This window comes from Bradyrhizobium sp. CW1 (assembly GCF_023100665.1).
Taxonomy (GTDB): domain Bacteria; phylum Pseudomonadota; class Alphaproteobacteria; order Rhizobiales; family Xanthobacteraceae; genus Bradyrhizobium; species Bradyrhizobium canariense_D.
Genome location: NZ_CP064684.1, coordinates 3,528,309 through 3,582,578 on the forward strand (window position 1 = coordinate 3,528,309; position 54,270 = coordinate 3,582,578).

The window sequence follows — 54,270 nt, forward strand, 5'->3', positions numbered from 1 at the left end:
TCGCCACCGCCTTTCTGGCGTCGTCCGTGCTCGGCCTGTTCGAGGGGCAGCTCGAGAAGATGGTGGCGCTCGCCGTGCTGGCGCCGATCGTCGCAAGCCAGGGCGGCAATGCCGCGACCCAGACCATGACGGTCGCGGTGCGGGCGCTGGCGACGCGCGAGCTCGGCTCCTCCAATGCCTGGCGCGTGGTGGTGCGCGAGGGCCTGGTCGGCCTCGTCAACGGTCTCGCCTTTGCCGTGATCACGGGCGTCGCTGCGGTGGCCTGGTTCAGGATCCCGGGCCTCGGCCTGGTCATCGGGCTCGCCATCATCGTGAACCTCTTCGCCGGCGCACTCGGAGGCATCCTGATCCCGATGGCGCTCGAACGTGTCAGGGCCGATCCGGCCGTGGCCTCCGGCACGTTCGTGACAACGGTCACTGACGTCGTCGGCTTCTTCTCCTTCCTCGGCATCGCGACGTTGTGGTTCGGGTTGAGGTAGGGCTACACGCACTCTCGTCTCCCCGGCGCGCTGCAACGCCCTTGGCGTTGCTGCGCAACCGGGACCCAGAAGCGGCACAGTATTGCAGCGACATGGGCCCCGGCTCTGCAGCGCACCGCTGAAGAAGCGCTGCGCTGCGTCCGGGGCACGAGACCGTATACGCAGCCATCATCTTTAATCCGAACTTAAGCGAGCTGCCGCATCATCGCCTTGCTTGGGGGAATGAGCATGCGTGTGCGGTTGAAGGCGGACGGACGGATTGTCGAGTTGCGGGATGGGCGGGAGTTTCCGGTCCAGCCGTTTCCAATCCAGCCCGTACCTAACGCAGCGCCGCCCGACACCAGCTCGCTCGCCGTGCGCGATTTGCGCCGCCGTGCCTGCCTGACCCAGATGGAGTTCGCGGCCAAGCTCGGCGTTCCCGTCGAGACCATCCGCAATTGGGAGCAGGGCAAGCGGGCCCCGCGGGGACCCGCCCGCGCGCTGCTCGCTGTGATCGCGCATGCGCCTGACACCGTATTCCAGGCGCTTGCCAAAGCCTGAGCTCGAGGCCTGACCTCAAGGCCTGACGTCAAGGCCTGACGTCAAGGCCTGGCACGAACCTCCCGTTAGCATTGCGCGCAAGATCCGACCCGGCGGCCGGTGTCGCCCGTTGGCAGTGTTGCCAGCCGGGTTCATAATGACGCCTGGATCATGATTTGGGGCGACCGCGACAGAGAGGATTCCTCATGCTGTTCGTCGAGACCAATGGCGCAAGGATACCGGCGATCGGGCTGGGGACCTGGGAGCTGAGCGGGCGCATGTGCACCCGTGTGGTCGAGCAGGCGCTGCGGCTCGGCTATCGCCACATCGATACCGCACAGGTCTACGAGAATGAGCGCGAGGTCGGCGACGGCTTGCGCGCCTCCGGCGTGCGCCGCGACGACATCTTCCTGACGACAAAGGTCTGGACCAATCATTTCGCGCCCCACGATCTCGAGCGCTCGGTCAAGGAGAGCCTGGCGCGCATGCGACTTCCCTCCGTCGATCTCCTGCTGCTGCACTGGCCCAATTCGCACGTGCCGCTGGAGGAGACGCTGGGCGCGCTGTCGCATGCCAAGCGCATGGGCCTGACCCGCCACATCGGCGTTTCCAATTTCACCGTGGCGCTGATCGAGCAGGCGGTGGCGTTGTCGCCGGAGCCGCTGGCCTGCAACCAGGTCGAATACCACCCTTATCTCGACCAGGCGAAGGTGAGGGCGGCCTGCGATCAGCACGGGCTCGCGCTGGTCGCCTACAGCCCGATCGCCAAGGGGCGGATCAAGACCGACCGGACGCTCGCCGAGATCGGGCGTCTGCATCACAAGACGCCGGCGCAGGTCTGCCTGCGCTGGCTGGTGCAACAGAATGTCGCTGCGATCCCGCGCACCTCGCGCGTCGAACGCCTGTCGGAAAACATCGAGATCTTCGATTTCGAGCTTTCGGACGACGAGATGGCCCAGATCGCCGCGCTGGCCAGTCCCAGGGGCCGCCTGACCGATTTCGCCTTCGCGCCAAAATGGGATTGAGAGGGGCCTGCCGTATGCTAGGACCAGCTTGGCAACCTGAAGTCAGGCGATGGAACTGCGGAAGATCATACGGACGGACATTGCAGCGTCGGCGATCGCCCATCTGACGCTGGTCGCGCTGATCATCGTGATCAGCGAAGTCCATCCGTTTCACGCCAGCCCGCCCGAATCGGTTTCCGTCAGCATCGTGACGCCGGAGCAGGTGAAGCAGGAGGAGGCCAAAGCCGAGGAGAAGACCGGGGAAAAACTCAAGGCGAAGCCGCCGGAGCCGACCCCTGACCTGAAACTGCCGAAGTTCGATTTGAACGATAAGGACAAGGCGGCGGCCGCGCCGAAGCCCGAGGCGAAGCAGCAGGCTGCGGCACAGTCCTCGAAGCAGCAGGCCTCGCCTGAACCGCCGCAGCAGAAACAGCCGCAGCCACAGCCTTCACAGACGCCGCAGCAGCGCGAGGCAAATGCGCAGCCGCAACCGCAGCCTCCACAGCCACAGCCTCAGCCATCGCAGTCGCCGCCGCCTCAGGCGACGCCGCAGCCCCCGGCGCCACAGCTACTGCCACAAGCGATGCAGCACCCGGAGGCCGCGCCGCCGCCGTCCTATCAGGCGCCGGAGCCCGACGTCACTGTCAAATACGGCGTCATGCTGGGCCTGCCGCCGGAATTGCCGACGGAGCTGCCGAAAGACGCCCCCAAAGACGATGGCGGCGATGCCAAGGATTCAATCGCGGCGAAGCTGCCGGTCGAAATCATCGCCGAGCTGCGTCGTCATTTGCGAAGCTGCGCCAAGCTGCCGGCTGGGGTCGCGCCGACCGACAACGTCAACATCAAGCTGCGCACCGTGCTCGCGACCGACGGCACGCTGGCGCGCGAGCCGATCCTGATCGAAGCCCCGCCGTCCGCAAAGGGCGTCGCGCTCGTGAAGTCCGCCATGAGCGCGCTTCAGGCCTGCCAGCCCTACAAGATGTTGCCGGCCGACAAATACGGGGAATGGAAGGTGATGGACCTGCCGTTCAGCCCGCGGGATTTCGGCGGCTAAACTCTCGCTTGGGCTACGGCCTTGCTTTGTCGCTCTGCTGTCAATCCATCTTCGCAAATATATTCCACTTTGCCGAAATTCGGACACGGCGTATGTGTTGGCCATCCCGGCTCATCCTTGAGGGGCGATCTTGTGGTCGTCATGTTCGCGAGCCGGCTTGCGGTGGACGCGGCAGCGTTCGGGTGCGAGAGGCCAAGGGCAGGGCGGATTGCTCTCTGTGAGCCCAAAGCTTCGTGCCGACGAGCGGCGCTGCAAAGCTTCGTCACGGCGCCGCCTGTCAAACCGCCACAGACGAGACGCCGGCAGCGAATACAACCTCAGCCTGAGTCGGGCGGCGAAATTGAAGCGCAGCCGCCGCGCGTGCACGGCGATTGCCGCGTCGGCGGGAGCATCAAAATGCAAAGATAATCAATGCCACCAGCAAGACGTTGAACATGCCCAACGTGAGTACGGCGATATCGAAAACGCGGATCAAGCTGATCATGGTGTCCTCCGATACACGCCAACCGGGTGCTATGATGCCTCCGCTACGACCGGGTGTCTATGCAGTTTGTGCCTGCTCGGCGACCATCGCCACAATGTCGGCCAACCGCGTTGGGTCCAGAACGCCGTGTGTGGGAGCGCGGGCGCGCTTGGGAAAAGTGGTGAAAATTCCGCCTTCGTCAACTCGCGCGGCATTGTTGACCGATGCGCTGTTGAGTTGCAACCATTTATCTCAAACCTCACTCGCCCTGTGGAGACAGGCGAGACCGTCGAAACTATCGTAGTTACCGTCGGGCATCGTGCTACCGACCAAGGCAGCTCTACCTGGCCGCTGAAGCTGCCCTCTGCTTGTTCTCTGTCCAACTCTGCTCGCCGCAGTCGCACTTGAGCGACGGATAAGCCGAGATCGCCGCTAATCCTTACAAGCCAGCCGGAGCACACGCTGGGGACACCACCATCTCGACCCAACACCTTGTGCACCGCGCGCTAGTGCCCACGATCTCGCAAGCTGGGTCGGCCGACACAATGTCGCGGCAGCACTTCGGGCACGTATATCCCGCGGTGTTTGGTGCGAAGTCATACTCCGGACCAACATAGGCGCAGATCATGTGGTGGAATACCGGAAACAAGATCAGAGCGGATGAGCCGCAAGCCGGGCAATTCGTTTGAGTCCCTTCGATCTGCATGCTGCACCTCGCTTCCTCTCACAGCTCGTCGAGCCCGAATAGTTTCACCAGCATGGAAGCGATGCGCGCGCTGAGTTGTGTGTAGTGCATGTGAACGTCGACGGCCGAGTTCAGCGCCGGGGGATGCGCGCCTGGGCTGAACTGAATTCGCGCGATTTGCGAGGCGGTACGCTCGCGCGCCGCCGATGAGCCCGCTCCGGGGTACACGTCTGACACCGGCAGAATTTCCACGATCTCGCCCAGAATTCGCCGGTTGCCGAACAGGACAAAGACTTCGTTGCCGACTTTCGGGTCGGACAGGCGTTCGTTGGGAACGTACCAGTCGACGAAGACATCGGTGGGGTCGAGAATTTGTGCGATCGGAGTGCCCGCCCGCGAATCTCTCGACGCGGCGCGCTCACATCTGCAGCTTGCTGAGGAAGCTGTCCAACTTATCGCAACCTCATCGGCCGCGAGCCTGAATTACCGCATTGACAATAAGTAGCGACGATTTCATCGTGCTGCGGAGACCGCACCCTTCCGATTTCTTCGCCGGCCTTGACCGATCCACCTCTCACCACGGTGATGCTGTTGATCTGCACGATGTAGGGCAGTGAAACCAAATATCTTGGCGAGGACACGCTGCCCGGGCCGCCGAGATAGAGAATTGGCCTCCCGAAATAGACGACAAAGAATGCGAGTATGCCGAATACGATTGTCGCATAGGCGGCGCGGACGGTCCGTCCGGCCGCGCGCCGACGGCTCTCGATAGGATCGGGAATATGCGGATCGAGTCGCGTCAGGGCCACCGTCATTTGGCCACCTCTTTTGTCCGATCTCCGAATAGTGCACGGCGAACGCGCGGTGGCACGAAATCATCGTTCCGCGACGAGGCAAAGATGATTTCCGAAGAGTAGGAAAAAAACCGCGCGCACTTCAGATAGACGCCCTGGTACAAGGGAAAGATCAGCGCCATCTTCCAGCCAAAGTTTCCGACGGATCGTTGGAATAGGGCGAACACAAGTGCCATATTGAATACCGAGATCCAGAGCAGCAGCAGGTAGATCGCCGAGAGAAACAACACGGCATCCGGGCCGAACAACAGCACAATGTAGGCCAAGTAGAACGGCAGGCTGAGCGTCGGAACGAGATCGAAGAAGATGAAGTCCAGCCTTTGGATCGTGTCCGGTAAACGCTCTAGCGGATGGCGAAAACTCAGCTCGCCATACATCATGAAACGGATGCGCAGAGCATCGCGATCCCAGCGCGCGCGCTGGCGCAACAGACTGATGCCGCTTGCGGGGCCGGCTGTTTCCGCCCAGGCGTCGGACACGAACCGAATGACATAGCCGAGCCTGCGGAGCCGTAAGGTGTACTCCATATCTTCGCCAGGGCCGACGTCGAGCCCGCCCTGCTGCGTGAAGATATCCCGCCGATACATGGAACAGGCGCCGGACAGACACGCGATCGCATCCACCACGTCGAGGATCGACCGCCCCGCAGTGATCGACATCAGGTATTCGACGCTTTGAAGTCCTGTCCATATCGAATCGCGCTCATTGCTGATCGCGATGTTGCAACTTGCGCCGGCGACGAGCGGATCGCCGAACGCAGCCGCGAGGCGCTCAACCGCGTTCGGTTCGAAGACAGTGTCGGCATCTACGGTCAGAAGAAGATCGCCGCGGGCAAACCGTGCTGCAGCGTTGATGGCAGCGCTGCGGCCGCAGCGGGTCCCATGGCAGATGACCATATCAACTAGCCCCTGCGCTCTCGCCCGCTCCGCGACCGCGCGTGTTTGGTCGGTGGAGCCGTCGTCGACGACGATGATTTCGACAGGTCGCAGGGTTTGCCGGCGCAGCGAGCTGATCGAAGGAGCAAGCCCGGAGCCGCCGTTGAAGGTCGGGATAATCACGCTTACCGTCGCCTCGCAAACCGTCCCACTGGCGCTTCGCCGCTTCGAGCTGAACAGAGCAAGAGACACCAGCGATAAGGTGTAGCGGGGTATGTCGAATATCAGCAGCGAGAAGGCGAGCAGAAACAAACTCGTTCCGGCGAGCACTTCTACCATTTCGGACATGCCGGCCACCTCCGCTGCGAAAGGACCATTCCGAGCATCCGACCAAACAAGGCGCGCAAGGCAATTATCAGATGGGAAAATGAAGACCATCGCGTTGATGGTCGAGTGGTAAATTGCGTAAACATTTGCTTTGTGTGTCTGCGCTATTCACCTCCAGCATCGGCTTGGCCAATTGACGATGGAAGCGTGCTCTCGAGTTTTGATTTTGTTGGCCTGCTGGCATCAGCATTGCGGTTTCATGCTGTTGCCGGGTCGATAAATCCGACAAGGTGACCGGTCCGGCCAACCTTTCAGGCGCAAGACGGCCTCAGTCTGGAGGGCTGAGGCCGGGGGCCGTTGATGTACCGTTGGGGTCGGTACTCTTCTATTTTAATCATGGCGAGACCACTTTGCGGTATTGTCCTGAAGGACAAGCAATCAGCACGTTGTTCCTCTCACACATCTGCGGACCGCCCGACGGGTATGACGGACCGTCGTCCGTGCTACGCACACGCCGTTGATACGTGTCCTACCGACGCCGCAGGCAGCAGCAACTTCCGTAACGAGGCTTTCGGGCTGTGCAATCGGGGCAGGTGTCATCGCCTGAGCCGATACTGCGAAGCAGAAGGCGAATGTGGCAATTCCGAGCGACTTGATCATATCGAGCTCCCTGGAAGCGCCCAACCGCCCGGCCGGCGCGGCGGAGCGATGACGCGACTCTCTCAAGTTGATGCCCGCGTCTGTAAGAGAATTGAGATAGATCAAAGCGACTTTAGGGAGTTCCATGCGGCAATCGCTGCACATAGCAGATCGAGACGCCGGCTTAGGACTATGACCGCAGACTTCCCTGTGCCTCTTGGGACAAGAGGGTGAAGTGGCCAGACTCGGGCAAAATGCGCCGCGAAGGTGCGAAGCTATAGTCGCAATTCAAGATGCGAGCTGGAAAAGTGGCGCTGCCGCCTCATGCTCCGTCATTGCGAGCGCAGCGAAGCAATCCAGTCTGCCGCCGCGGGGGGATTCTGGATTGCTTCGCTGCGCTCGCAATGACGATGTGGAGAGAGGGTGCGCCACATTCGCTCTTGTGGACGCACCGCTACTCAGCGGTGCACTGCAGAGCCGCAACACGAGCGCGTCAGGGACCGCGCCGCGTCTCCTCGCCATTCACCACCTCCGGCGCCATCGCTTCCCACGCGCTCGAGGCGAACTGCCGCCGCCAAGTCACGATCACCACGGTTGCCGTGGTCACGAACAACACCCAGGGGCTGACGAACCAGCCGAGATAGCCGAGTGCGAAGAAGAAGGCGCGCTGGCCGCGGTTGAAATGGCGGCCGGCGGATTCGAACAGGCGCGAGGTGCGGATCACATGAGCTTCGGCCTCCGGCGTGTCACGCTGCGCGGCTGCCGGCATGCCGCCGAACAGGATCGCGACATAGTTGAACAGGCGGTACGACCAGGCGAATTTGAAGAAGGCATAGACGCAGATCAGGACGAGGCCGACGCATTTCAGCTCCCACATCGCCGGCGAGGTACTGAGATCGATCGGCAGCTTGCTCAAGATCGTGATCGCGTCGTTGGTCGCGTGCAGCAGCGCCAGCGCGCCGCCGAGCGCGATCAGGCTGGTGGAGGCGAAGAAGGCGGTGCCGTTCTGCAATGAGGCCATGATCTGCATGTCGACCATGCGCGCGTCGCGGTCGAGTAGCCGGCGCACCCACACCTCGCGGTAGCGGTTCATGCGCGCCGACAGGCTGTCGCGGCCATAGGCCGATTGCTCCAGCGTCAGGGCGTAGACCAGCCATTCGATGATGAAGAAGCCGACGGCTGTGATGTCGACCCAATGCCTGCTCATGTCAGTCTCCCGGAGAGGATCGCAACGCTTGCCACGCATGGCGAGGTGCAGCAACGATTGATTGGCGGCAGGCGATGGCGTTAAAAGCGGCTCGCTTCAAGGCGTATCGAGAAGGACTGATGACATGGCTGCGCTGAAACTCGCAATCGGCAACAAGAATTACTCGTCATGGTCGATGCGGCCCTGGCTCGCGCTCCGCGCCAACGACATTCCGTTCGTGGAGACCCTCATCCCGCTCTACACCGACAATCCCGCGGACAAGGAGCAGATCATCTCGTTCAGCCGCGCCGGCAAGGTGCCGGTGCTGGTCGATGGCGACATCACGGTGTGGGATTCGCTCAGCATCATCGAATACATCGCCGAGCGCTATCCGGAAGTGAAGCTGTGGCCGGACGAGGCCGCCGCGCGCGCCCATGCCCGTTCGGTGTGCGCCGAGATGCATTCCGGCTTCATGGCCCTTCGCAACGAATGCGGCATGAACCTGCACCGTCCGGTGCGCCCCGTGACGCTGTCGGCGGACGCCGAGGCCAATATCGCGCGCGTGCAGGAGATCTGGCGCGAATGCCGGGCCCGGTATGGCGCCAATGGACCGTTCCTGTTCGGGCGCTTCGGCGCAGCGGATGCGATGTATGCCCCGGTCGTGCACCGCTTCCGCACCTACGCGATTGAGGTCACGCCGGAGACCAAGGCCTACATGGACACGATGCTGGCGCTGCCGGCGTTCCAGGAATGGACCCGGGACGCGCTCGCCGAAACGCTGGTCATCGAAAAGTTCGAGAACGTGTAATCCGCGGTGATCGGCCTCGCTCGACGCCGAGCAAGCCGGCGGCGCTCAATCGCCAGAGTCGTCGGCAGAGGGACCTCACGGCCCAGGAACCTCCCAAGGTGGTGGATCACGCCAGCCCCGACGACCGTTTGCCCCATACCCCCGGAAGAACCGGTTCCGGCGGTATCGTCGGCTGACGGCATCACTCTGAAATAACTGCAAAATTCGCACGTTTGCCATGTCGCATACTGCTGGCCAAAAACGCTCGTCGCATGCTATACAGCGGCCGGGTTTCCGGCCGGCCGACGCAGTGGGACCACGGGCGTGGCAGGCGTTGTTTGAGTGATGGAGAGGGTGTTGAAGCACAAATTCCCTATTGGCGCGCGCGTATTGTTCACCGCCAGCAATGTCGCACGCCCCGCTGCCAGCGGCTCGTATGAGGTCATCCGCCTCCTGCCGACCGATGGTGACGACTGTCAGTACCGGATCAAGAGCTCGACCGAAGCCTTCGAACGCGTCGCCAAGGAAAGCCAGCTCGCGCTGTCCTGAAGGCCGACGCTATCCGCGCATTGGCGCGTCCCCGGGAATTTGTATTCTGCCGCCGTCAAAAGGCCCGCTTCACCTTCAAAAGGTGGGCCGGGGGCAGTTGCCGACTCTCGGTACTCGCTTTGACCATTCGCTCTCTGCTCGCGTGAGGGGACGTCGCGCATGAACTGGGCATGGGCCTCGTCGTTTGACCAAATCTGGAGCTCGCCGGCCCTTCCAATGTGGATGATGCTGGCGGCTGCCGGCTTCTTCGGACTGATTCTCCTGGTCACGCTGCTGCGCGCCGAACGATCGGTCGCCAACGGCGCGCTGACCGTCATTGCGCTGCTCGCCATTGCCATCGCGCTGGCTGCTGTTGTGCGCGTCGATGGACCGGCGGGGCAGACCACGCCGACCGAGGCGCGCGCACAGGCGGCGATGACCGCGAGCCTGCCGGCGCTGTCCTGTCTCGACGATCTCGCGGGCGATGCCGTGGCCATGGGCTGCGAGAAGGCGCTGTTCGGCGCGCCTGACGCGGCGGCTGCGGCCGTCTCCACGACCGCGGCCAGGATCGACCGGCTGACGGCGCTCGGCGATGCCGCGACCGCCGAGAAGAGCCTGACGCCCGACATCAAGGTGCTGCGCAAGTCGCTGGAGCGTGATCGCTACGGCCTGGTCGCGCATGTGCTGGTCGCGCGCGATGGCTGCACGCAGTTTGACTGCGCGGCCTTCCGCTCGCTGACCGACCAGCAGCGGGTCGCCGCCAACATGGATTCCCATCTCTACGACACGCTGGTCGCGCGCTACGCCCCGACCTGGAATGCGCCTGCAGCAGCGCAATCGTTGCCGGCCACTGCCGCACTTGCGGGGCTGCCGCCGTCGATGCCGACGGGCAAGCCGACCAATGCGGAGTTCCCGAGTGCCTCGTCGACGCCGCCGGTCAGCATCATGAATCCCGAGCCGCCGACGCGTCAGGCGGCGCCCACCGCAAACGCGGCGGCTCCGCGCGCCCCCGCAGCGGCCTCGGCGCAGGCCGCAGCTCCCGCCGCGAAGAAGCCGCCTGCGCCGAAGGCTGCGCGGGCGCCGGCGGCAGCACCGGTTCCGCTCACGCCGCCGGCCGCGGCTGCCCCGGCTGCGGATAACAAGTAGATCGGCATTCCAAATGCGTGGCTGTCCGGCTAATGCTGGGGCATGCCACTACATCTGATCAAGCTCGCCGTCGGCTGCGAATCCGTCAAGGAATTGAAGGAGTGGACCGCCGAACGGATGCAGACCGCCAAGAAGAAGGGTCTGCCGCAACATCACATCCACATCACCCGCATGGTGCCCAAGCGCGACGCCGAGATCCTGTCGGGTGGGTCGCTCTATTGGGTGATCAAGGGCGAGGTCGCCGCGCGCGAAAAGATCATCGGCATCGAGCCGTTCCGCGACAAGGACGGCATCGGGCGCTGCCGGATCGTGATGCAGCCGAAGGTGATTCCGGTGTCGCCGCGGCCGATGCGCCCGTTCCAGGGCTGGCGCTATCTCGCCGACGATTCGGTGCCGCCCGATCTCGGCAGGTCCGCCGCCGGCTCGATCGCGGCGATGCCTGAGCCGATGCGGCGCGAGCTGCGCGATCTCGGGCTGCTCTAAACCGCGATATTGTCGATCAGCCGGGTGGTGCCGAGCTTGGCCGCGACCAGGATGCGCAACGGTCCGTCGTTGCGCGAGCTGACCTGTGCCAGGGTCGCTGCATGGCGCACTTCGAAATAGTCGAGCTCAAAGCCGGCCGCCGTGATCATCGCGGCACCGCGCGCCATTGCGGGCGCGACCGCTTCGCCGGCGCGAATGCGCCCGGCGCTCTCCTTCATGGCGCGGTATAGCGTGGTTGCGGTCTGCCGCTCCTGTGGCGACAAATAGACGTTGCGCGAGGACATCGCGAGCCCATCGCGCTCGCGCACGGTGCGGGAGCCGATCACCTTGACGCCGAGCTCGAGGTCGCGAGCCATCTGCGCCACCACCCGCAACTGCTGAAAATCCTTCTCGCCGAAGATCGCGACATCCGGCCGGCACTGGGTGAACAGCTTGCCGACGACAGTGGCGACGCCGGCGAAGAAATGCGGGCGGAAGCGGTCTTCGAGGCCAGCCAGCGCCGGTCCCTCCGGCACGATGCGGGTGGCAAAGCCCTCCGGGTACATGGCCTCGGCGCCGGGATGCCAGACGATATCGACGTCCTCGGCGGCTAGCTTGGCGAGATCGGCCTTCCAGGTTCGCGGATAGGCGCCAAAATCCTCGGTCGGCGCGAACTGGGTCGGGTTGACGAAGATCGACACCACGACGCGGCTCGCGCGCCGCCTGGCGAGGCGTACCAGCGACACATGGCCGTCATGGAGCGCTCCCATGGTCGGGACCAGCGCGATCGTCGCCTTTCGCTTGCGAAGATTGTCGACGGCGCGTCGCAAGGCGGGGACCGTGCGGGCGATCAAGGGGCTGCGTGACATCAGAACTCGACGCGATCGGGAATCGACGGGCGCGTTCCGGCGCCCGGCAGGCTAACCTTAACAAGCGGCGACCATGGACGCCATGCATCCGGATGCGGCACAGCATCCCGCGCAAAGCCGCGCAAGCGTCGCGGCATTGTGGGCTGGATCACAGACGCGAAGCGGCGCCGCGATTCATGATGAAGGTCAGCGCGCCGCGATTTGTCTTGCCTGTCACGCATTTCACTTGACCGCAGACGCGGCCAACTCGAAGATATTCGTTAGGGGTGTTGAGGATCGCGATGCTTGTGCAAGCTAGCCAAGGCCAGTCCGGCTCGGCGCATGTGGTCGTGCTCGGCAACGAGAAAGGCGGCTCCGGCAAGTCGACCACCGCCCTGCACATCGCAGTCGCGCTTCTCAAAGCCGGCCAGCGCGTCGCCACCATCGACCTCGACTGCCGTCAGCAGAGCTTTACTCACTACATCAACAACCGTTCCGCCTGGGCGCGCCGAACCAAGCTCGACCTCGAACTGCCGTTGCATCGCTGCATCAAGCTTGGCGAAACGATGCAGGTTGCCGAGAACGAGAATTCGGAGTTCCTTCAGTTCATGGAGGCGGTCTCGGCGGTCGAGAGCAGCTTCGACTTCATCGTCATCGATACGCCCGGCACCGACAGCTACCTGATGCGGCTTGCGCACTCGATGGCCGACACGCTGGTGACCCCGATCAATGACAGCTTCCTCGATTTCGATGTGCTCGGCACTGTCGATCCCGCCAATTACGCGGTGACAGGCGAGAGCCACTACGCCGAGATGGTGCGGGATGTCAGGCGCAAGCGCCGCCAGCTCGACGGTGCGACCACCGACTGGATCGTGGTGCGCAACCGCCTGTCGATGCTCGGCTCCCGCAACAAGCAGCTGGTTGCCGATGGGTTGAAGGATTTGTCGCTGCGGCTCGGCTTCCGCTACGTCGACGGCTTCGCCGAACGGGTCGTCTATCGCGAGTTCTTCCCGCGCGGTCTGACCGCGCTGGACGAGATCGACGAGGCCACGCTCGGCATGCGGCCAAATCTCGGCCATCTCACCGCACGGGAGGAGGTGACGAGCCTGCTCCGCCAGCTCAAGCTTCCGCTCGACGAGCGCGGACGTCGCCGCGCGGCCAATCGCGCCGAGTGGTTCAACCAGGTCGACAAGCCGCTCGAGGTCCACGACATCCTCGGCGCTTGAGGCGGCGGTACATCGCTACTTCCAGTCGATCAAGAGGCCGGTCTCCCCCGGGGAACCGAGCCCGCGCTCAACCGTTTTCACCCCGTGTTTACTGCAAAACGGAACCCGATCGAGACAGGTTGCGTCGGATGGTGACGTGCACCCTGACGTAGCCGTGTGAGAGCGAGATGCCCAAAGAAACGTGTGCGCCGCACAATGAAAGGGCTGCCGGTTCACAATATTTGGCCTTCCTGTCACGCGGCTGTGACATATATTAGGGAATAGGCGACCAGGGGCCGAAGAGCTCCGGAAGAACACGATTTTCAACAGGGAGATTCAGGCCGCAAGAGCCTGAGGCTGAGGACGAAAATGAAGCGTGGAATTGCCGTTCTGGTTTCGGTCAGTGCCCTCTGTGGCGTCGCCTATTTCACGGCGAGCAAGTGGGCAATCAGGCACGAGACCATCACCTTCTACGATGCCTCGCGCGACAACCGTGCGGTGCCCGTCGATATCGCGATCCGTCGTGACAAGGAAATGCAGGCCAATGCCGGCATGATCACGATGCCGGTCGCCGTGATCAACCACGGCAACACCGTCAAGAACACCGAGTACGGCTTCCTCGCCAACATTTTCGCCGCGCGCGGCTACCTCGTCGTCAGCCCGCAGCATGATTTGCCGACCGATCCACCGATGGTGACCAAGCCGGGCGAGATCTATGTCGGCCGGCTGCCGCAGATCCTGCGCGGCGTCGCCAACATCCATCTCGCCATGCAGGAGATGAAGAAGGTTCAGCCCAACGCCGACTACGAAAAGGTGACGATGGTCGGCCACTCCATGGGCGGCGACATCACGATGTATTTCGCCAAGCAGTATCCGGATGAGGTCAAGAAGGTCGTCACACTCGACAATCTTCGCGTGCCCTTCGTCACCGCCGGGAAGTTCAAGATCCTGTCGTTCCGCTCCACCGATCCGCAGTTCAAGGCCGATGCGGGTGTGATCCCGACCGACGAAGAATGCGAGAAGGCCGGCATCCAGGTCGTGAAGACCGAATTCCAGCACAACGACATGCGCGACACCGGTCCGGATGCTGCCAAGAACTCGATCCAGGGCATGCTCGACAAGTTCCTGAGCGCGACCGACAGTGAAGTGGCGCCGGTCGACACGCAATCGTCCCCGCCCAAGATTCTCGAGCCCGGGCCGGTCGCTTTGATGGCGCCCGCCAAGAGCTGACGCCTTCCTCGTCGTCGATACCGATTTCAAAGCCTCCGCCGGCTGCCGCCTGCGGGGGCTTTGCGCATTGACCGGGCTGCATGTGCTGACCACATTAGCCGCTCACGCAAGGGTCAAGGAAATGTCCGGCGAACCCATCAAACCGCGCGGCCGCGATGCCGTCTCGGCGCAACCAGGCGACGCTGTGCCGCAGGCGGGGACCTCGACCTCGGAGGACATCGCCGCCTTCGTCGCCAACGCGCGCGCGCTGTCACCGCATGCGCCCGGTTCAAAAGGGCGGCTGATCTTCGCGCTGGATGCGACGATGAGCCGGCAGCCGACCTGGGACATGGCTTGCGCGCTTCAGGCCGACATGTTCCGTGAGACCGCCGCGCTCGGCAGTCTCGACATCCGGCTCGTCTACTATCGCGGCTTCAACGAGTGCCGCGCCACGGGATGGATCTCCGACAGCGCCAGGCTGGCGGCGCTGATGAGCAAGATCGATTGCCGTGGCGGCGACACCCAGATCGGCAAGGTGCTGAGCGAGGCGCGGCGCGAGGCCGTCGCATCCGGCGTGCGCGCCGTCGTCTTCGTCGGCGACGCCATGGAGGAGAACGTCGACCAGCTCTGCGCCAAGGCAGGCGAGCTCGGCATGCTCAAAGTGCCTGTGTTCGTCTTTCAGGAAGGCCATGACGCGGTGGCCGAGAAGGCCTTTCGCGAGATCGCGCGCCTGACCGGCGGCGCTTGGTGCCGGTTCGATCCGGGCGCGGCGGCGCAGTTGCGCGAGCTGTTGCGCGCAGCCGCCGCCTACGCGGCCGGCGGACGCGAGGCGCTGTTGCAATTGGCCAAGACCGCCAGTGGCGCGGCCAGGCTGATCGGCCAGATGAAGTAGCGCTGGCGCGCGGTCGGCGGGGGCGCAAGGACTCGATGCTTTTTGGCGGTAGGCCGACTATATTCCGGCCATGACCCTGATCGCCGGCGCTATCGCCATTATCACCCTTTATTTGCTGCTCCAGATGTTCCGTTCGGCCAATCCGGCCGTGCTGGCACGCGCGATCAGGTTCGGTGGCGGCGTGGTGGCGCTGGCTGTCGCAGCGTTCACGGGCTTGAAGGGCGAACTGGTGGTGGCGATCCCGCTCGGGATATTCGGCGCCGGGCTCTTGGGCTGGACACCGATGGCAAACGCCGGCTTCGGCAATATCGGCGGGCTGTTCGGCGGGGGCGCGACGCGCCCGGCCGGTCAGGCCTCGCGCGTGCGCTCGCAATTCCTGGATATGCGGCTCGATCACGATTCCGGCCAGCTCGGAGGCCAGATCGTCGCCGGGCCTCACGCCGGGCGCGATCTCGATGAGTTCGATCTCGCGGCCCTGCTGGCAATGGTCCCGGCGTTCGACGCCGAGAGCGTGGCCCTACTTGAAAGCTATCTGGACCGCCGGTTTCCCGCTTGGCGTCAGAACGCGCAGGGCGATGCGGCAGGGGGGCAGCGCCGCACGGTGGCGAGCGGTAAAATGACGACGGAGGAGGCCTATCAGATCCTTGGCCTGCAGCCGGGGGCGGGGCGTGACGACATCAGCCGGGCTCACAAGTCCCTGATGAAGAAACTGCATCCCGACCAGGGGGGCTCGACGTATCTCGCTGCCCGTGTAAACGAGGCCAAGGATACTCTGCTTCGCACGCATAACGGCTAACTCCGGCACCACGCTACAAACGCTCGTCCCGTGTGAGCTCTGCTTGCTCTGTTTGCCGTCGCCCCGATGCCCGCCATTGTCGGCGTGGTCGATCCCTTGCGTAAAGTTTTAACCGTAAATCCTTGACGAGAGGTTGTCGTGGAACAGCCTCGTCGGTCACCGCATCCCGAAAATGAAAATGCCCGCGCAAGGCGCGGGCATTTTCATTGGAGCGGTGCGAAAGTTCAGTTGCGGACGGTCATGCAGGAGATATCGGCGCGCTTCAGGGTGCGGCAGACGGCTTCGGCCTGGTCCCGGTCGAGCCCGGCGAAGCGGGCGCGGTAGAGCTTGCGATTATCTTTCGCGACGACCGGCTCGGTGAACGGGTCGGCCTTGCTGAGCAGGCCGCGAGCCGAGCTGCGCGCCGCGTCGATGCGCTGCTGGGCTTGGTTCTCGCTCTCGAGCGCGCCGACCTGAACGATCCAGCCGCTGTGGGTAGCAACCGGCTTCGTGGTGGCGCTCATCTGGATCGGCTGCAGCGCCGGGTCGGCTGATGCGAGCTTCGCAGCAGCCGGGGCGGGTGCGGCGGTGGCGGCCGGCAAGACGCCGAGGGTGCCGTTGCCGGTGCCGAAGCCCGCCGGCTGCCGCGGCAGCTCGGCACGGGTGATCTCGGCCCTCGGAGCTTCCGGTTGGCTGGCCTCGGGCTTGTTGATGAGGTCTGCGCGGGCGACGACGGCACCGGAGGTTTCGGCGACTTCGGAGCGGGATGCGATCGTGCTCGTGACCTGCGGTGCGATCTGAGCCGGGGCGGCGGAGGCGACCTTCACCGCGCCGGCCTTGACCTGGACGGTCTTGACCCGGACCGGCTTCATCGGTTCGGACGAACCGGGGATGATCGAGAGCGGCTGGCTCGAGATCACGCCATTGGTGAGCGGCGCAGGCTCGACCTTGGATTCTATCGGCCGAACTTCAGGCCTATTGGCTTCAGATCTGGGCTGAGCCGGCGGCACCGCGGCAGCCGCAGCCGCAAGCGTCGAGAGGCGCGCGGCGAGACGCGACGGGGCTGCTTCGGGAGCAGGGGCAGCCGACGCCTGGACCTGCGGAGCGGAACGGGCCGGGGTGTCCGATGTATCGGCGACTTCGGCAGCGGCGTCGGAACCGCTGCGTTCGGTGACCGCGGCGACGGTATGGGTGGTCGCGGCCTTATCGAGGTTCTCCGCGAGCAGGTTACGCATGATGGCGTCGCGCGAGCCGCCGCTGCGGCCGCCCAGCACCACGCCGATCAGGTGGCGGTTGCCACGGCGCATCGAGGTCACGAGATTGAAGCCGGAGGCGCGAGTATAGCCGGTCTTGATGCCGTCCACGCCCTCGACATTCCCGAGCAGATGATTGTGGTTCCGGATCGACTGTCCGCGCCAGTTGAACGTCGAGGTCGCGAAATAGCGATAGTAGCGCGGGAAGCGCTCCTGGATGGCGCGGCCGAGCGTGGCCTGGTCGCGCGCGGTCGTGACCTGCTCGTCGTTGGGAAGACCGTTGGCGTTCCGGTAAACCGTCCTGGACATGCCGAGCGAACGCGCCTTGCGCGTCATCATCTGGGCGAAGTCGTCCTCGTCGCCGCCAATTGCTTCCGCGATCACAACGGCTGCGTCGTTGGCGGAGCGGGTGACGAGACCTTTGATCGCGTCCTCGACGCGAATGGTCTGGCCGGCACGCAGGTTCAGCTTGGTGGGATCCTGATCGGCGGCGTGCTGCGACACCGGCATCTCGGTGTCGAGCTTCATCTTCCCGGACTCGAGGCGCTCGAACAGCAGATAGAGCGTCATGATCTTGGTCAGCGAGGCCGGATGGCGGATCCCGTCGGGACTCGTGGCCTGAAGCACGGAGCCGGAGTTGCCGTCGACGATGATCGACGCGAATTTCGGGCTGGAACTCTCGGACACATCGCGCTGCACGCGGTGTTGCGCGTAGTGACGCCGGTGGCGCCGCGCCTCGGCAGCATCGGTGGTGAAGATGACTGCACTCGTGACCGCAAGAAGCCCAAAAACGCCAACCCGCGCCAAGCGCGAGGAAGACAAGTTTTTACGAAGCATGAAACCCCGTCCCCGTTTGTGACTTGATCACCGGCTCGTGAGGCGAAATTGTGCCCAAGGGACCCGGGATCATTACCTGCTCAGGCTGTCCTCCGCAGATGTTCGCCGCGGGGGACGTTGGACCTGAGCCGCTGTTCTGGCTAAGGTGATGTTCTCCAACGGCTTTTGGCCGCTTGTGGAAGTTGAACACGTCCAGGGAATCAAGGTAGGGGGCCGCGGTTTCCAAAAGCTTAAGGAACCATTGCGGGAAACCCCGGGAATCTTGGCAAATTTTGTGCGACGCACAAAATTCTTGACTTTTTTGTGCGTTGCACTAATCGTGAGCAGAGTCAGGGAGCCGGGGCTTCCGACAGGCTAGGGAAAAGGATTCCGAATGTTCAAGGTTGAAGACTTTCAGGGCTACGGGAAAGAGCACTTCGAGCAGTACGTCGCCTCCGCGACGTCGATGCAGCACGGCCTTCAGGCGATCGCCAGCGCTTATGGCGACTACACCAAGAAGTCGTTCGAAGACACCAAGTCCTTCGTCGAGAAGCTTTCCGGCGTGAAGTCGCTGGACAAGGCCGTCGAAGCGCAGACCGAATTCGCCCGTTCCGCCTACGAGTCCTTCGTCGCGGAATCGCAGAAGATCGCCGGCCTTTACAGCGACCTCGCCAAGCAGGCGTTCAAGCCGGTCGAGACCATCGTGTCGAAGTTCACCCCGGCCGCCAGCTAACGTTTCCTGACGTCCTGGAATCAAAGGCCCGGCTGCAGTAGCCGGGCTTTTTTTGTTTGTCTCGAAGTGTAGGTCTCAGCGCGCCATCGCAGCTTCCACAGCGTGCCGGTTTCCTTGAACATCGAGACGTCTGATCTGCCTTCGTCATCAGATAGAACTTGTCGGTGCGGCTCGCGCAATACTGCAGCACGCGGGAGGTCGGGTCGCTCCGGTGTTCACCTGCACCGTATGGATCCTGATGTTCGCCGCCTTGGCGTTATCGCACAGCTTCTTCTGCCGCGCGTCGATCTGCGAGGCGTGACGATCCCCGGAAATCTGTGCCTTTGCCCGTTTTCGCGTCACGCCATTGAGGGTAAATTGGTCCGTAGATAACCGGAGATAGCCCGCGCGAAACCGCCGCAGCCGCGTTGCTGGCCGGGTTCCTGGTGAACATCTTCTAAACCGGCGGGGCGGAAGCTTTTGTCAAATCAGTCCGGATTGATTAACCTTGGTGAGGATCGCCCGGACCGGGAATCGGGACCGCCATGGCCGCATCGGCCGAACTGCCGCACGCTTGCGGCGAGCCGGGGGCAGGCCCATATTCGGTGAGGCCGATCCGGTTTGGACCGGACCGGCTGGAAGCGGCGATCCAAAAAGGCGGTGCGCCTGTGCGAAGCTCCGAAGGCCGGGGCTGCGCGGCGAACCGTCATACGCTTCCGTGGGGAATTTGAACGCCTGAGCCATGCCGCAACTGTCTTCCAGACCAGATCCCTCCGCGGCCGCCGCCGCCCACGCTGCCCTGATGAGCAACGACGAGAACCGTTCCGGCGGTCCTTCCGCGCCAAACACGTCCGTCATCACCAAGGTCAAGCCGAAGACCAAACGGCCGAACCTGTACCGTGTGCTGATCCTGAACGACGATTACACGCCGATGGAATTCGTCGTTCATGTGCTGGAGAAATTCTTCCAGAAGGACGCCGAGGCCGCAACCAAGATCATGCTGCACGTTCATCATCACGGGATCGGGGAGTGCGGCGTGTTCACCTACGAGATCGCCGAGACCAAGGTGACGCAGGTGATGGATTTCGCTCGCAAGCACCAGCATCCGCTGCAATGCGTGATGGAAAAGAAGTAAGACACGTTACGGCGCATTCGAAGCCGGTTCTTGTGCATGTCGCAGTGTGATTGCCGCGTGATGTCTGCGCGCGATGTTCGTTGCAGAGGGCAAAACTACGGAATTTCGGACCGGTGCTGATCGTGCCCAAACCGGAACGGGTTTTGCATCAAAAAATACCGTAGCTGTGCAGCCGCCTGAGTCGCGGAACCGGTCTTTCGCCGCGATCTTGTATAACTATATGTGACAAAGGTTGTTGTTGCCTGACCGGGCGATGGCGATCATGATGGTGGGGGCCATAGAGGACGCGAATGCCGACTTTTTCCCAAAGCCTTGAACAATCCCTGCATCGTGCACTGGCGATCGCAAACGAGCGTCATCACCAATACGCGACGCTCGAGCATCTTTTGCTCTCCCTGATCGACGACTCCGATGCAGCCGCCGTCATGCGCGCCTGTAGCGTCGACCTCGACAAGCTCCGTACGAGCCTCGTCAATTATCTTGAGACCGAATTCGAGAACCTGGTGACGGACGGCGCCGATGACGCCAAGCCGACCGCAGGCTTCCAGCGCGTGATCCAGCGCGCGGTGATCCACGTGCAGTCGTCCGGTCGCGAAGAGGTGACCGGCGCCAACGTGCTGATCGCGATCTTTGCCGAGCGCGAGAGTCATGCCGCGTATTTCCTGCAGGAGCAGGACATGACGCGCTACGACGCCGTCAATTATATCAGCCACGGCATTGCCAAGCGGCCGGGCGTCTCCGAGGCGCGGCCGGTGCGCGGTGTCGACGAGGAGACCGAGACCAAGGGCAGCGAGGACGCCAAGAAGAAGGGCGAGGCGCTCGAGACCTATTGCGTCAACCTCAACAAGAAGGCGCGCGACGGCAAGATCGATCCGGTGATCGGACGCAATTCCGAGATCAACCGCGCGATCCAGGTGCTGTGTCGCCGGCAGAAGAACAATCCGCTGTTCGTGGGCGAGGCCGGCGTCGGCAAGACCGCGATCGCGGAGGGCCTGGCCAAGCGCATCGTCGACAGCGAGGTGCCGGAGGTGCTGGCGGCTGCGACCGTGTTCTCGCTCGACATGGGCACGCTGCTCGCCGGTACGCGCTATCGCGGCGACTTCGAGGAACGCCTGAAGCAGGTGCTGAAAGAGCTCGAGGCGCATCCCAACGCCATCCTGTTCATCGACGAGATCCACACCGTGATCGGTGCGGGCGCGACCTCGGGCGGTGCGATGGATGCCTCCAATCTGCTCAAGCCCGCGCTGGCTTCCGGCACCATCCGCTGCATGGGCTCGACCACCTACAAGGAATACCGCCAGCACTTCGAGAAGGACCGCGCGCTGGTGCGGCGCTTCCAGAAGATCGACGTCAACGAGCCGACGGTCGAGGACGCGATCGCGATCCTCAAGGGCCTCAAGCCGTACTTCGAAGACTACCATCGGCTGAAATACACCAATGAGGCGATCGAGGCTGCGGTGCAGCTCTCTTCGCGCTACATCCACGACCGCAAGCTGCCGGACAAGGCGATCGACGTGATCGACGAATCCGGCGCGGCGCAGATGCTGGTCGCCGAGAACAAGCGCAAGAAGACCATCGGCATCAAGGAGATCGAGACCACGATCGCCTCGATGGCGCGGATCCCGCCGAAGAGCGTGTCGAAGGACGATGCCGAGGTGCTCAAGCATCTTGAGCAGACCCTGAAGCGCACGGTGTTCGGTCAGGACAAGGCGATCGAGTCGCTCGCCGCTTCGATCAAGCTGGCGCGTGCCGGCCTGCGCGAGCCGGAGAAGCCGATCGGCTGCTATCTGTTCTCGGGTCCGACCGGCGTCGGCAAGACCGAGGTCGCGAAACAGCTCGCGGCGTCGCTCGGCGTCGAGCTGTTGCGCTTCGACATGTCCGAATACATGGAGCGGCACACCGTGTCGCGCCTGATCGGCGCGCCTCCCGGCTATGTCGGTTTCGATCAGGGCGGCCTGCTCACCGACGGTGTCGACCAGCATCCGCATTGCGTGGTGCTGCTCGACGAGATCGAGAAGGCGCATCCCGATCTCTACAACGTGCTGCTCCAGATCATGGATCACGGCCGGCTCACCGACCACAACGGCAAGCAGGTCAACTTCCGCAACGTGATCCTGATCATGACCACGAACGCGGGCGCGTCCGATCTCGCCAAGCAGGCGTTCGGCTTCACGCGCTCGAAGCGGGAAGGCGACGACCACGAGGCGATCAACCGGCAGTTCGCGCCGGAATTCCGCAACCGTCTCGATGCCGTCGTGTCGTTCGGCCATCTCAGCGTTGAGGTGATCGGTACGGTGGTCGAGAAGTTCGTGCTTCAGCTCGAAGCGCAACTCGGCGATCGCGATGTCACCATCGAGCTGTCCGATCCCGCCAAGACCTGGCTGGTGAAGCATGGTTACGACGAGCAGATGGGCGCACGTCCCATGGCTCGCGTGATCCAGGAGCACATCAAGAAGCCGCTGGCCGACGAGGTGCTGTTCGGCAAGCTCAAGGGTGGCGGCCATGTCCGCGTCGTTCTGGTCAAGGACGAGGCCGACGAGACCAAGGACAAGATCGGCTTCGAGTTCGTCGAGGGTCCGGTCACGCCGAAGCAGGAGAAGCTCCCGGGTGCCCGCAAGCGCCCGCCGGGCAAGTCCAAGCCCGGTGGCCCCGGCGGCTCGAAGGGGCCGACCAAGAGCCCGCTGGTCAAGGCTTGATCTGCGCGCGATGAATTGAAAAGGCCGGCTGAGAAGCCGGCCTTTCTCGTTGGCAGCCAAATATAAGCAAGAAGATCCGGTATGACCAACACGCCTTCTGCAACTCGTCGTCAGCTTCCTCGATCCCCGCCGACGATCCCGGCCGCGCCCTGACGGTCGCCGATCCCGACGGCGCTGACGTGCCGCATATCTCTGTGGCCGGCGGCACCTACACGGTTCTGGTGTCGGGCGCGCAGACCGCAGGACGCTATTGCCTGGTCGACATGCTGGTGCCCGCCGGCGGCGGGCCCCGCCGCACCGCCACGACTTCGAGGAGATGTTCACGCTGCTCGAAGGCGAACTTGAATTCACCTTTCGCGGTAAGTCCCATACCGTAAGTGCGGGGTCGACCGTCAACGTCCCGGCCAACGCGCCGCACGCGTTCAAGAACGTGTCCGGCAAGACGGCCCGTATGCTCTGCATGTGCGCGCCAGCGGGACAGGACGAATTCTTCCTGGCGGTTGGCTTTCCCGTCGAAGGCCGCACATCGCCACCGCCGAAGCCGACCCCGGAAGAGATGGCCGAGAAAGGCAAGCTGATCGCAGCACTGCTGCCGAAATATCGCACCGAGATGGTGAAGATGTGAGGCGCGGCGGACGCAGCCGAAATCGGCCTTCCCAAATGGTCGCGCGCTATTCGCCGCGCAGGCGCTGGTCGTCCTGCACGCGAACATGCTCGGCGCCGCGCGCACCCGCGGACGACAGCCGCAACATGCTCAGCGCTGCGCCGCAGAGCGCGAAGCCGACGCCGGTCAGCAACGCGATCCTGGTTCCCTCGATCGGATAGCGGCCGAGGAAGAGTGCCACCAGCGCTGCGCCGGTGGTCTGCCCAAGCAGCCGCGCCGTCCCCAGCATGCCGCTGGCGCCGCCGGCACGCTCGCGCGGGGCGGCCGCGATCATGGTGCGGTTATTGGGGGTCTGGAACAGGCCGAAGCCGGCGCCGGCCAGCGCCATCCGCCAGACCACGTCGAGCGGCGTGGGCGCAGCCGGCAGCAAGGCGAGCGCAGCGAGGCCGCAGGCGAACAGCGTAAGGCCGATGCCGCCGAGCAGGCCGGCCGGATAATGCTCCACCAGGCGGCCGGCGAGGGGGGCTGCGAACGCCACCGCGATCGGCCACGGCGTGATCAAGAGGCCCATATGCACCGCCGAATAGCCGAAGCGGCTCTGGAGATAGAAGGGGATCGCGACGAAGGCCAGCATCTGCCCGCAGAACGAGGCGATCGAAGTCGCAATCGACAATGCGAACACGGGGATGCGCAACAGGTCGATCGGCAGCAGCGGCGAGGCCATGTGGGTCTCGCGGTAGATCAGCAGCGCGCCGGCGACGAGCGCGATGGCGAACTGCACGAGGCAGGTGATCGCGGCTTCGCCATGACCGACGCTATCGACGGCCGCGATGCCGACGCCGAAGGTGATCGCGGACAGCCCCGCGCTCTGCCAGTCGAAGGAATGGCTCGCAGGCCTGGTGTGCGGCAGGCTGCGCAGGCCCAGCACCAATGTCACCACGCCGAGCGGAACGTTGATGGCGAACAGCCAGGGCCAGCTGCCGAACGCCAGGATACCGGCGGCGAGCGTCGGGCCGACCGCGGCTGAGAAGGCGACGACGAGAGCGTTGAGCCCGATGCCGCGGCCGAGCTGGCTGCGTGGGTAAGTGAAACGCACCAGCGCTGCGTTGACGCTCATGATGCCGGCCGCGCCGAACCCCTGCACGATGCGTGCAATCGTGAGGAGCGGCAGCGTGTGCGCCAGCGCGCAGAGTGCGGAGGCAAATGTGAACAGCACCAGGCCGACCAGATAGACGCGGCGATAGCCGACGATCTCGCCGAGCGAAGCCAGCGGCAGCAGCGAGATCGTGATCGCGAGCTGGTAGCCGTTGACGATCCAGATCGAGAACGCCGGGCTGGCGTCGAGGTCGGCCGCGATCGTCGGCAGCGCGACGTTGGCGATGGCGCTGTCGACCACTGCCATGATAATGCCGAGCGCAATGGTCAGGACCGCCTGGCCACGCTGCGGCTGCGGCAGGCCGTCGGCGTGCTCCATGGAGGCTGGCAACATGATGGCGGCGTGCTTGATTCGAGCCGTGGTTCGTCTCCGGATTAGGAAATTGCGAGATGCATCGCAACCCGGCAGGATACGGGCGGTTCCTGCGCCGGGAGCGGGTCTCCCGGCAGCGCGGGCATGGGTCGGCATGGCCTCGCGGCTCACCAGCGGGAGGTCGACTTCCCGAACACATAGAGCGCGCCGAGCCCAACCGTCACCGCGGTCGAGACGATCAGGATGGTGCGCTCCCAATCGATCCGCTCCGCTCGGCGCGGTTGAGATTGAGAGCGGTGAACAGGGCCTTCATGGCAAATCGGCGCATCGGCTGCCTCGCGTGAGCGCACGATGCCACTGTCGGCGCGGGCCGGCTTGATGCAGCTCAAGCCGGACTGCGCCGGCGTGCCGGTCTCTACACCGCCGGCGGATTGCGGTCGGTGAAAGTTGTGCGCTGGTGCCAGTAAGGATAGGGCAGCGTCACCTTGCTCGCCGCATCGAGCTTGGCGATCTGGTCCTTGGTCAATGACCAGCCGACCGCGCCGAGATTTTCGCGCAGCTGCGTCTCGTTGCGCGCGCCGATGATCAGCGTCGAGACGGTCGGACGCTGCAGCAGCCAGTTCAGCGCGATCTGCGAGACGCTCTTGCCCGTTTCCCTGGCGACCTCGTCGATCGCATCGACGACGCGATAGACGTGCTCGTCCGGCACGGGCGGGCCGAACTCGGCCGTCTTGGGCAAGCGGCTTACGTCAGGCTTTGGCTGGCCGCGGCGGATCTTTCCGGTGAGGCGTCCCCATCCGAGCGGCGACCAGACCACCGCGCCGAGGCCCTGGTCGAGGCCGAGCGGCATCAGCTCCCATTCGTAGTCGCGCCCGATCAGTGAATAATAGGTCTGGTTGGCGACGTAACGCGGGAAGCCATGCTTGTCGGCAACGCCAAGCGATTTCATCAGGTGCCAGCCCGAAAAGTTCGACACGCCCACGTAGCGGATCTTGCCGGCGCGCACGAGCACATCGAGAGTCGCGAGCACCTCTTCAGGCGGGGTGAAGGCGTCGAAGCCGTGAAGCTGGAACAGGTCGATGTAATCGGTGCCGAGCCGGCTCAGCGAAGCGTCGATGGCTGTAAGCAGATGCTGCCGCGACGACCCGATGTCGTTGGGGCCGTCGCCGAAGCGGAACGTCGCCTTGGTCGAAACCAAAACCTTGTCGCGGCGGCCCTTGATGGCTTCGCCGAGAACGCGCTCGGACTCGCCGAGCGAATAGACGTTCGCGGTGTCGAACATCGACACGCCGGCATCGAGGCAGATATCCAGAAGGCGCCGGGCTTCGGTCGCGTCGGTGGTGCCCCACGCAGCGAGGCGGCCCACGCCGCCGAAGGTGCCGGTCCCAAGACTCAAGGCGGGCACCATGAGGCCCGAGCGGCCCAAGCGTCGGTATTCCATCGATTTGCTCCTCGGCTGGCCGCTGATTGATCCCCGCGACCTCTGTGCCGGATCGTAATGCAAGGCTGCGCCGTGTCCTACCTCGCGCTCACATACCGGCCTTGCTTGGAAACGGCCTAGTCGTGCAGACGCATGTCATCGAATGCCGCGTCAGTCACGCGCGGGCTGGCCGTCGTCGCCGGAAGCGGAGCCGCGCCCCTCGTTACTGGTGATTGAAGGCAGGTGGCCTCGCTCTCGCGCGCCGGCCGCGGCAGGAGCGTCAGGCTCCAGCCCACCGCAACAAGCACCGCGAGCCGGATCGCGATCACGCCGAGCAAGACTTCCGATCCGCTTATCGTGGCGTTGGTTCTCATGTGCAGAGCCTGATCCCGGCTGCAGCACCTGACAATCTGGAATTCACGAGCACGGCCTTCGCCTGAAGCGAAGGCTCGGGCCATTGGCTGCCCGGACGTCAATGCCGCGACTGGCTCTGCCGGAAGTCGCGCGGTGACATCCCGAAATGCTCGCGGAAGACGCGGCCGAAATGCGAGAGGTCGTTGAAGCCCCAGGCGAAGGCGATCTCGCTGATGTGGCGGTGAGCGAGCACGGGGGAGGCGAGGTCGCGCCTGCATTGAGCGAGGCGCTCACCGAGGACGTAGCGCTGGAACGAGGTGTCCTCGTCAGCCAGGAGATCGTTGACATAGCGGGACGAGATGCCGAGCGCCGCTGCGGTCTCGGACAGCGAGAGGTCGGGATCGGCAAGATGAGCCCGGATATGCGCCTTCAATCGGTAGAGCAGGGCGGAGCGATGCGTCGAGGACGGCAGCGGCGTCTTGCCCAGCCGCTCGCCCAGCGCCATCGCCAGGACATCGACGGCCTGTTCCGACAGAGCGGCGGCGTGGTGCAGATCGATCTGATCCGCGCTCTGGCAGAGCCGGTAGATGAAATCGTAGGCGATCCTCTGCAGTGGCGAGTCCGGCCCGAAAGAGGTGGCAGTAAGAGTTTCGGTCGCGCCGAGCCGGCGCTGCAGCATCTCGCGCGGCACCTTGAAGATGGTCTGCGTGAAGATGCCGTCGAATTTCAGCTCGTAGGGACGGGTGGTGTCATAGAGCGCAAACTCTCCCGGACTGACCACGGCCTCGCGGCCGTCCTGCACCACGCCGCCGGCGCCGCGATTGCCGAGCGCGATCAGGATGAAGTCCTGATCCGAGCGCGCGATGCGCGACGGCGTGCGCAACACGTGTTGACGGTCGGAGCAGACCTCGGAGCATTCCGCCTTGCCCAGTGGCGCCCGGGTGACCGTGCCGCGAAAGGCGCTGCCAAGATCGGACCTGCAGTCGAGCCCGACGAAGACGTCGCAAACGATTTCCTGCCAGAGCGCAAGCCGGCGGTGGCCTGGGCTGTCGTCCGTGGTGAACTGGATTGGCATCTGCAGAGCCTCCCTTTCACATCCCGCAAAATCGCGTGTCGGCGCTGGTCCCGACTGACGAAGGCAAATCCCGTACCGGGTCGGTGAATCCCGTCCGGTCGAGTTTTTGTTCCGCCGCGGTCGAGCGCCCGCCGCCCGGCTTGGTCAAATAGACTGCATCGGACCTGGCTTCCGATCAACCGGCAAGGGAGGCGGGAATGGGCATCGAACATCCGAAATACAAGGTCGCGGTGGTGCAGGCGGCGCCCGCCTGGCTCGATCTCGACGCCTCGATCGACAAGTCAATCGCCCTGATCAGGGACGCCGCCGAGAAGGGCGCCAAGCTGATCGCTTTTCCGGAAGCCTTCATCCCCGGCTACCCCTGGCACATCTGGATGGATTCGCCGGCCTGGGCGATCGGTCGTGGCTTCGTGCAACGCTATTTCGACAATTCGCTGTCCTATGACAGTCTGCAGGCCGAGCGGCTGCGCGACGCCGTGCGCAAGGCCAAGCTCACTGCCGTGCTCGGTCTGTCCGAGCGCGACGGCGGCAGTCTCTATCTGGCGCAATGGCTGATCGGGCCCGATGGCGAGACCATCGCAAAGCGCCGCAAGTTGCGGCCGACCCATGCCGAGCGCACGGTCTATGGCGAGGGCGACGGCAGCGATCTCGCCGTGCACGCGCGGTCCGACATCGGCCGCATCGGCGCCCTGTGCTGCTGGGAGCATCTCCAGCCGCTGTCGAAATACGCCATGTATGCCCAGAATGAGCAGGTCCATGTCGCGGCCTGGCCGAGCTTTTCGCTCTACGATCCTTTCGCGCCGGCGCTCGGCGCCGAGGTGAACAACGCCGCCTCGCGCGTCTATGCGGTCGAGGGCTCCTGTTTCGTGCTCGCGCCTTGCGCGACGGTCTCGCAAGCCATGATCGACGAGCTCTGTGATCGGCCGGACAAGCACGCGCTGCTGCATGCCGGCGGCGGCTTCGCTGCGATCTACGGCCCCGATGGCAGCCAGATCGGCGATAAGCTCGCGCCGGACCAGGAGGGCCTCTTGATCGCCGAGATCGATCTTGGCGCCATCGGCGTCGCCAAGAACGCCGCTGATCCAGCCGGGCACTATTCGCGCCCCGACGTGACCCGGCTCCTGCTCAACAAGAAGCGATACCAGCGCGTCGAGCAGTTTGCGCTGCCGGTCGACACCGTCGAGCCCACGGACATTGCCGCGGCGGCGAGCTGATCGCCGCAATCGAGGGAGGCACGATCATGGAATCCGCAATTCCTCTGCATCTCGAGACGCCGCGCACGCGCCACAAGCGCGTGCCGGACGATTACCAGCCGCCATACCCGTCCTTCGTGGCGCGCTATAAGCCTTCCGTGAACCGGGTCGTGATGGCCTATTTCGGCCTTCAGTATCGCGGCACGGCGGCAGCTGCTGCAACGGACGCTCTCGCCGAAATCGCGGCGCGGTTTGCCGCGGAAGGCGGTCCTTCGCATTGGGACCGGGCGCAATATGTTGATCAGGCAGGCTACGAGAACGTCGTCTCGGTGGCCTATTGGGACGACATTGCGCGGTTCGACAAATGGTTTGCATCGGCGCGCGAGGCCTGGACCGGAGCGCAGCCCGAGGGCATCGGCACGTTCATCGAGGTGCTGCGCCCCACGGTGGCGCGGCACGAGACGCTGTTTTCCTCGCTCGGCCGGCCCGAGGGCGTCGCCGCAATCTCCGGCGGCATGAGCGGCGAGGTGCAGGAGCACGCCTATTGGGGCGGCATGCGCGACCGCATCCCGCTGTCACAGACCGGCCCGATGTCGCCGGGCGGCAATCCCGAGCTGATCCGCGACGGCGCGCGGCTGCGCGTGAAGGCGCACGACAATCTCTGTCTGATCCGATCAGGCCAGGATTGGAGCGATACCGAGACCTCTGAACGAAAGCTCTATCTCGACGACGTCGAACCGGTGTTGCGCGAGGGCATGGATTTCTTGCGCGATGACGGCCTTGGCATCGGCTGTTACGCCAACCGTTACATGCGCGTGCTTGCAGCCGGCGGGGACGCGAGTGAAAAGTCCTACGGTCAAAGCTGGTGGAAGAGCCTGGCGGCGCTGGAGCGGTGGGCGGAATCGCATCCGTCCCACGTCAGGATATTCGGCGCCGCGATGAAGTACCTGTCGACGCTCGGCCCCTCGGCAAAACTGCGGCTCTACCACGAGGTCACCGTGGCTGCTGCCGACGAGCAGTTCTTCGAGTACCTGAACTGTCACGCCAAGACCGGCATGCTGGCGGCGGTGGAGACCGTCGCCGCTTGATAGAGTTAGATCACGCAATGGCCGAGCAGCTCGGGATGCGCGGCGCAGATGTGATGCGCGCCGGCGTCCCGCAGCTCGGTCTCGCTGCCGTAGCCATAGAGCACGCCGATCGCGGTCATGCCGTTGGTGCGGGCGCCGACCACGTCATGGCTGCGGTCGCCGATCATGATCGCGCTGGCGGGATCGACCCTGGCTTCGTCGAGCGCGTAGCGCAGCAGGTCGCGCTTGTCGACGCGCGTGCCGTCGAGTTCGGAGCCGAACACCCGCTCGAAATACGGTTTGAGGCCAAAATGCTCGACGATACGGGTGGCGTAGACCGCGGGCTTGCTGGTCGCCACGAACATGCGCGGTGTTGTCGCGGCAAGCGTTGTCAGCGTGTCCACGATACCGGCATAGGCTTCGTTCTCGAACAGGCCGACGTCGCTGAAGCGCTCGCGATAGAGCAGCAGCGCCCGGTCGGCGAGTTCCGCGCTGCCCGTGAGCTTTTGCAGGCTGGCATGCAGCGGCGGCCCGATGCACCAGGTCAGCTCGTCCTCGCTCGGAACCGCAACGTTGAGCCGCTCCAGGGCGTACTGGATCGAGCGCGTGATCCCGGGCTTCGGGTCGGTCAGCGTGCCGTCGAGATCGAAATAAATGGTCACCATATTGTCGCGCCTGTGTTGATACCGCCGCCTATTGCCAGACCTAAACGAGGCCGGGGGCCAAGGCAAACGCGCAACCATTGTCACGCCGAAAATCGCCTTCCCGATACCGCGTATCCCTTAAAGCTCGCTATTCGCGGGAGGGAAGCGTAGAGTCGCGCCATCACCGCCTTTCCATTGGCATCGACCGGTGACTGAGGGTCACCAGCGCTCCCGCCGACTGAGCAGGAGCGTGCATGACTCGATTTCGTCTGGTCGACTGGATCCGCCGGAGAGCGCTTCTCGTCGCATTGATGCTTGGCACATTGATACTTGGCACACTGTCGCAAGGCGCTGTCGCGGCAGGACCGGACTGCCGGGCGATCGAAAGCACGAGCGGACGTCTCGCCTGCTACGATGCTGCGTTTCCTCCGAAGGAAAAAAAGCCCGCTGCTGCGGAAGGCGATGGGTCCCGTGCTGCCTACAAGGACCCGTTCGTGGCGGAAGAGGCCAGAACCGCGGCGAAGCTGAAGAACATCTGCCGCGGCTGTTGAGGGATGCTCGTTCGCCGCGCTCGTCGATCAACGAGTCCGGACGAGGGATCGAGACGATTTTTTCAGGAGAGGCCGGATGAGCGAGCGACTTGAAACCCTGAAGAAGGCCCGTGAGCGCATGATCGAGGACAGGGACGCGCATGCGAAAGTGCTGGCCGCCCCCTTTGTGCGCGACACGGCCGAGCGAGCGCGCAACAAGTTTATCGAGATCCAGGCGCTGATTGATGCCCTCGACCGCGCCATCCGGGGCGAAATCCCGGTTGCGGTCAAAAACTAAGGCGGTAGGCAGCGAGACCAGCGGAGCGCCGCTACCGCTCCCTCATTGCTGTCTCGCCCATTCGACGATGGCGGTCGCCTCCGCGCCTGCCCGGGTTTCCCAGGCGGTGATCGCGCCCGTTGCTGCCTTCCGCAGCTCCGTGACAAGGGACGCAGGCGCCGGCTCGGCGATATGGACGCCATTGTCGCGCATGCGCGCATAGTTCTCGATGGTGCGGTGGCTCAATAGCGCCAGCTGGCTCTGCTCAGTCTCGGCCGCCGCCGCCAGCACCTCGCGCTGCATCGGTTCGGACAGTTCGGCAAAGGCGTCGCTGCGGACGAAGGCGATCGAGATTGGCATCGCGTAGTTGATGGCCGTGAAATGCGGCAGGAAGTCCCACAATTTGCGTCCCGCGCCGCCGTCGCCGGAGGTGAGGAAGGCATTCAGCCGGTGTTCCCTCAGTCCGGCGAGCGCCGCATCCATCGGCAGGAATTGCGCGTTCGCGCCGGCTGCGCGCATGACCTCGGTGGAATTGGCATCGTAGGTTCGCAGGTTCAGTTTCGGCAGGTCGTCAGCACCGTCGAGCGACTGCTCCGACCAGAGGCCCGTGGCCGGCCAGATCGTCACATAGAGCAGCTTGAGGCCGCGCGCAGCCAGCGCCTTCTCATAGAGCGGTCGCGCCCGCAGATTGGTGGCCCGGGCGAGATCCACCGATTGCACGAGAAAAGGCAGGGTGGACAATCCGAGCACAGGGTCGAGGCCCGAGAGCGCGCCCGCGAAGGCATCGCCGCCCGCGATCCGGCCGTCCAGCGCCGCGCGCGGCATCTCGCCCGAGTTGATCTTGAGCTGGTTGTCGAAGGCGTTAGTCACGGTCACGAAGCCGTGGGTACGGTCGGAGACGCGGCTGGCGAAAGTCGCCAGCCCAATCCCGGAGATGTTATTCTCAGGGTATTCCGTGGTCATCCGCCAATTGACTTGAGACGCGACTTGAGACGTCACCTGCGCGGCGGCTGGCGCGACGCTCAGGATGAGCGCGGCGAGGACAAGGATCGCGCGGATCCGGTTGGCGGGGTAACGCATTGGGAGAAGCAGGTCAGGCAGCATAATATTGGCGACCCGTCGAACCATGGCACGATGCCACAACATTGTTGATCACACTGTCGCATGCCGCGCCGAGGCGCGCTACCGCCGTGCCTGCGCGCGATGGGTGCAGATTGCGATGTGCATCATCTCCGCGCTGCTTGTCTCGTCGACCCAGGCCGCGGCATGGGACAGTTCGCCCGCCAAGACCGACGTTGCCATCCCAAGCGTCGAAGAACTCGCTGTGCAGCCGGAGAAGCCCGGTGCGCGGGAGAGCGACACGCGGGAGTCGATCTGCCTGATCATCGAGGCCGCGGCGCGCGATGCCAATCTTCCGCTGGAGTTCTTCGCCCGCGTGATCTGGCAGGAAAGCCGCTTCCAGACCGATGCGGTCGGGCCGGTGACGCGCAGCGGCGAGCGGGCGCAGGGGATCGCGCAATTCATGCCGGGCACCGCGAGCGAGCGCGGGCTGCTCAATCCCTTCAATCCGGTGCAGGCGCTGCCGAAGTCGGCGGAATTCCTGAACGAGCTGCGCAACCAGTTCGGCAATCTGGGGCTGGCGGCGGCCGCCTACAATGCCGGGCCGCGCCGGGTGCAGGAATGGCTCGCCGGCACCGGCGGCATGCCCGAGCAGACCCGCAATTACGTTCTTGCGATCACCGGCACGAGCGTCGATGCGTGGGCCAAGGCAGGCGCGACCGGCAAGGGGCCGCCCAGCGTGCCGCCGACGAGCTGCCGCGATCTGATGGCGCTTTTGAAGCGCGCGCCGAATGCCTTCGTCGCCGAGCTCGAGCAGCATGTGGAGCTTGCGGCTGCAAAGGTCTGGGGCGTGCAGCTCGCCGCGGGCTTTGACCGCAACCGCGCGCTGGCGATGTACTCCCGCGCGGTCACGCGGCTGAGCGCCGTGATCGGCGAACGTGATCCGAGCCTGCTCAGCTCGGTGATGCGCAGCCGCGGCACGCGCGCCTTCTACCAGGTGCGCATCGGCGCCGATACGCGGAGCGAGGCGGATGAACTCTGCGGTCGCATCCGCAAGGCCGGCGGGGCGTGCTTCGTGCTGAAGAATCGCGGTGTGAGCGGGTAGGGCATCTGTCCCAGCGTGCATGCCAGCCCCGCCGTGCGCTTTCTTGACGCGAGGCGCCGCATTGCCCGTTATGCGGGCACGATTCCTCATCCGGCCAAGACTCCCCGTGGCGCTTCCTCCGCTCAATTCACCTCAATGGCAAAGTCCCTGGCGCGCCTTTGCGTGGGGGCTGCGCTCGATCACGCAGACCATCCTCACGCTCGTGCTGTTCGTGACCTATCTCGGCATCGGCGCGCTCGCCCACGACACACATTTCAGCCTGCTCTGGGCGCTCTGCTCGACGCTGTTCGTCTGGGCAGGTCCGGCGCAGATCATCCTGATCACCACGCTTGGCTCCGGCGCGACGATCGTCCAGTCCGCGATCGCGGTCACCGTCAGTGCGATCCGGCTGTTTCCGATGGTGGTCTCGGTGCTGCCGTTGATGCGCACGCCGACGACGAAACGGCGCGAGCTGTTTTTCGCGGCGCATCTCACCGCGGTGACACTGTGGGTCGAATGCCATCGCTTCCTGCCGCAGGTACCGCGTGAACGCCGGATCGTCTTCGTCAACGGACTTGGCTTCGGTCTTGTCTCGGTGTGTCTCACCGCCAATGCGGTCGGCTATTTCCTTGCCGCCAATCTGACTCAGACGCTTGGCGCGGCGATCCTTTTGCTGACGCCGCTGTCCTTCCTGTTCTCGACCGCACGCAACAGCCGCGAGCTCGCCGATGTCGTCGCCCTCGCGCTGGGCATATTGCTGTATCCACTGGCCGCGAAGATCAATTCCGGCCTCGACATCCTCGTCAGCGGGCTCGTGGCGGGCACGATTGCCTATGGCGCGCATTGGTGGCGGGAGGTGCGCGCATGAGCTTTGCGCAGCTCATCGGCGACTGGCACGCGCTGGCGGTGCTGTTCGTCGCCGGCGTTGTTCCCAACCAGATATGGCGCATGCTGGGCCTGTGGTTCGGCGGCGGCATCGACGAGGGCTCCGAGCTTCTGGTCTGGGTACGGGCGGTCGCCACGGCGACCCTGGCCGGCGTCATCGCCCAGATCGTGGTCGAGCCCCCCGGGGCGCTTGCGAGCGTGCCGGACGCCCTGCGCTACGGTGCGGTCGGCGCCGGCCTCGTCGTCTTCCTGCTGGCCCGCCGCTCGATCTTCGCGGGCGTGGTCGCGGGCGAAGTCTTCATGCTGGCCGGCAAGTGGTGGTTGGGCTAAAACCGCCGGCGAACAGCAGGGAATTGGACATATGGTTCGCGAAAACCAGCTCCGCGAGGGTGAAGTCTCCATCGAGCTGCCGCCGACGCAAGATGCCGGACTCGTCTTCATCGGCCGCATCCGCACGCCCTGGAGCTCGCGGATGGAGACCCCGCGGCAGGGCCGGACAGACGGCCCGATATGTCGGCTCGAGATCTTCGAGCCGTTCGTGCCGGCGATCAAGGGCGTCGATTTCTACAGCAATCTCGAAGTGCTTTACTGGCTCGACAAGTCGCGCCGCGACATCGTCCTGCAAAGCCCTAAGAACAACGAGAAGACCCGCGGCACGTTTTCGCTGCGCTCGCCGGTGCGCCCTAATCCGATCGGCACGTCGATCGTGAAGCTGGTCGGCATCGAAGGCAACGCGATTCTGGTGCGCGGGCTCGATTGCCTCGACAACACGCCGCTGATCGACATCAAACCAGATCGTTGCGAGTTCACGCCGCTGGCCGCCCCGCAGCCGGGAGATTTTCAGACGGAGTGAAGTGTCTCCTCCGTCATTTCGAGGAGCTCTTGCGACGAAGCAATCCAGACTGTAGCCGCGGAGGCAGTCTGGATTGCTTCGCTGCGCTCGCAATGACGAGTGGAGAGCGTCAGCCCGCCTTCAACGCCGCGATCAGCTTGGTCGCGTTCTCTTCCAGCACCTTGACGTCTTCCTTGCGGCTGGCGGGCGGAAGCATCGCCACGCCGTCGTGGCGCGGCATCACGTGCATGTGGAGATGAAACACCACCTGTCCGCCGGCCGCCTCGTTGAACTGCTGCACGGTGATGCCGTCGGCCTTGAACGCCGTCATCGCTGCGGCAGCGATTTTGTGTGCGCCGCGGGCGACGTGGGCGTAGTCGTCCGGCTTGATGTCGAGGATGTTGCGGGCAGGAGCTTTTGGAATCACCAGCGTGTGGCCCGGTACCCGCGGCATGATGTCGAGAAAGGCGAGCACGTGCTCATCCTCGTAAACCTTGTGGCAGGGGAATTCACCGCGGAGGATCTTCGCGAAGATGTTGTCGGGGTCGTAGGCGGTCATGGCGGCGGCTCCCTGGAATTTTGCGCTTACTGTCACCAGCCGCAACGAACCGTCAAGGCGCCTCGTCGGCGCCTTTGCGGAACGGGCCGAGCTCGGCCAGCTCCCGTCCGGCTTCCGCAACATTGGCGCGCTCGCGCTTGAGGTAATCGTCGATGGCGCGGCGCAAGCCCGGATCAGCGATGAAGTGAGCGGAGTGGGTGGTCCGCGGCAGGTAGCCGCGTGCGATCTTGTGCTCGCCCTGCGCGCCGGCTTCGACATTCGCCAAACCGCGTTTGATGGCGAAGTCGATCGCCTGGTAATAGCAGACCTCGAAATGCAGGAAGGGATGATGCTCGACCGCACCCCAGTTGCGGCCGAACAGCGTGTCCGAGCCGATGAAGTTGATCGCGCCCGCGATCCAGCGATCGTTGCGGCATGCCATGACCAGCAGCACGTCCTGGCTCATGGTTTCGCCGATCAGCGAGAAGAATTCCCGCGTCAGATAAGGGCGGCCCCATTTGCGCGAGCCGGTCTCCATGTAGAACATGAAAAACGCATCCCAGGCATCCTCGGTGATCTCCTTGCCCGTGAGGCAGTGGATGGTGACCCCGGCAGCCAGCGCATCGCGCCGTTCGCGCTTGATCGATTTGCGGTGGCGGGAGTTCAGCGTCGCCAGGAAATCGTCGAAACTCGCAAAGCCTTCGTTGTGCCAATGGAACTGCTGGTCGGTGCGCTGGAGGAAGCCGTGCTCGGCGAGCAGCTTCCACTCCGCCTCGCGGGCGAAAGTGACGTGCACCGAGGAAGCCTTGCTGACACCGCACAGCGCCACCAACCCGCTCGCCAGCGCTTCCATGATGTGCTCGCGGTCAACGCCGTCGCGGACCAGCAGCCGCGGTCCCGTCGCCGGCGTGAACGGAACCGAAACCTGCAGCTTCGGATAGTACCGCCCGCCGGCGCGCTCATAGGCATCGGCCCAGCCGCGGTCGAAGACATATTCGCCTTGCGAGTGCGATTTCAGATAGCAGGGCACGACGCCGGCGACGCGACCGTCGACCTTGGCCACGAGATGCCGCGGTCCCCAGCCGGTGCGGATCGTGGCCGAACCCGATTTCTCAACGGCCGATAAAAACGCGTGGGAGACGAAGGGGTTATAGCCGGGCTTTGAGAGGCCGAGGGAATCCCCTGGAAGTCCGGATGAGGTTCCCTTGCCATGCCCATTACAAGACTTGCCGCCGGGATTGGCGCAGGCGTCCCAGTCGTCCGGCGATACTTCGCCAATGGAAGGTACGGCCTCAAGGGTGATTTCGGATGGTGCCATCGTGCCCAAGATCGTGCATTGCAGCAGCGACTTCAAGAGTGGGAAACATCAAGCCTAGGGTACGAAGCCCTCGAAGATCATCTGATCCGCATATTGCGCGACCCGCGTCCGCTGCTCGGTCGTACGCACGGTCCAGCCCAGTAGAGCGCAGCCGAACACATTGCGGGCGATCCAGAGGGCGGGGGCGGGCAGGTCGTCGACCCTAAAGGCGACGAACTGCGGCTGGGTCTGAAAACCATGGCGCAGGTACAGCATGCTGTCGCGCTGCTGCTGCGTCAGATGAGCCCAGTAGTCGTCCTGATAGCTCCGTTGCGCGACGATGCCGCGGGGGCGGGATGGCAGCAGCTCGCGCAGCGCCAGCACCTGGTCCGGGTCGAACGACATGCCGACCGCGGGGCCATCATAGGACGCGAGCACTTCGGCCATCCGCTTCACCAGCTTGCGGTCGCGGTCAAAACGGCTCTTAACCTCGATCACCAGCGGCACGCGGCCGCCAACAAGGGCGCAGAGGTCGCTGAGCGACATCATCCGCTCGGCCGTGTCCTTGAACGTGAGCGCCTTCAGTTCAGTGGCGGTTTTCTCGACCAGCGGGCCGGTGGCCTCGGTCAGGCGGCCGAGCGCATGGTCGTGATGCACCATGGCCTCGCCGTCGGCGGAGAGCTGGATGTCGACCTCGATGGAGAAATTGCCCGCAATTGCAGCCTGCACCGCGCCCGGCATGTTCTCGACGATGCCGCGGGAAATGTCGTGCAGGCCGCGATGGGCGACCGGGCGGGCTGTCAGCCAATCAGGAGCGCGCATTCGCCTCAGGCGACCTCAAACACGCCTTCGACCTCGACCGCCGCATCCGCGGGCAGGGAGGCGACGCCGACAGTGGTGCGGGCATGACGGCCCTTGTCACCGAAGGCGGCGACCATCAGGTCGGAGGCGCCGTTGAGGACCTTCGGCCCGTCCAGGAAGTCCGGCGCCGAGTTGATGAAGCCGCCGAGGCGCACCACGCGCACGACCTTGTCGAGGTCGCCCAGCGCCGCCTTGACCTGGGCCAGCAGATTGACGGCGCAGCCGCGGGCGGCCGCGGCGCCGTCTTCGATGGTCACGCCGGCGCCGAGCTTGCCCTTGGCGATCAGCTTGCCGGCGGGATCGAAGCAAACCTGGCCGGAGACGAACAGCAGATTACCGGTGCGCACGAACGGCACGTAGTTTGCCACGGGGGTGGGGGCCTCGTGCAGCTTGATGCCCTGTTCCGCCAGCTTCTGCTCGACCGTGCCCGCCATGTCCGACCTCGTTGTCCAAAAATCCATCCGCCCCGGCGCATCCCTTGCAGGCCGGGCGGGCCCTGTTTCGCCCATCGTGCCGCCACATGCAAGCAACCGTCGGGGGTGGCATTTTGTTGAGGCAGGGCAGGAGGTTCAACGCAAAGGCCGCAACTTTACGTGAAACGGCCTCAGTTGCGACGCAATGGAACGGTCATTAAAATGTCGAATCTGCGCTTTCCTCAGGAACCAGACATGCTGCACCTTTTCCGGACTTCGCTCGGTGTGACGGCGCTCGCGGCGGCCGCTCTCGGCCCCGGAGGCGGGGCGTTGGCCGCGAACGGTCCGTTTCTCGCGCATCAGGCGCTCTATGATCTGAGCCTGGTGAAATCGCGCTCGAATTCGATCAACAGCGCGCGCGGCCGCATCCTCTACAATTTCACCGGAAGTTCGTGCGAGGGCTACACCTCCGAATTCCGCCAGGTTTCCGAGCTCGACAGCGGCGAGGGCAAGGTCACGCTCAGCGACCTCCGCTCCAATTCCTGGGAGGACGCCGGCGGCAAAAGCTACCGCTTCAAGATCGAGACGCGGATGAACGAGGCGGATGCCGGCCGGGTCGACGGCTCGGCTGAGCGCGACGGCGACCACATCAACGTCAAGCTGAAGCTGCCGGCCCCGAAGAGCTTTACGCTCGACGGCAAGATCGTATTCCCGACCGAACAGATCCAGCGCATCATTGCCGCCGCCAAGGACGGCAAGTCGCTGCTCGAACTCTCCGTCTATGACGGCTCCGACGATGGCCAAAAGGTCTACAACACGCTGACCGTGATCGGCCAGCCGATCCCCGCCGAACGCGAAGGCTCGCCCGATCCCTCGACGTCCGACGAGCACATGAAGTCCCTCAAGCGCTGGCCCGTCACCGTCAGCTATTTCGATCGTGAGGCCCAGCAGAAGGAAGGCGAGCAGACGCCGGTCTATGCGATGGCGTTCGAGCTCTACGAGAACGGCGTCTCGCGCCAGCTTGTGCTCGATTACAACGATTTTGTGATTTCGGGCGCGATGGGCAAGTTCGACGCGAAGGACAGCAAGCCCTGCAATTGAGGGCTGGCCTGCAACGCGGTCTCTGGCTACGCTCCTCCCAACCACAAACATCCGGGAGGCTCGTCATGCCCAAGCTCGATCATCTCCGTCCCAGCGGCCTGCATCACAATCCCGCCTATTCGCATGTCGTCACCGCCACGGGGGCGCGGACGATCTACATCTCCGGCCAGGTGTCGGTGGACGAGGAGGGGCGGATTGTCGGCGAGGGCGATCTCGCGGCGCAGACCACGCAGGTGATGCAGAATCTCGGGCATGCGCTGAAGGCGGCCGGCGCGAGCTACGCCAACATCGTGAAGATCACGACCTTCGTCGTGAACTACAAGCCGGAGCTGCGCCCGATCATCGGCAAGGCCCGCTCGGCCTTCTTCGAAGGTATGGAGCCGCCGGCGAGCACGCTGGTCGGCGTCTCGGCGCTCGCCGCGCCGGAATGGATGATCGAGATCGAAGCGGTGGCTGTCGCGGATTGAGATCTTTCGCTACAAGTGTGTTGCGTTGGACATCTCTCGCAGAAGAACCATCGCGTCGTCGGCCCTGTCTGCCGGCACAAACAAATGATCGTGGTGAAACGCCGACACGGCGTTCACGCTGATGCCGGCTGCGGCGAGACGTGCCGTGATCGCCGCCAGGAAGCCGACCGCATCGAGTGCGGAGTGAACCGTCAGGGTGATCAGGCACGATGCAAATGCGTGGCGTAGTCCTGCCGCTTCGGCCTCTTCGCGCAGGAGCACCAGCGTCGTTCCTTCCTGCTCGCAAAACGTCAGCAGTGGACTGAGCGCTGCGGGAACTGGCTCGTTCGTCGGGATCGTGCAGAACACGAAGATGCCCGGCCGCATCTCCGGCTTCATGTGTCTCAGCAGTGCGTGGAGGTCGCGTTCGCCTGTCATCACTCCTGCGCCTTTTCCGGCCCCTCATACGCGATGCCGCGGATCACTGCGGCGCTGCCGAATTTCTTGCGCAAGCTGTCCACCGCGCGCTCGGCATGGGCGGCGCGGCGGTCGAGCATGTCGGTGTCGTCGGCGACTGAACCCTCGCGCAGGGCGCTGACGCCGGCGCCCATCAGGCGGAAGGCGGTGCCGTCGATCTCTTTCGCCAGCATCTCGCGGCAGATCGAGAAGATCTTCGCGGCAAGCTGCGTCGGGGCCGTGATCGACTGCGAGCGGGTGCGCTGGCGGAAATCGGCGGTCTTCAGCTTCAACGTGACGGTCAGGCCGGCGAGCTCGCTGCTCTTAAGGCGAGACGACGTCTTTTCGCACAGCCGCCACAAAATCTTCTCCAGCGTCGCGAAGTCCCGGATGTCGGTCTCGAACGTCGTCTCGCTCGAAATCGTCTTGGCGCCCCGATCGGGCTCGACGCGGCGGTCGTCGATGCCGCGCGCGAGTCGCCACAGCCTGCGGCCGTCACTCGGAAACTGCCGCATCACCTCGATCTCGTCGGCCTTCTGCAGGTCCGCGATGATGCGGAAGCCGCGTTGCACCAGACGCTCCTGCGTCGCGGGTCCAACGCCGAAAATGAAACCGACCGGCTTCTCCGCCAGCATCAGGCGCGCTTCGTCCTGGTCGAGCGCAGCAAACCCGCGCGGCTTGTCCAGGTCGGAGGCGATCTTCGCCAGGAACTTGTTGCAGGAGAGGCCGACCGAGACGCTGATGCCGATGTCGCGCTCGATGTTGCGTGCGAACCGCGCCAGCACCTTGGCCGGGATCATGCCGTGCACCCGCTCGGTGCCGGAGAGATCGAGGAACGCCTCGTCGATCGAAAGCGGCTCGACCAGCGGCGTCAGCGCTTGCATGGCCTGGCGCACCTCGCGCCCGACCCGGACATATTTCGCCATGTTCGGCGGGATCACGGCTGCATGCGGGCAGGCTTCCAACGCCTTGTACATCGGCATGGCCGACCGCACGCCGTAGGTGCGGGCGATGTAGCAGGCGGCCGACACCACGCCGCGCTTGCCCCCGCCGATGATCACGGGCTTGTCGGCGATGTCGGGATTGTCGCGCTTCTCGACGGTCGCGTAGAAGGCGTCGCAGTCGATATGGGCGATGGTCAGGCTTGCGAGCGCGCGGTGGCGGGCGAGGCGGGGGGAACCGCAGGCGGAACAGCGCCGCACGCCCATATCCAGATCGGCCGAACAATCCCGGCAGAAGCAGCGGGGCCCGGCCGTCTCCAAGGAGGTCACGGCACGTCGCGCTCCCAATTGGGGTCGCCGAGCGCGTCGCCGAGAACCTGCCGCGCTGCGGCAACGTTGGTCGGATGCAGTTCCGCCGTGCTGGCAAAAGCCTTCACGGTGGCGTCGTCGCGCATCACGAAATCGAGCACGCTCAGCAGGAAATTGGGGTCCGAGGCGGCATTGCGCAGCATCTCCGGGCCGACCCCTGTCTCGGCCAGGAACAGGCCCAGCCGCTCGGGTTCGCCCGCGACGAAAGACAGCGCCTGAAGCGCAACGATTTCAGCGACTTCGCGCGGGTTGTGAACAGGCTTTTTCACGTGGCCGGTTTGCCTTTCCGTTAACTTTCGGTGTCTACTTTGGGGCCACCATGCCCGAGTCTCGTTTCCAAGTCTCTTGCCCAGTCTCTTACCCAAGTCTTGCGACCCCCGACAAGCAACTGGAAACCACATCGCAGAAAGTCGGCCCTCGGGTTTAACGAAACTCAAGCGAATTCGAGGCTAGTTTGAATCCAGTTTTCGAAGCGCCGGCGACCGGCGCCTGAGGCGTCACATGCATCGGTCTGCGGACCAATCAGGAGGGCGGGATGGCTAAGACCGTCCTGATCGTGGAAGACAACGAGCTCAACATGAAGCTCTTCCGCGACCTGTTGGAGGCGCACGGCTACCAGACCACCGGCACCAGCAACGGCTACGAGGCGCTCGACCTCGTTCGCAAGATGCGGCCCGACCTCGTGCTGATGGATATCCAATTGCCGCAGGTCTCGGGCCTGGAGGTGACGCGCTGGATCAAGGACGATCCGGAGCTGCGCAGCATTCCCGTCGTCGCCGTCACGGCGTTCGCGATGAAGGGCGACGAAGAGCGCATCCGCGAGGGCGGCTGCGAGGCCTATTTGTCCAAGCCGATCTCGGTCGGCAAATTCATTGAGACGGTCCGACGTTTCATCGGATAGGAAGTGAGTTCACAGTGTCCGCGCGTATTCTCGTCGTCGATGACGTCCCTGCCAACGTCAAGCTGCTCGAAGCCCGCCTGTCCGCCGAATATTTCGACGTGATGACCGCCGCGAACGGCACCGAGGCGCTGGCGATCTGCGCCCGCGCCGAATGCGACATCATCCTGCTCGACGTCATGATGCCGGACATGGACGGTTTCGAGGTCTGCCGCCGGCTCAAGACCGATCCGGCCACGCATCACATTCCCGTCGTGATGGTCACCGCGCTCGACAGCCCGTCCGACCGCAACCGCGGGCTGGAAGCCGGCGCCGACGATTTCCTGACAAAACCCGTCTCCGATGTCGTGCTGATCGCGCGCGTGCGCTCGCTGACCCGGCTGAAGATGATGACGGACGAGCTGCGCATGCGCGCCATCACCTCGCTCGAGATCGGCATGCAGGCGCCCGAGCGCAGTGCGATCTCCGACACCGGCAAGGGCGGCCGTATCCTGCTGGTCGACGACCGCCAGTCCTCCTATGAGCGGCTGGCGACGATCCTTGCCGCCGAGCACACCATCGACGTCGAGCCGAACCCGACGGAGGCGCTGTTCCACGCCGCCGAGGGCAATTACGATCTGCTGATCGTCTCGCTCGACCTCAACAATTTCGACGGCCTGCGGCTGTGCAGCCAGGCGCGCTCGCTGGAGCGCACGCGGCATGTGCCGATCCTGGCGATCGCCGACCCCGAGAACGCGACGCGGCTGCTGCGCGGGCTCGAGATCGGCGTCAACGACTATCTGCTGCGTCCCATCGACAAGATCGAGCTGCTGGCGCGTGCCCGCACCCAGATCCGCCGTCGCCGCTACACCGACCATTTGCGCGACAACGTGCAGAATTCGATCGAGATGGCGATCACCGACGCGCTCACGGGGCTGCACAATCGGCGCTACATGGAGAGCCATCTCGCGACGCTGGCCGAGCAGGCCGCAACGCGCGGCAAGCCGCTGGCGCTGATGATTCTGGACATCGACTACTTCAAGTCGATCAACGACAATTACGGCCACGACGCCGGCGACGACGTGCTGCGCGAATTCGCCGTGCGGGTGCGCAAGTCGATCCGCGGCATCGACCTTGCCTGTCGCTACGGCGGCGAGGAATTCGTCATCGTGATGCCGGAGACCGATCTCCACGTCGCGGGCATGGTCGCCGAGCGCCTGCGCCGCTCGATCGCCGGCGAGCCCTTTGCGATCCACAAGGGCACCAAGCGCATCGAGGTCACGATCTCGATCGGCCTGACCACGCTGGAGCAGAAGGGCGAGGCGGTTGGCGACGTGCTCAAGCGCGCCGATACCGCCCTGTACCGCGCCAAGCACGACGGCCGCAATCGCGTGGTGTCGCACGCGGCGTGAGGCCGCTGGCACACGCCCGCGTAAAAAAACGCGAAAACAACCCCATGCACAGTAGCCGACACTAGTCGGATCAATGGCTTACGTCGGCTGCAAAACGGCTGATGCGCACAGCATTGCCGTTTGACTCGTCGGGCAAAACAGGAGCATCCTGCTAGCATCCAACATCCACAAACTCTGCTGTCATCCCGCTAGCGAGGAATCCGGCACGCCACGGCGAACAAGCGGGCGTCCACCCTTCAGGTCAGGGAGGATAGGGCTCCGACCATTCTGCCTTGGCCAGGGCCGCGCCCGTGCTGGACTTCGCGATGACCTCATAAGTGTACAGGCCGGAATTGCAGGGGCCCCAGGTTCGCAAGCTCTCCGGCTTCACGATGTTGTCTGAAGGAAATGGGATCTCCTGGCCCCCCATCTCGTAGTTCTTCTCTCTGCGAAACTTGACGACGATCGTGCGCGTGCCGGGCGGAACACTCTTCATCTTGATTTCGGGATTGGGAAAGACGGTGGTGCAGGGCCGCGGAGGTCCAAACGTGAATTGGATCTTCATCTCGTCGGCCCAGGCCGGGGTGCAGATGATCAGAAATGAAATTGGCAGCAACGACGAAAATCTAATCATGGGCACGCCCCAAAAAAAACCAGTGTATCGGCAGGGCCGCCTGATGCCAAGTTTACTCCATGTCTCGCCCTCGCAGCCCTAGGCCTCGTCCACTCCCTTCAGGACGTCACAGAAAGGGCCCGCCGTAGCGGGCCCTGTGGAGATGGAGAAAGTCCGGGTCACTTCTGATCGACGTTGCTGGTCCCTGAACCGGGCGTACCGATCGGCAAGCCGTTCGCCGCATGACCGACGCCAACACCCGGCGCACTGACGGCTCCTGGAGTTTGATCCTGTGGAAGCGTCTTGATCCCCGTTCTTGCCTGCTCCGCGGGGCTCATCTGGTTCTTGTTGTCGCTGTTGGCGCCGTTGGTGGACGTGATACCGGACCTGTCGGTCCCGTTTGGCGTGCCCGCCTGTGTCGATCCTGACGCGGTGTTGCCCGCGCCGGTGGTGGTCGGTGTGCTCGCGGTATTCCCGTTCGGCGTCGGGGGCTGAACGTTCGGGTTGGTTGGAGAGTTGTTGGTGTGAGCGCCGGTTGAGGTTCCGTTTGTGCCCATGCCGGATGGCGCCGAGTGGCCTCCATTGGCGGCGCCAGACGTGCCAGTGCCTGCGCCTGAGCTGGCGGATGATCCGGACGCGCCGCCGCTCGCAGCTGCGCCACCCGCGCCTCCGCCGCCACCACCTCCGCCGCCGCCTTGTGCGAAGACGGGAGCGGCAACAGCGAAGGACAGTGCGGCTGTAAGAAGAAGCGATTTTCGATTCATGACCTTCTCCGGTGTAAAGAAGGTCAACTACGCCGAAATGACGATGGTTCCTCTCAGTCCACTCGCTTCAAGAGATCGAAGGGTGAAGCACGGCAAACGGACCTTGCGGTGCGTGCTTTCCGATCCGTACTTCTTGCGGCGAGCGGCGGGTTCTGATGTTGCAGCTGCTTCAGGGATGCCGGGCCGGCCGCTTGCCTCGCTTCACCGTAGTCTGATCTCCCACCGTCACCCCCGCATTCCGCAGCAGCACCGTCGCCGCTTCCTTCGCGGCGCGGGCCATTGCGGGGTCGTCGCGGACGAGGTCCTGCGCGATCGAGCCGTCGACCAGCAGCACAAGCTGCGTTGCGAGTGCCTCTGCGTTCGCAACGCCGAGCTCATTGAGGCGATCGCGAAACCAGGTGCGGCGGCTTTCCTTGAAGGCGATGGCAATCTTCTTTACGGCGCGGTCCGCCGGGCCAAGTTCGGCGACGGCATTCACGAACGGGCAGCCGCGAAAATCTTTTGCGGCGAAGCGGCGCTCCAGCGAATCGAAGGTGGCGAGGATCTGCTCGGCCGGGGGCTTGTCGGAGGGGCGGGGCTGCACGAAGCGGCGCTCCAGGTAGGCGGCGATCAGCGCGTCCTTGGAGGGGAAGTGGTTGTAGAGCGTGCGCTTGGAGATGCCGATCTCGGCCGCGATGGTGTCGACGCCGATGGCGCGAATGCCCTGAAGATAGAACAGTTTGTCGGCGGTCTCGAGAATCCGCTCTTTCATCGTCTGTGGGGCGGGCGGGGGAGCCATGCGGCGGTGAATGTCCTGTTTGCTTGACAGCGCACGCTATTCATAGCCTAAGTACACAGGTCTGTGTAACCAAAATCAACTGATATTGCAGACGACGGCGCTCGCGCCGCGCCGATGAGGGAGACAAAAATGCCCCTGTTGCAGGTCCTGCGCCCGACATTGCCCATCCTGATCGGCGCCTCGATCATGCTGACGCTGAGCATGGGGCTGCGGCAGAGCCTCGGCATCTTCATGCAGCCGCTGACCCACGACATCCATCTGTCGATCTCCGATTTCACGCTGGCGCTGGCCGTGCAGAACCTCGCCTGGGGCTTTCTCCAGCCGCTCGCCGGGGCAATGACCACGCGCTACGGCTTCCGTCCGATCATGATCGCAGGCTCGTTCATGTACATCGCGGGCCTGGTGCTGATGGCAACCGCGAACGGTCTCGTCGCCATCATGATCGGCGCCGGCGTGCTGATCGGCACCTCGCTCGCCTGCACCGCGGCGGCAATCGCGATGTCGGTGGCGGCGCGCGCGGTGCCCGCGACGGTGCGTTCCACCGTGCTCGGCATCGTCTCCGGCGCGGGCTCGCTCGGCGCGCTGCTGTCAGCGCCGATCGGGCAGATGCTCAACGAGGGCTTTGGCTGGCGCATTGGGCTGGCCGGCTTCGTGGTGATGTCGGTGCTGATGATCCCGGCGGCCTGGTATGCCGGGCGCGTCGACGCGGTCCCGCTGCCGAAGCCCGCGACTGACGAGATCGTCGATGCCACGGCGATGATTGCAGCGAAGACCGCCTTCGGCAATGCGTCCTTCGTGGTGATGACCTGCGCCTATCTCGTCTGCGGCATGCAGCTCGTGTTCCTCGCCACGCACCTGCCGTCCTATCTCGCGATCTGCGGCCTCGATCCGATGCTGAGCGCGCAGACGCTCGGGATGATCGGCGGCTTCAACGTGCTCGGCTCGCTGTTCTTCGGCTGGGCCGGCCAGCGCTGGAACAAGCTGGCGCTGCTCGGCGGCATCTACGTCCTGCGCTCGCTGGCGCTGGCCTGGTACTTCATGTTGCCGGCGACGCCTGCCTCGACCTTGCTGTTCGGCGCAATCATGGGCTTCCTGTGGATGGGTGTCGGACCGCTGGTCGCGGGCGCGGTTGCCGAGATGTTCGGCCTGCGCTGGCAGGCGATGATCCAGGGCCTCGCCTTCATGAGCCACCAGATCGGCAGCTTCCTCGGTGCCTACGGAGGCGGGCTGCTCTACGACGCGCTCGGCTCGTACACGATGGCCTGGCGCATCGGCGTCGCGCTGGGGCTGGCCGGCGGCATCATCCAGGTCGCGTTTGCGCTGATCCGGCCGTCGCAGCCGCCGGCGCCGGTGTTGCGGACGGCGTAGGCGAGGCGTCCAGCGGCTTGAGCGAACTTCGTGGAGCGCGGCATCATCAAACGGAGTGGTACCGCTGCCCCGATCAGTGCCCAGCGCCGCGCCCAATTTGGGACTTCCGTAATTGGTGCGAAGCGGACCTTCACGGTAATGCCCGCTGGGCGCCGCTTGAACCCATTGCTGACTCTAGAGAGAAGCTGAGCAAAACCAATGAGCGACATCCTCCGCCTCCGATGCGGGCGGCAGGCGTTGTTCGCTGCAAGGCTCATCAATCAAAACTGCCTGAACTTCGCTGGACGGTGTCCAGCGAAGCTCAATGCTGGTATGGGTCGGAAGATCGATCCGACAGCATCCACGAGGGTCGCCGATCAATTCAGCTGACACTCACGATTGGAAAATTCCGGCGCGTCGTCTGGCGTTATAGGCCACCTCGCGCTTCCCAGTAAGTGGGTGTCCCATAATACCGGTGGGTTCGCGTTTCCCAATCTCGATCCTGCCAGGAGTCATCGCTGAACTCCGGCGCATCCCTGAGCTGTTGCTCTGTGATATTGGTTCGGAAGCCCTCGATCGACGTATCATACGTCAGAGCGCTCCATGGAATGGGGTAGTGGCTGTGACCCAAGCCAACAAATCCGCCGAAGCTCATGACTGCATAAGCTACGCGGCCTGACACCTTGTCGATGATGAGGTGATCAATCTCACCGATATTCTTTCCATCTGCTCCATACACCTCGGTTCCCTGAATGTCTTCGCTCGAGATGCAGTGATGATCCGGGTGGGCCGTTGCGCGGGCCATGACTTTGTCTCCCTCACAGGTGATTTTGGCGGCTTAACTTGGCAGCTACGAGGACGTTCCTGCGTTGAGCGCCGCAGCGCCAAATCGACGCGATTGGTCCGTAGCTGACCTACGGAGCGCGGCCAGTCGAGGACCGCTAGTGGGCCCAAAGCGGACTCCAGCGCATCGCGCTGCCCCTGAGGGAGTAGCGAAGCCTCGAATAGCCTTGGAGCAACTTATGGGCGCACTTTCGTGACCGAGCCCGTTAACATAGTTAAATTGATTTGCTGGTTTTTCCCGATAGTTTTTTGCGCAGGGGAGAACATTCATGCGAAGCTCTCGCGCAATCCTTTATGCCCAACGACTTAGCGAACTCACCTCTCAGCTCTCAGAATTGGAATATATTCGAGGTCTAGTCGAAGAAGCAGAGCGAAGCGCCCGCAGTGTGCCTCCATTACGCTTGACACATCCTGCTTCGCGCCGCCTTCGAACTCGTGAACCAGGCGCCCTGTCTGTCCGCTTCCGTCGCCGCGCGCCACCAAGCTGGAATGCAGGCCCTATCAGCCCCTGACAACGACAACCAAGTCAATCGGACTTTGCTGGAGCCATTCCCCGACGGATGGTGGGCTTCCTCCTAAAACCTCTCCAAGCGCTCGCCTTCACTCCTGCTGAGAAGGAGGGGACGAGAAGCGCCAGCAATGATAAGCGACTTCGCACATTGATACGCATCGCCGGCCGAGGGTCTAACCGTAGGCGTCGGTGGCTGAGAGACAATTCCGCGCTCCCGCCTGCATGTTAGGAGCGCAAAATGGCCGAAGAATTCAGCGCCGAGACACGTGCCTGCTCGAGCGAGCCAACGAACCATCGCTCAAAGTCGTCACTTAGCCACGGAACATCGCCCACTCGTCCCTGAGTGCGAACTAAATCTCCGACACAGGCTGCTCAACATAGTCGCCCTGCATACTGATGACCGGAGATTGCCGGGTCCGCGCACCTGACGACGCTTGAGGGCTTCGGTCCGCTGCCCCTGAGGAAGTTCCGAAAAGTGCGAAGCCGGACGAAACTTATTGTCGCACTTTGTGACCGGACTTATTAACATGGTTCAATTGATTTAATAATATTTAAGGTATTTAATCTCTGCGCCAGCTCCGGAGAGACCCCATGCCCGACGAAGACGATGACCGCCGCGAATTTCTGAAGACCTGCGGAAAGTTCGCGGTGGTGACACCTCCAGCCATAACGCTGCTGCTCTCCACCTCCCTCACGTCCGATGCAATTGCTAAATCGGGTGCGAGCGCGGTCCATCACCACGGCAACAATGGCTGGGGTAACGGCGGCGGCGATGGTAGTCCCAACGGCAAGGACGACAGAGGCCGCTGAACATTTGTAGGCGGAACGGCAGTTTGGAACGACTCGTCAGTTACCAAGTTTTCCCAATGCCCATCCCCAAGTGGGTGATTCAGTCGGGCCCCAGCTCTTCCCCCATTGCCCCCCGGGAGCTGGGGCCCATTTTGTTGCGCCTTCCGGCGCCGGTTTCGGAGCTTCGACAACATTCAGTCATGAAGCAACAAGGAGGGATCCGCATGCCGATCCAAGTCGTGATGGACAGTACCGGCGACAGCCGTCACTTTTTCGACGCCAACGATGCACGAGAAGTAGCCAAGGCGGAGCAGCGATTCCGCGAGCTGAGGAACGTCGGCTTCACCGCCGCGGTCCGGACCGGTTCAAATCAGGTGTCGCAGATCCGATCGTTCGACCCCACTGCGGAAGAAACTCTCTTCTTCCCCAGGCTGGTCGGCGGCTGAATCGCTGAGCGGTGTGGCTGTTCAGGCCGTCCCGGCCGGGTGAACGCTCACGGATGAGGGCTGCAAAGGCGCTGTTCATTAGACACGGCGCCGAGAGCACTCCCGAAGGACGCGCGCTGCTGCTGCTGCGGCATTGCCTCTCGCCCCTCCAGCGGCGGCAATTCACGCAAACAGGCTATTTCGATGTGGTCGGCGGCGATACGGGCAACCGCTATAGGATCTATGCGGGAGCGGCTGCGAATGTCTGCGAGATCGGCGAAAACGGTCGCCCAAAGATCGGCTTGTGCTTCCTGCCCGTTGGCGATCTTCCGATTGGCGACGTCATGCTGGCCCAGAAGATCGCGCTCGAAACGTGCGAGGCCAGCGCGCTCGCAGTAGCCCGAAAGTTCACTCCCAGCGGTTTCTTGTTCAGCCGGTCCCGCCCGCTTCGCTAGCCGCGGTGTTGCGTCAGTCAAGTTTGGGCGTCGGTGACGTCTCCCATTGGCCCATCTGCGACCTCGAAGGCCTTCAGGTCTGCGGCCGATGTTGGCGGTAAACCGGACATCTGGCGGGCGGCCGCTTAATGAGTACACGCCCTGGCAGGGCGGAAGCGCATGCTTCGTCTCCATCGCGGCGGATAATCCAGCGGGCATCCGAGCTGCTGGTGATCGCCGGCCGGTCGCGCGCATCAATGGGCGTGCGTCTCTCAGGGACGAATGTGGATAATCGTATTCCCCTTGCGTCGCTTGGTCGGATTTAACGCGGCGACGGCATCATCGAGGGTCGAGACGTTGCCGATGTTCGTCCGCAGTCGTCCGTCCCGCACCCGCCGTACGATCTCACTCAGTTGGGCTCGATCGGACTCGACGACGAAGTCGACCGCCAGGCCATCGGAGGGCCGCGTCTCGGCCGGCCCCACGATCGTCACCAATGTTCCTCCGGCTCGGATCAGTGCTGCGGATCGCTTCTGGATGTCACCGCCGATGACATCGAAGACCAGATCGACTTTGCCCACGTCCTTCAGGGTATCGTTGTCGAGGTCGACGAACTCCTTCGCGCCGAAGTCGAGCACCGTCTGACGGTCGGCGGCGCGTCCAGAGCCGATGACGTAGGCGCCGGCCTCTCGTGCGAGTTGCGTCACCATCGATCCGACTGCGCCGGCCGCGCCGTGTGCGAGGACGCTTTGCCCCGCCTGAAGGCGGCCGTGTTGGAACAGCCCTTGCCACGCCGTCAGGCCCGAGATCGGCAGACTCGCACCTACCGTAAAGTCGACGTCGCCCGGCAGCGGTGCAAGGTTGCGTGCCTCGATCGCCACATACTCGGCCAGCGTGCCGTCGCGATACCAGTCCGCGAGGCCGAACACCCGCTGTCCGACTGATAGTCCCGTTGTGCCATATCCGAGGGCGGAGACCACTCCGGCCAGCTCGTGCCCAGGGATCGACGGTGTTCGGTCACGTTCGAGGCGATCGGTCCAGGTCGAGGGCCACGCCAGCTCAGTCGGTACAAATCCCGACGCATGAACCTGAACGACGACGTCGTTTATCGCTGCCTGCGGCTCGGGCCGGTCCATGAGCTTCATCCCGGCCCTTCCTGCGGCCTGGTCCGTTACAACGATCGCCTTCATGGGAATTATCTCCTCGGTCATTTGTCTCTTGGGCGAATAATGCAAAGAGCGTGGACGCACCGGCATCCACAGAATGTCAGGCTGTGTGGAACTCGTGTCTTCGTGTCCGCAATCTCCGCTCTCCGCATTGACCGGGGCTCCCACTCATCCTGATGGATAGGGATCGCTCCGGTCGCCGGTCGTCAGCGAATAGATGCGTTGCGCCCGGCTATAAAACAGGACCAAGAATGCCGATTTTGGCTGTACCAAGCGCGAGGGCCGCCTCCCGATACAACCCGATTGTGCCAAACGGCTCCACTGGCTGCCGAGATTTGCTCGGTGATCGAGAGCGCCTTGAGACGGCGAACAGGAATCGAGGTTGCGGACGGTTCAGTCTTTCGCGCGCAGCCCCGCTTCGATGCGCTGGATCAGTTGCTCCCGCAGCGCAGGCACCACGTTTCCGAGGACGACGAAGGTGCGGACGATAGGCAAATACGGCTCCATTGCCGCCGTCAACTCCGCCAGAGACATGCCGGCCAGCCGCGCATATTCGGATTGCGCCGCCGCATTGGTCGCGCGCGGCCGCTCCGGATTGTCGGCTATTTTCGGGCCGAGCTCGGACAGGATGACATGCAAGAACCCAAGATCGAGGGCGGCGGGCCCGCGCATCGCGAAGGTCCAGTCGACGAGCTTGGGGCCTTCCGCAGTCATGATCACGTTGCCGGGGCTAAGGTCGCAATGGCAAAGCCCGCCGCCGGTCGACAGGCGATCGATCAGGGTGAGGATGTCAGTGGCGACGTGCTTCGGGACCTTGCCGTCGTCGTGCCGCAACTCGCTCTCCATATACGCGCGCATGGAGGGGAGCTCCGGCGGTGGCGACGTCTTGTGAAGAGACATGGCCAGAGCCGCGATGATCGCGCCCGCCTGTTCGAACGTCACCGCGCCGGTGCGCGAGAGATGCCGCAGGGTCGGTCCGTCGAGGCGCTCCAGCACGATGCCGAAGCGCCCGTCCAGCGTCACCTCTCCCAACACCGCCGGCACGGGGACGCCGGCGGCGTGCACGGCGCGGATCATGCGTACCTCGTGTCGGCCGAGCAGATGAGAGACGCCGGCCTTAAACAGCTTCACGACCTGACCGGGCGCCCAGGCGTAGGCCTCGGAGAAGGCGCCTTCACCGATCTTTTCCCCCAGCGATCCCTGCATGTCCGTTCTCCGCCGCGCAGATGAAACACCGGCGGCGAGAAAAAAGGAACCCTTCCCGTCGCGGGGGCAGCCGGACATTATCATCGCGTTTCAACCTGCAGAGACCTTCGATCGCAGTCGCAGCCTCGGGGCCGTGATCGGCCACTTGTGACGTATAGCGGTCAGACGAAGTCGGGGATAAAACAGCGTTCAGGAAACTGGATCCAAAACCCATGGCTTTTTGGACAGCGGGCGCGGTTGGGTTGTTGATCGCCTATCTCCTTGGCTCGGTCCCCACGGGCCATCTGGCGGGGAAGCTGCTCAGGGGCATCGACATCCGAAGGCATGGCTCCAAGTCCACCGGGGCAACGAATGTCTTGCGCACTCTCGGCAAGGGGGCTGCCTTGTTCGTGCTCGTCGGCGATGTGCTGAAGGGCGTGGGTGCCATCATCGTCGCGCGTTCGTTCTGCCCTTGGCTGTACGCGGAAATATCCCCGCCGCCGACAGCGTCTGATCTGCATGTCTGGGTGCCATGGGCTGTTTGTCTGGCTGGACTTGCTGTGCTGTTGGGACATAGCCGATCGATCTGGCTGAACTTCACGGGCGGCAAGTCGGCTGCCGCGGGGCTCGGTGTGTTGCTGGCGATGTCTTGGCCCGTCGGATTGGGGGCTGCAGCCGTCTTTGGCCTCGTGCTGGCTATGACCAGGATCGTTTCCTTGAGCTCGATGCTCGCGGCTTTGACGTCAATCGTTCTTGTCTGCGCGGTCGAGCACCCATTGCCGTATCGGTTGCTGGTGATCGGAGGCGGCCTCTACGTGATCATCCGCCATCGTGCCAACATCCAAAGGCTTTTGGCGGGAACGGAGCCGCGTCTGGTTCGAAATGGCCAGGGTACGAAAGCGGAAGTGCAGGTTTAGCAGACGACTTATTTGCCGCGCTTATTGAGGTGCAGCAACGCTCAGTTGTCGAACGGCGCTGAGCGATATCAATTCACAATAGCGAACCCAACGGAGGGAACATGGCCTTCAGATCAGCGAGCTTTGTCCTCAACGCTGGAACATGGGAGGCCAAGGTAGGAGACCGTCCGTTTCACGGTTATTACTCATCCATACTGACCAGCGAAAATGGACAACTGAGGATTATCGAAGAAACGGTTGCAGTCGCAGCGCCCTGATCGTCTCGGTGATCAGCCGAAGCGGGAGCGCATAGCGGAGGCGACAGTTCCAGAAGCACGCTTCCTCGCGCTCTCGTGCCCCGGCGCAGCGCGGCGCTTCTTTAGCGGTGCGTTGCAGAGCCGGGGCCCAGTCGCTGGTTGTATTGTGTGGCTTTCTGGGTCCCGGTTCTGCGCAGCAACGCTTGCGCGTTGCAGCGCGCCCGGGACACGCGAGCGCCCAAGACGGGCCAGAAAAAGCCCATTCAAGCTCCGTGACGTCCGCGAACTTACGACAGGAGAGCTAAGTTCAACTGCGCCAGAAAGCCGGCGGACGGGATGGACTAACGCGTGCGTCCTGACCGCTTGAGATCGGCGACCTTAAACCTGTTGCCGGCGGCCAGACTGCTGCACAACCAGTGAGCCTTGTTTCGGTTGTCGCCCAGGAACGTCCTGGTTTCGACGCAGTCCAGGTAGGATTTGTGGGTGATGGTGTCTCGGCAGGTCGGCGAGAAAGGTCCGTAGTCTATGTTG

General features: G+C 63.9%; 60 protein-coding genes and 1 pseudogene (1 of these 61 cut by a window edge). 34 read left to right on the forward strand and 27 right to left on the reverse strand.

The features are described 5' to 3' along the window. From mgtE to IVB54_RS17285, 4 genes are all read left to right on the forward strand, one after another. A protein-coding gene (gene mgtE, locus IVB54_RS17270; protein ID WP_018455198.1) for a magnesium transporter crosses the window boundary here: on the forward strand, positions 1–479 show its final stretch. Its footprint begins 943 nt before the window's first position; the window shows 479 of its 1,422 coding nt (coding positions 944–1,422); its start codon lies off the left edge, out of view; the stop codon is at positions 477–479. A gap of 222 nt (positions 480–701) precedes the next feature. After that, the gene (locus tag IVB54_RS17275; RefSeq protein WP_085351361.1) at positions 702–1,019 is read left to right on the forward strand and encodes a helix-turn-helix domain-containing protein; all 318 of its coding nucleotides are present in this window, start codon (positions 702–704) and stop codon (positions 1,017–1,019) included. Between the two features lie 185 nt (positions 1,020–1,204). After that, a complete protein-coding gene (locus IVB54_RS17280; RefSeq protein WP_018455196.1) occupies positions 1,205–2,023 on the forward strand; it encodes an aldo/keto reductase in 819 nt (272 codons plus the stop codon). 49 nt (positions 2,024–2,072) lie between these two features. Next, positions 2,073–3,056 carry a hypothetical protein gene (locus tag IVB54_RS17285; protein ID WP_085384444.1) on the forward strand — a complete coding sequence of 328 codons (984 nt, stop codon included), beginning with the start codon at positions 2,073–2,075 and terminating at the stop codon, positions 3,054–3,056. 541 nt (positions 3,057–3,597) lie between these two features. Here the strand turns inward: IVB54_RS17285 and IVB54_RS17290 are convergent. From IVB54_RS17290 to IVB54_RS17310, 6 genes and pseudogenes are all read right to left on the reverse strand, one after another. Continuing rightward, the gene (locus tag IVB54_RS17290; protein ID WP_247336178.1) at positions 3,598–3,762 is read right to left on the reverse strand and encodes a hypothetical protein; all 165 of its coding nucleotides are present in this window, start codon (positions 3,760–3,762) and stop codon (positions 3,598–3,600) included. 481 nt (positions 3,763–4,243) lie between these two features. Beyond that, positions 4,244–4,456: a hypothetical protein gene (locus IVB54_RS17295; protein ID WP_085395607.1), complete on the reverse strand. Its 213-nt coding sequence runs from the start codon at positions 4,454–4,456 to the stop codon at positions 4,244–4,246. A 36-nt stretch (positions 4,457–4,492) separates the two neighbouring features. Then, positions 4,493–4,660: pseudogene (locus tag IVB54_RS41650) on the reverse strand (hypothetical protein); the annotation flags it as partial. Next, positions 4,657–5,019, reverse strand: coding sequence for a hypothetical protein (locus IVB54_RS17300; RefSeq protein ID WP_231190835.1), 363 nt, complete (start codon positions 5,017–5,019; stop codon positions 4,657–4,659). The gene IVB54_RS17300 and the pseudogene IVB54_RS41650, both read right to left, overlap by 4 nt. Then, positions 5,016–6,281 carry a glycosyltransferase family 2 protein gene (locus IVB54_RS17305; protein WP_247777386.1) on the reverse strand — a complete coding sequence of 422 codons (1,266 nt, stop codon included), beginning with the start codon at positions 6,279–6,281 and terminating at the stop codon, positions 5,016–5,018. The genes IVB54_RS17300 and IVB54_RS17305 overlap by 4 nt, the downstream gene beginning before the upstream one ends. A 1,111-nt stretch (positions 6,282–7,392) precedes the next feature. Beyond that, positions 7,393–8,106: a DUF599 domain-containing protein gene (locus tag IVB54_RS17310; protein WP_018455192.1), complete on the reverse strand. Its 714-nt coding sequence runs from the start codon at positions 8,104–8,106 to the stop codon at positions 7,393–7,395. A gap of 124 nt (positions 8,107–8,230) precedes the next feature. Between IVB54_RS17310 and IVB54_RS17315 the strand changes: the two genes are divergently transcribed. The 4 genes from IVB54_RS17315 to IVB54_RS17330 all read left to right on the forward strand — a co-directional run bounded on the left by IVB54_RS17315 (position 8,231) and on the right by IVB54_RS17330 (position 11,029). Beyond that, positions 8,231–8,893, forward strand: a complete 663-nt coding sequence (locus IVB54_RS17315; protein WP_018455191.1) for a glutathione S-transferase family protein — start codon at positions 8,231–8,233, stop codon at positions 8,891–8,893. A gap of 324 nt (positions 8,894–9,217) precedes the next feature. Continuing rightward, complete coding sequence (locus IVB54_RS17320; protein WP_007611353.1) at positions 9,218–9,421, forward strand: hypothetical protein; 204 nt, start codon at positions 9,218–9,220, stop codon at positions 9,419–9,421. A 159-nt stretch (positions 9,422–9,580) separates the two neighbouring features. Continuing rightward, positions 9,581–10,546: a hypothetical protein gene (locus IVB54_RS17325; protein ID WP_026232899.1), complete on the forward strand. Its 966-nt coding sequence runs from the start codon at positions 9,581–9,583 to the stop codon at positions 10,544–10,546. A gap of 42 nt (positions 10,547–10,588) precedes the next feature. Then, positions 10,589–11,029: a DUF1489 domain-containing protein gene (locus IVB54_RS17330; RefSeq protein WP_018455188.1), complete on the forward strand. Its 441-nt coding sequence runs from the start codon at positions 10,589–10,591 to the stop codon at positions 11,027–11,029. On the opposite strand, the gene panC is transcribed toward IVB54_RS17330, so the two are convergent. Further along, positions 11,026–11,877, reverse strand: coding sequence for a pantoate--beta-alanine ligase (panC, locus tag IVB54_RS17335; protein ID WP_026232898.1), 852 nt, complete (start codon positions 11,875–11,877; stop codon positions 11,026–11,028). The two genes, IVB54_RS17330 and panC, sit on opposite strands and share 4 nt — an antisense overlap. 281 nt (positions 11,878–12,158) lie before the next feature. Here panC and IVB54_RS17340 point away from each other — a divergent pair, with 281 nt between their 5' ends. The 4 genes from IVB54_RS17340 (at position 12,159) to IVB54_RS17355 (ending at position 15,958) form a co-directional block, all read left to right on the forward strand. Beyond that, on the forward strand, positions 12,159–13,082 hold the full coding sequence (locus IVB54_RS17340; RefSeq protein ID WP_018455186.1) for a division plane positioning ATPase MipZ: 924 nt from the start codon (positions 12,159–12,161) through the stop codon (positions 13,080–13,082). 348 nt (positions 13,083–13,430) lie between these two features. Then, complete coding sequence (locus tag IVB54_RS17345; RefSeq protein ID WP_007603233.1) at positions 13,431–14,291, forward strand: alpha/beta fold hydrolase; 861 nt, start codon at positions 13,431–13,433, stop codon at positions 14,289–14,291. A 121-nt stretch (positions 14,292–14,412) separates the two neighbouring features. Beyond that, on the forward strand, positions 14,413–15,162 hold the full coding sequence (locus IVB54_RS17350) for a VWA domain-containing protein (RefSeq protein WP_247483040.1): 750 nt from the start codon (positions 14,413–14,415) through the stop codon (positions 15,160–15,162). Between the two features lie 70 nt (positions 15,163–15,232). Continuing rightward, on the forward strand, positions 15,233–15,958 hold the full coding sequence (locus IVB54_RS17355; protein WP_018455184.1) for a DnaJ domain-containing protein: 726 nt from the start codon (positions 15,233–15,235) through the stop codon (positions 15,956–15,958). 224 nt (positions 15,959–16,182) lie between these two features. Here IVB54_RS17355 and IVB54_RS17360 read toward each other — a convergent pair whose 3' ends face one another. Continuing rightward, a complete protein-coding gene (locus IVB54_RS17360) occupies positions 16,183–18,027 on the reverse strand; it encodes a D-alanyl-D-alanine carboxypeptidase (RefSeq protein WP_247547705.1) in 1,845 nt (614 codons plus the stop codon). Positions 18,028–18,400: 373 nt separating this feature from the next. On the opposite strand from IVB54_RS17360, the gene IVB54_RS17365 reads away from it, so the two are divergent. The 4 genes from IVB54_RS17365 to IVB54_RS17380 all read left to right on the forward strand — a co-directional run bounded on the left by IVB54_RS17365 (position 18,401) and on the right by IVB54_RS17380 (position 23,174). Then, complete coding sequence (locus IVB54_RS17365; protein WP_007603238.1) at positions 18,401–18,739, forward strand: phasin family protein; 339 nt, start codon at positions 18,401–18,403, stop codon at positions 18,737–18,739. A gap of 781 nt (positions 18,740–19,520) precedes the next feature. After that, positions 19,521–19,853 carry an ATP-dependent Clp protease adapter ClpS gene (clpS, locus tag IVB54_RS17370; RefSeq protein WP_018455182.1) on the forward strand — a complete coding sequence of 111 codons (333 nt, stop codon included), beginning with the start codon at positions 19,521–19,523 and terminating at the stop codon, positions 19,851–19,853. A gap of 290 nt (positions 19,854–20,143) precedes the next feature. Next, complete coding sequence (gene clpA / locus IVB54_RS17375; RefSeq protein WP_018455181.1) at positions 20,144–22,549, forward strand: ATP-dependent Clp protease ATP-binding subunit ClpA; 2,406 nt, start codon at positions 20,144–20,146, stop codon at positions 22,547–22,549. 316 nt (positions 22,550–22,865) lie between these two features. Then, entirely contained in the window at positions 22,866–23,174 is a 309-nt protein-coding gene (locus tag IVB54_RS17380) for a cupin domain-containing protein (protein ID WP_018455180.1), read from the forward strand. 46 nt (positions 23,175–23,220) lie between these two features. Here the strand turns inward: IVB54_RS17380 and IVB54_RS17385 are convergent, their stop codons facing one another. The 5 genes from IVB54_RS17385 to IVB54_RS17405 form a co-directional block, all read right to left on the reverse strand. Then, complete coding sequence (locus IVB54_RS17385) at positions 23,221–24,642, reverse strand: MFS transporter (RefSeq protein WP_051112982.1); 1,422 nt, start codon at positions 24,640–24,642, stop codon at positions 23,221–23,223. A gap of 146 nt (positions 24,643–24,788) precedes the next feature. After that, positions 24,789–25,010, reverse strand: coding sequence for a hypothetical protein (locus tag IVB54_RS17390; RefSeq protein ID WP_162496372.1), 222 nt, complete (start codon positions 25,008–25,010; stop codon positions 24,789–24,791). A gap of 26 nt (positions 25,011–25,036) precedes the next feature. Beyond that, positions 25,037–26,062 (reverse strand): aldo/keto reductase, encoded by a 1,026-nt coding sequence (locus IVB54_RS17395; protein ID WP_085351373.1) that lies wholly within the window; start codon positions 26,060–26,062, stop codon positions 25,037–25,039. 116 nt (positions 26,063–26,178) lie between these two features. Continuing rightward, the gene (locus IVB54_RS17400; RefSeq protein WP_085384439.1) at positions 26,179–26,415 is read right to left on the reverse strand and encodes a hypothetical protein; all 237 of its coding nucleotides are present in this window, start codon (positions 26,413–26,415) and stop codon (positions 26,179–26,181) included. 98 nt (positions 26,416–26,513) lie between these two features. Then, entirely contained in the window at positions 26,514–27,470 is a 957-nt protein-coding gene (locus IVB54_RS17405; protein ID WP_018455176.1) for a helix-turn-helix domain-containing protein, read from the reverse strand. 197 nt (positions 27,471–27,667) lie between these two features. Between IVB54_RS17405 and IVB54_RS17410 the strand changes: the two genes are divergently transcribed. Continuing rightward, positions 27,668–28,684 (forward strand): carbon-nitrogen hydrolase family protein, encoded by a 1,017-nt coding sequence (locus IVB54_RS17410; RefSeq protein ID WP_018455175.1) that lies wholly within the window; start codon positions 27,668–27,670, stop codon positions 28,682–28,684. 26 nt (positions 28,685–28,710) lie between these two features. Next, the gene (locus IVB54_RS17415) at positions 28,711–29,751 is read left to right on the forward strand and encodes a phenylacetaldoxime dehydratase family protein (RefSeq protein ID WP_085384438.1); all 1,041 of its coding nucleotides are present in this window, start codon (positions 28,711–28,713) and stop codon (positions 29,749–29,751) included. A 5-nt stretch (positions 29,752–29,756) separates the two neighbouring features. Here IVB54_RS17415 and IVB54_RS17420 read toward each other — a convergent pair whose 3' ends face one another. Continuing rightward, complete coding sequence (locus tag IVB54_RS17420) at positions 29,757–30,395, reverse strand: HAD family hydrolase (protein WP_085351376.1); 639 nt, start codon at positions 30,393–30,395, stop codon at positions 29,757–29,759. A gap of 233 nt (positions 30,396–30,628) precedes the next feature. Here IVB54_RS17420 and IVB54_RS17425 point away from each other — a divergent pair, with 233 nt between their 5' ends. Continuing rightward, complete coding sequence (locus tag IVB54_RS17425; RefSeq protein ID WP_085351377.1) at positions 30,629–30,925, forward strand: hypothetical protein; 297 nt, start codon at positions 30,629–30,631, stop codon at positions 30,923–30,925. A gap of 76 nt (positions 30,926–31,001) precedes the next feature. After that, entirely contained in the window at positions 31,002–31,202 is a 201-nt protein-coding gene (locus tag IVB54_RS17430; protein WP_018455171.1) for a hypothetical protein, read from the forward strand. Positions 31,203–31,244: 42 nt separating this feature from the next. On the opposite strand, the gene IVB54_RS17435 is transcribed toward IVB54_RS17430, so the two are convergent. Next, positions 31,245–32,285, reverse strand: coding sequence for a TRAP transporter substrate-binding protein (locus IVB54_RS17435; protein WP_204513945.1), 1,041 nt, complete (start codon positions 32,283–32,285; stop codon positions 31,245–31,247). Positions 32,286–32,400: 115 nt separating this feature from the next. On the opposite strand from IVB54_RS17435, the gene IVB54_RS17440 reads away from it, so the two are divergent. The 4 genes from IVB54_RS17440 (at position 32,401) to tsaA (ending at position 35,062) form a co-directional block, all read left to right on the forward strand. After that, positions 32,401–33,345, forward strand: coding sequence for a lytic transglycosylase domain-containing protein (locus IVB54_RS17440; protein WP_162496378.1), 945 nt, complete (start codon positions 32,401–32,403; stop codon positions 33,343–33,345). Between the two features lie 106 nt (positions 33,346–33,451). Further along, positions 33,452–34,192: an AzlC family ABC transporter permease gene (locus IVB54_RS17445; RefSeq protein WP_247377545.1), complete on the forward strand. Its 741-nt coding sequence runs from the start codon at positions 33,452–33,454 to the stop codon at positions 34,190–34,192. Then, on the forward strand, positions 34,189–34,539 hold the full coding sequence (locus tag IVB54_RS17450; protein ID WP_018455167.1) for an AzlD domain-containing protein: 351 nt from the start codon (positions 34,189–34,191) through the stop codon (positions 34,537–34,539). The genes IVB54_RS17445 and IVB54_RS17450 overlap by 4 nt, the downstream gene beginning before the upstream one ends. Positions 34,540–34,570: 31 nt before the next feature. Continuing rightward, positions 34,571–35,062: a tRNA (N6-threonylcarbamoyladenosine(37)-N6)-methyltransferase TrmO gene (gene tsaA / locus IVB54_RS17455; RefSeq protein ID WP_018455166.1), complete on the forward strand. Its 492-nt coding sequence runs from the start codon at positions 34,571–34,573 to the stop codon at positions 35,060–35,062. 109 nt (positions 35,063–35,171) lie between these two features. On the opposite strand, the gene IVB54_RS17460 is transcribed toward tsaA, so the two are convergent. The 4 genes from IVB54_RS17460 to IVB54_RS17475 are packed head-to-tail and all read right to left on the reverse strand — an operon-like array spanning position 35,172 to position 38,171. Continuing rightward, a complete protein-coding gene (locus IVB54_RS17460; protein WP_018455165.1) occupies positions 35,172–35,600 on the reverse strand; it encodes an HIT family protein in 429 nt (142 codons plus the stop codon). A 52-nt stretch (positions 35,601–35,652) separates the two neighbouring features. Next, complete coding sequence (locus tag IVB54_RS17465) at positions 35,653–36,897, reverse strand: GNAT family N-acetyltransferase (RefSeq protein WP_247777387.1); 1,245 nt, start codon at positions 36,895–36,897, stop codon at positions 35,653–35,655. Positions 36,898–36,951: 54 nt separating this feature from the next. Then, the gene (locus IVB54_RS17470) at positions 36,952–37,698 is read right to left on the reverse strand and encodes a glycerophosphodiester phosphodiesterase (protein ID WP_018455163.1); all 747 of its coding nucleotides are present in this window, start codon (positions 37,696–37,698) and stop codon (positions 36,952–36,954) included. Positions 37,699–37,703: 5 nt separating this feature from the next. Then, a complete protein-coding gene (locus tag IVB54_RS17475) occupies positions 37,704–38,171 on the reverse strand; it encodes a RidA family protein (RefSeq protein ID WP_007611287.1) in 468 nt (155 codons plus the stop codon). Positions 38,172–38,405: 234 nt separating this feature from the next. Here IVB54_RS17475 and IVB54_RS17480 point away from each other — a divergent pair, with 234 nt between their 5' ends. Continuing rightward, positions 38,406–39,251 carry a cell envelope integrity EipB family protein gene (locus tag IVB54_RS17480; protein WP_007611285.1) on the forward strand — a complete coding sequence of 282 codons (846 nt, stop codon included), beginning with the start codon at positions 38,406–38,408 and terminating at the stop codon, positions 39,249–39,251. Between the two features lie 65 nt (positions 39,252–39,316). Next, entirely contained in the window at positions 39,317–39,718 is a 402-nt protein-coding gene (locus IVB54_RS17485; RefSeq protein ID WP_007603265.1) for a RidA family protein, read from the forward strand. 9 nt (positions 39,719–39,727) lie between these two features. On the opposite strand, the gene IVB54_RS17490 is transcribed toward IVB54_RS17485, so the two are convergent. From IVB54_RS17490 to IVB54_RS17500, 3 genes are read right to left on the reverse strand one after another with little or no spacing between them, the layout of a single operon-like run. Further along, positions 39,728–40,135 carry an ACT domain-containing protein gene (locus tag IVB54_RS17490; protein WP_085351383.1) on the reverse strand — a complete coding sequence of 136 codons (408 nt, stop codon included), beginning with the start codon at positions 40,133–40,135 and terminating at the stop codon, positions 39,728–39,730. Next, positions 40,135–41,424 (reverse strand): DNA polymerase IV, encoded by a 1,290-nt coding sequence (locus IVB54_RS17495; RefSeq protein WP_085395620.1) that lies wholly within the window; start codon positions 41,422–41,424, stop codon positions 40,135–40,137. Before IVB54_RS17495 ends, IVB54_RS17490 begins: the two co-directional genes overlap by 1 nt. After that, positions 41,421–41,732, reverse strand: a complete 312-nt coding sequence (locus IVB54_RS17500) for a DUF3572 domain-containing protein (protein ID WP_027518410.1) — start codon at positions 41,730–41,732, stop codon at positions 41,421–41,423. The genes IVB54_RS17495 and IVB54_RS17500 overlap by 4 nt, the downstream gene beginning before the upstream one ends. A gap of 266 nt (positions 41,733–41,998) precedes the next feature. Between IVB54_RS17500 and IVB54_RS17505 the strand changes: the two genes are divergently transcribed. Further along, positions 41,999–42,364 (forward strand): response regulator, encoded by a 366-nt coding sequence (locus tag IVB54_RS17505; protein ID WP_007603272.1) that lies wholly within the window; start codon positions 41,999–42,001, stop codon positions 42,362–42,364. A gap of 14 nt (positions 42,365–42,378) precedes the next feature. Next, positions 42,379–43,752 (forward strand): PleD family two-component system response regulator, encoded by a 1,374-nt coding sequence (locus tag IVB54_RS17510; RefSeq protein ID WP_018455158.1) that lies wholly within the window; start codon positions 42,379–42,381, stop codon positions 43,750–43,752. A gap of 241 nt (positions 43,753–43,993) precedes the next feature. Here the strand turns inward: IVB54_RS17510 and IVB54_RS17515 are convergent, their stop codons facing one another. Continuing rightward, positions 43,994–44,365: a hypothetical protein gene (locus IVB54_RS17515; RefSeq protein ID WP_085384430.1), complete on the reverse strand. Its 372-nt coding sequence runs from the start codon at positions 44,363–44,365 to the stop codon at positions 43,994–43,996. A gap of 282 nt (positions 44,366–44,647) precedes the next feature. On the opposite strand from IVB54_RS17515, the gene IVB54_RS17520 reads away from it, so the two are divergent. Next, positions 44,648–44,839, forward strand: coding sequence for a hypothetical protein (locus IVB54_RS17520; RefSeq protein WP_085386298.1), 192 nt, complete (start codon positions 44,648–44,650; stop codon positions 44,837–44,839). 438 nt (positions 44,840–45,277) lie between these two features. On the opposite strand, the gene IVB54_RS17525 is transcribed toward IVB54_RS17520, so the two are convergent. Further along, positions 45,278–45,886 (reverse strand): TetR/AcrR family transcriptional regulator, encoded by a 609-nt coding sequence (locus IVB54_RS17525; RefSeq protein ID WP_085384428.1) that lies wholly within the window; start codon positions 45,884–45,886, stop codon positions 45,278–45,280. Positions 45,887–46,015: 129 nt separating this feature from the next. On the opposite strand from IVB54_RS17525, the gene IVB54_RS17530 reads away from it, so the two are divergent. After that, positions 46,016–47,254 carry an MFS transporter gene (locus IVB54_RS17530; RefSeq protein WP_247777389.1) on the forward strand — a complete coding sequence of 413 codons (1,239 nt, stop codon included), beginning with the start codon at positions 46,016–46,018 and terminating at the stop codon, positions 47,252–47,254. Positions 47,255–47,660: 406 nt separating this feature from the next. Here IVB54_RS17530 and IVB54_RS17535 read toward each other — a convergent pair whose 3' ends face one another. Next, a complete protein-coding gene (locus tag IVB54_RS17535; protein ID WP_018455153.1) occupies positions 47,661–48,038 on the reverse strand; it encodes a PRC-barrel domain-containing protein in 378 nt (125 codons plus the stop codon). A 1,140-nt stretch (positions 48,039–49,178) separates the two neighbouring features. Here IVB54_RS17535 and IVB54_RS17540 point away from each other — a divergent pair. From IVB54_RS17540 to IVB54_RS17550, 3 genes are all read left to right on the forward strand, one after another. Continuing rightward, a complete protein-coding gene (locus tag IVB54_RS17540) occupies positions 49,179–49,397 on the forward strand; it encodes a hypothetical protein (protein WP_085351389.1) in 219 nt (72 codons plus the stop codon). A gap of 203 nt (positions 49,398–49,600) precedes the next feature. Continuing rightward, entirely contained in the window at positions 49,601–49,822 is a 222-nt protein-coding gene (locus tag IVB54_RS17545; protein ID WP_026232889.1) for a hypothetical protein, read from the forward strand. Positions 49,823–49,875: 53 nt separating this feature from the next. After that, complete coding sequence (locus IVB54_RS17550; protein ID WP_018455151.1) at positions 49,876–50,256, forward strand: hypothetical protein; 381 nt, start codon at positions 49,876–49,878, stop codon at positions 50,254–50,256. 251 nt (positions 50,257–50,507) lie between these two features. Here IVB54_RS17550 and IVB54_RS17555 read toward each other — a convergent pair whose 3' ends face one another. Together IVB54_RS17555 and IVB54_RS17560 are read right to left on the reverse strand one after the other, a co-directional pair. Further along, a complete protein-coding gene (locus IVB54_RS17555) occupies positions 50,508–51,425 on the reverse strand; it encodes an NADP-dependent oxidoreductase (protein ID WP_085395626.1) in 918 nt (305 codons plus the stop codon). A gap of 369 nt (positions 51,426–51,794) precedes the next feature. Next, the gene (locus IVB54_RS17560) at positions 51,795–52,607 is read right to left on the reverse strand and encodes an aminoglycoside phosphotransferase family protein (protein WP_247296504.1); all 813 of its coding nucleotides are present in this window, start codon (positions 52,605–52,607) and stop codon (positions 51,795–51,797) included. A 212-nt stretch (positions 52,608–52,819) separates the two neighbouring features. Here IVB54_RS17560 and plsY point away from each other — a divergent pair, with 212 nt between their 5' ends. Next, positions 52,820–53,503 carry a glycerol-3-phosphate 1-O-acyltransferase PlsY gene (plsY, locus tag IVB54_RS17565; protein WP_085395627.1) on the forward strand — a complete coding sequence of 228 codons (684 nt, stop codon included), beginning with the start codon at positions 52,820–52,822 and terminating at the stop codon, positions 53,501–53,503. Positions 53,504–54,270 lie beyond the last annotated feature (767 nt).

Excerpts from the sequence above, each read along its gene's own strand:
- IVB54_RS17425 (WP_085351377.1), top strand. The coding sequence starts at position 30,629 with ATGACTCGATTTCGTCTGGTCGACTGGATCCGCCGGAGAGCGCTTCTC.
- plsY (WP_085395627.1), top strand. The coding sequence starts at position 52,820 with ATGGCTTTTTGGACAGCGGGCGCGGTTGGGTTGTTGATCGCCTATCTC.
- IVB54_RS17540 (WP_085351389.1), top strand. The coding sequence starts at position 49,179 with ATGCCCGACGAAGACGATGACCGCCGCGAATTTCTGAAGACCTGCGGA.
- IVB54_RS17305 (WP_247777386.1), bottom strand. The coding sequence starts at position 6,281 with ATGTCCGAAATGGTAGAAGTGCTCGCCGGAACGAGTTTGTTTCTGCTC.
- IVB54_RS17485 (WP_007603265.1), top strand. The coding sequence starts at position 39,317 with ATGCCCAAGCTCGATCATCTCCGTCCCAGCGGCCTGCATCACAATCCC.
- IVB54_RS17470 (WP_018455163.1), bottom strand. The coding sequence starts at position 37,698 with ATGCGCGCTCCTGATTGGCTGACAGCCCGCCCGGTCGCCCATCGCGGC.
- IVB54_RS17275 (WP_085351361.1), top strand. The coding sequence starts at position 702 with ATGAGCATGCGTGTGCGGTTGAAGGCGGACGGACGGATTGTCGAGTTG.
- IVB54_RS17535 (WP_018455153.1), bottom strand. The coding sequence starts at position 48,038 with ATGGCCCGCGCAACGGCCCACCCGGATCATCACTGCATCTCGAGCGAA.
- tsaA (WP_018455166.1), top strand. The coding sequence starts at position 34,571 with ATGGTTCGCGAAAACCAGCTCCGCGAGGGTGAAGTCTCCATCGAGCTG.
- IVB54_RS17525 (WP_085384428.1), bottom strand. The coding sequence starts at position 45,886 with ATGGCTCCCCCGCCCGCCCCACAGACGATGAAAGAGCGGATTCTCGAG.
- IVB54_RS17330 (WP_018455188.1), top strand. The coding sequence starts at position 10,589 with ATGCCACTACATCTGATCAAGCTCGCCGTCGGCTGCGAATCCGTCAAG.
- IVB54_RS17345 (WP_007603233.1), top strand. The coding sequence starts at position 13,431 with ATGAAGCGTGGAATTGCCGTTCTGGTTTCGGTCAGTGCCCTCTGTGGC.
- IVB54_RS17530 (WP_247777389.1), top strand. The coding sequence starts at position 46,016 with ATGCCCCTGTTGCAGGTCCTGCGCCCGACATTGCCCATCCTGATCGGC.
- panC (WP_026232898.1), bottom strand. The coding sequence starts at position 11,877 with ATGTCACGCAGCCCCTTGATCGCCCGCACGGTCCCCGCCTTGCGACGC.
- IVB54_RS17300 (WP_231190835.1), bottom strand. The coding sequence starts at position 5,019 with ATGACGGTGGCCCTGACGCGACTCGATCCGCATATTCCCGATCCTATC.
- IVB54_RS17555 (WP_085395626.1), bottom strand. The coding sequence starts at position 51,425 with ATGAAGGCGATCGTTGTAACGGACCAGGCCGCAGGAAGGGCCGGGATG.
- IVB54_RS17505 (WP_007603272.1), top strand. The coding sequence starts at position 41,999 with ATGGCTAAGACCGTCCTGATCGTGGAAGACAACGAGCTCAACATGAAG.
- clpA (WP_018455181.1), top strand. The coding sequence starts at position 20,144 with ATGCCGACTTTTTCCCAAAGCCTTGAACAATCCCTGCATCGTGCACTG.
- IVB54_RS17395 (WP_085351373.1), bottom strand. The coding sequence starts at position 26,062 with ATGGAATACCGACGCTTGGGCCGCTCGGGCCTCATGGTGCCCGCCTTG.
- IVB54_RS17465 (WP_247777387.1), bottom strand. The coding sequence starts at position 36,897 with ATGGCACCATCCGAAATCACCCTTGAGGCCGTACCTTCCATTGGCGAA.
- IVB54_RS17560 (WP_247296504.1), bottom strand. The coding sequence starts at position 52,607 with ATGCAGGGATCGCTGGGGGAAAAGATCGGTGAAGGCGCCTTCTCCGAG.
- IVB54_RS17545 (WP_026232889.1), top strand. The coding sequence starts at position 49,601 with ATGCCGATCCAAGTCGTGATGGACAGTACCGGCGACAGCCGTCACTTT.
- IVB54_RS17400 (WP_085384439.1), bottom strand. The coding sequence starts at position 26,415 with ATGAGAACCAACGCCACGATAAGCGGATCGGAAGTCTTGCTCGGCGTG.
- clpS (WP_018455182.1), top strand. The coding sequence starts at position 19,521 with ATGAGCAACGACGAGAACCGTTCCGGCGGTCCTTCCGCGCCAAACACG.
- IVB54_RS17415 (WP_085384438.1), top strand. The coding sequence starts at position 28,711 with ATGGAATCCGCAATTCCTCTGCATCTCGAGACGCCGCGCACGCGCCAC.
- IVB54_RS17325 (WP_026232899.1), top strand. The coding sequence starts at position 9,581 with ATGAACTGGGCATGGGCCTCGTCGTTTGACCAAATCTGGAGCTCGCCG.
- IVB54_RS17315 (WP_018455191.1), top strand. The coding sequence starts at position 8,231 with ATGGCTGCGCTGAAACTCGCAATCGGCAACAAGAATTACTCGTCATGG.
- IVB54_RS17450 (WP_018455167.1), top strand. The coding sequence starts at position 34,189 with ATGAGCTTTGCGCAGCTCATCGGCGACTGGCACGCGCTGGCGGTGCTG.
- IVB54_RS17420 (WP_085351376.1), bottom strand. The coding sequence starts at position 30,395 with ATGGTGACCATTTATTTCGATCTCGACGGCACGCTGACCGACCCGAAG.
- IVB54_RS17280 (WP_018455196.1), top strand. The coding sequence starts at position 1,205 with ATGCTGTTCGTCGAGACCAATGGCGCAAGGATACCGGCGATCGGGCTG.
- IVB54_RS17410 (WP_018455175.1), top strand. The coding sequence starts at position 27,668 with ATGGGCATCGAACATCCGAAATACAAGGTCGCGGTGGTGCAGGCGGCG.
- IVB54_RS17380 (WP_018455180.1), top strand. The coding sequence starts at position 22,866 with ATGTTCACGCTGCTCGAAGGCGAACTTGAATTCACCTTTCGCGGTAAG.
- IVB54_RS17490 (WP_085351383.1), bottom strand. The coding sequence starts at position 40,135 with ATGACAGGCGAACGCGACCTCCACGCACTGCTGAGACACATGAAGCCG.
- IVB54_RS17340 (WP_018455186.1), top strand. The coding sequence starts at position 12,159 with ATGCTTGTGCAAGCTAGCCAAGGCCAGTCCGGCTCGGCGCATGTGGTC.
- IVB54_RS17430 (WP_018455171.1), top strand. The coding sequence starts at position 31,002 with ATGAGCGAGCGACTTGAAACCCTGAAGAAGGCCCGTGAGCGCATGATC.
- IVB54_RS17385 (WP_051112982.1), bottom strand. The coding sequence starts at position 24,642 with ATGTTGCCAGCCTCCATGGAGCACGCCGACGGCCTGCCGCAGCCGCAG.
- IVB54_RS17550 (WP_018455151.1), top strand. The coding sequence starts at position 49,876 with ATGAGGGCTGCAAAGGCGCTGTTCATTAGACACGGCGCCGAGAGCACT.
- IVB54_RS17515 (WP_085384430.1), bottom strand. The coding sequence starts at position 44,365 with ATGATTAGATTTTCGTCGTTGCTGCCAATTTCATTTCTGATCATCTGC.
- IVB54_RS17365 (WP_007603238.1), top strand. The coding sequence starts at position 18,401 with ATGTTCAAGGTTGAAGACTTTCAGGGCTACGGGAAAGAGCACTTCGAG.
- IVB54_RS17320 (WP_007611353.1), top strand. The coding sequence starts at position 9,218 with ATGGAGAGGGTGTTGAAGCACAAATTCCCTATTGGCGCGCGCGTATTG.
- IVB54_RS17460 (WP_018455165.1), bottom strand. The coding sequence starts at position 35,600 with ATGACCGCCTACGACCCCGACAACATCTTCGCGAAGATCCTCCGCGGT.
- IVB54_RS17435 (WP_204513945.1), bottom strand. The coding sequence starts at position 32,285 with ATGCTGCCTGACCTGCTTCTCCCAATGCGTTACCCCGCCAACCGGATC.
- IVB54_RS17310 (WP_018455192.1), bottom strand. The coding sequence starts at position 8,106 with ATGAGCAGGCATTGGGTCGACATCACAGCCGTCGGCTTCTTCATCATC.
- IVB54_RS17350 (WP_247483040.1), top strand. The coding sequence starts at position 14,413 with ATGTCCGGCGAACCCATCAAACCGCGCGGCCGCGATGCCGTCTCGGCG.
- IVB54_RS17440 (WP_162496378.1), top strand. The coding sequence starts at position 32,401 with ATGTGCATCATCTCCGCGCTGCTTGTCTCGTCGACCCAGGCCGCGGCA.
- IVB54_RS17285 (WP_085384444.1), top strand. The coding sequence starts at position 2,073 with ATGGAACTGCGGAAGATCATACGGACGGACATTGCAGCGTCGGCGATC.
- IVB54_RS17405 (WP_018455176.1), bottom strand. The coding sequence starts at position 27,470 with ATGCCAATCCAGTTCACCACGGACGACAGCCCAGGCCACCGCCGGCTT.
- IVB54_RS17360 (WP_247547705.1), bottom strand. The coding sequence starts at position 18,027 with ATGCTTCGTAAAAACTTGTCTTCCTCGCGCTTGGCGCGGGTTGGCGTT.
- IVB54_RS17480 (WP_007611285.1), top strand. The coding sequence starts at position 38,406 with ATGCTGCACCTTTTCCGGACTTCGCTCGGTGTGACGGCGCTCGCGGCG.
- IVB54_RS17355 (WP_018455184.1), top strand. The coding sequence starts at position 15,233 with ATGACCCTGATCGCCGGCGCTATCGCCATTATCACCCTTTATTTGCTG.
- IVB54_RS17475 (WP_007611287.1), bottom strand. The coding sequence starts at position 38,171 with ATGGCGGGCACGGTCGAGCAGAAGCTGGCGGAACAGGGCATCAAGCTG.